Origin of the sequence: Bradyrhizobium sp. AUGA SZCCT0160 (assembly GCF_018130105.1) — a bacterium.
GTDB lineage: Bacteria > Pseudomonadota > Alphaproteobacteria > Rhizobiales > Xanthobacteraceae > Bradyrhizobium.
Genome location: NZ_JAFCMD010000017.1, coordinates 55,963 through 112,384, shown reverse-complemented (window position 1 = coordinate 112,384; position 56,422 = coordinate 55,963). Strand labels below are relative to the sequence as shown.

Sequence of the window (56,422 nt, the reverse complement as noted above, 5' to 3'; positions counted from 1 at the left end):
AGGCTTCAAGTGCTGTCACGCCAGCGGGTGCCGAACATTGCGACCGAAAATCGCCCGTAAGATGCATACGAGTACGACACAACCGTGCAGCACGAAGCCACAATGCCAGGAGCAAGCGATGCCACTTCAACGGCGCAATTTCATTGGAGCCGCCGACAATCCGACGGAATTTCCTTTCGCTACCAATTGCGGTCTCGCAGCCAGGTTCAGATCGATTTTTGCGGCCTTCCTGAACGCTCTTCATTATTCGAGGCGCCTTAGGGCGGCGCACGTCATCCATCGACACCGGCACCTGATCGCGACCGTCGAGCAAGCAACGCCTGCGTGACGCCTGGCTAGCGCCGGCCACGACGGCGACAGACCTCAATTGGTTTCACGTGACGTCGTGCCGGGACATTCCGGTCGCACAAATCGGAGAACTTATGCGCAATTCCGCTATCCCTATCGTGACGGGCATCGTGGTTGGATTCGGCTTGAAGCTGGTTTTCTTCTCCACTCCAACTGTTGCGGCGGACATCGACTCCACCAAACGCGTGAGCATCGACGTCTCTGAGATGCACCGTCAGATCAAAAATCTTCCGGTGGAGAATTTCCACGACATGACATTCGGCTTTTCCAATGGTGGTTGATCGGACGATCTCACCTCCGGAGATGTCAACTCCCTGTCCGCCACCCTCGGCGGATGCATCGGAACGCGTTGATCCAGGCGATCAGTGCCGGAGGAGCTCGAACGATGGGAGGACGCTGGCTGATAGCCTTGATCCTGATCGGATTTGGTATTGCTCATGTCATCGGCGCCACCGTCCTCGACGCGTCGCGACCCTCTGCGACAGACACGCAAGGACACCAGGAGTGAAGCATGCAAGGCGAGCCGAACAGTCGTGCTCGGTCGAGATTTGGCGAGACGCTCAACGCCGCCGCCGCAACGAGGATCTTCGTACGTGGCTCCACCGAAATGCAGTTTCCAAAATGAGGACGCGCTTTGAATAGTCTGATCGCCACCTACATTGCATGGATTATTGCCCAGACTGGTTTGTCGGCTCCCGATCATCCGCCGATCCATCTCGTAACCCCAACGGAAATGGCGATGCGATATGGCGCGCCGGATAATAGCGGGCTGGAGTTGCAGGCGCTCTATAATCGCACCGAAGGTGTAATTTACCTGCCGCAGGCATGGCGCCCTGATGATCTACGGCAGAAGAGCGCCCTGCTGCACGAACTGGTGCATCACGTGCAGAGGTCCAACAACATGGACCTGCCTTGTATTGCCGCTTACGAACGCCAGGCCTATGACCTGCAAATCAAATGGCTGCGCGAACAAGGAGTGGAAGATCCCTACGCCCTGATCGGGATAAACGGGCTTGGCATCTACATGCTAAGTGTCTGTCGTGATGGATCATAAGGGTGGATATCGGAGAACGCATTGCGCTACTACTAGCTAGACTGGAGTTTACGCAACGGTGACCACCGCGCCGGCTGTCACGTGACCGGGAAACACGACGTCGCAATAAATCCCGAAATCACGACCGTGATGCTTGACCACTCTGCGCAGGATTTCGACGTCCAGCGGCAAGCGATCCTGCTCGATCGTGATGAAGCCGCAGCGTCCGTAGGGCTTCTTGCCCCGCAACACGACCTCTCCGATTCTGATCTCCCGGCCGATCCAGTCTTTTTCAGGCATCGCCTCGTCCTCATCTTGCCAGTCGACAAGAATGTTCGGACGGAAGCGGCGCGTGTCGATGACGCTGTCGGGCAATTCTCGGCCAAGGCTGCGCAGTGCAGCCGTGGTCAAGAGATGGATCGGCGCGTGCTCGTAGCGAGGACGGAAACCGCCCGATCCGATGGGGTCGAACGGCTTCAGCATCGGCTTGAAGCCGAAGGTCGTCGACAAGGCGTCCCGCATCGAGGCGTCTTCTGGGTCAGCCCAACTCCTGCCATCGACCGAAACGGCGACGCCACCATCAGCGATCTTGGCATGCGCGCGCGGCACGCTGATGAAGTGCTTTTCCCGTCCAGGGGAGGCGATGCGGCCGGTTGCTGCATCGAGCACTCCCCAGATCCGGTCGCCGGCAATCCCGCCTGCCTCGACGCTCGCAACGGCGAGCTGTTCGCCTGCCATGGAGCTCACCGGATAGCGCCAGAGTTCCGCGACTTTACCCTTCATGGGAGCTTGAGCCTCACACCTGGTAGACGACCTGGGCCTGGGCAGACGTCAGCTTCAGCTCAACGCGTGACCGGCCAATCCGTAAACCCACGGCTCGTTTTCCTTTCGGTTCAGGAATCGCCGTCCCTTGGACATAGTTATGACCGTCTCGCTTATCCCGAGGCGGCTCTGCTGAAGATAGTCAGCAAATAGACCCGTCTGCTCGCGCGTATCGACGCGGGCGAACCGTCCCGTGAGTTCCTTGAGATGCACGGCCGTGAGATGGATCGCGTCACAGTCATTGCTGGCGACGATGGGGCCGATCACGTGACCGCGCCCGAACTCGCGCTTCATGGAGTAGCCGACGATCTCGTCGCCGCGGCTCAGAACGCAGATTGACGCACCTTCCGAAAGCAATGCAAGCAGCTTCTGGCGGTTTGTTCCGAACGCACGCTCATCGAGCGCTGCGATCTCCTGAAGATTTTCGGCTGACAGCGACCTCAGTTCACCGTCCAGAACTGGCACCGCAGGGAGGGATGATACGACCTCTCCTTGCCACTGATACACGACCGCTTCCTTGCTGAAGCCCAGCGAAAGATAAAGATGATAGGCGGCATCGGTCGAGTTCAGGCTCAAATTTCGATCGCCGCACCGTTCGAACACCTGTTCCATGAGCCATCGGCCACTACCTTGTGCTTGGGTGCGCGGCGATGTGATTACCAGGCCGATGGTGGCGAATTCGGGTCCGTGCGGGAACCACATCGCGCTTCCGAAAACGCGCCCGATGCCGTCAACAGCGACGATGCCCTGACCGGCGCGGCGCAGGAAATTCCAGTCCTTGGGCCGATGCGGCCAGCCAACCGCAATCGAGAGAGCGTGGAGCAGCTTCACATCAACTTCGCGAATGTCCCGCGCGACTAGTTCGAAGGACTTCAGGCGTACCGATCGTCCCATTCATCCGTCCCTTCGCGGAATGCCAAAGTCTATGGCTTGTCGGGCCTTCTAATCCTGCTGCCGGATTATGGCAGCAGACGTGTTTGCCGCAGCATTGCACGGAAAGGCAGCAGGTTTCACCTGTTTTGGGCAAGTCTTCGAAATCTTCGGCCTATAGCGCAACGCAATTCGGCAGGGAAAGCTCCTGCTTGCGGTTACGCTGTCGATATCCAGCGAACTGCGTTGGCAGAGTGGGGCCCATGAACGTTGAAGAAATCCGCGCGAGGCTCGCCGCGTTCCCTGTTTTGGGGCTCAATGCCGCGGCTGGACTTCATCAGCAGGCCGGCACCGACACCATCATTTGCGATCCCGGCGATGTCATGTCCATCGCTTCTGTGAGTACATCGAGACCGGCGAACTCGCTGCGTGCCAACAAATGATCGAGCATCTCGGCGCGCGCCTCGCCGTGTGACACGAAGGGTTCGTCGATGGGGTTTCTTTTCAATTCGGATGCCGCAAGAGGGGCAGTTTTCCGCCAGATCTTTGCGCGCGAGCTCCCCGATCTGGAATTCTACCACTGTAGTGAAAATATCGACCCCGACAAGGTGAGATACCTCCTGACCTGGAACGTGCCGGGCGATGTCTCGCGCTATCGCAGTCTGGAGGTGCTCTTTTCCATCGGTGCAGGGGTTGATCAGTTCAAGCCGGAGATCATACCCGACCATGTGAAAGTGGTTCGCATGGTCGAGGATGGCATCATACGCATGATGCAAGAATACGTCGTCCTTGGCGTGCTGGCGCTCCATCGCGAGATGCTCGCATATCGGGAGCAGCAGAGCAGGGGCGTATGGCAAGCCCTTACCAGTTCGCAGGCGACCGAACGTCGTGTGGGTTTCCTGGGCCTCGGGATGCTGGCGCAAGCAGCAATCCATCGTCTCAAACCCTTTGGATTTCCTCTTGCCGCATGGAGCCGCAGAAAGGTGGTCGAGGGGGTCACCTGCTTTCACGGCGAAGATCAGCTTGCCGGCTTTCTGATGGAGACGGATATTCTGGTCTGTCTCCTGCCGCTGACGGAGCAAACCCGTGGCATTCTGAACGCAAGGCTCTTCTCGTTCTTGCCGATGGGAGCGCGACTGCTGCATGTTGGCCGCGGCCCGCAGCTTGACCAGACCGCACTCATTGAGGCGCTCGACGGCGGCCGCCTTGCAGGAGCCATGCTCGATGTCACCGACCCCGAGCCGCTGCCGGAAGGCCATGCGCTCTGGTCACACCCGAAGGTGATGATAACGCCGCATATCGCCTCCGTTACGCAGCCGCATACGGCCGCACTATCCGTCATAGAAAACATCCGGCGCCACCGCGCGGGGAAGAATCCGATCGGCCTTGTCGATCGAACGCGCGGCTACTAACCAGGAAACAATGTCATGTCACTTCTGATTACAATCGACACCAATCCGGACTTCGCACCAAAGAACGCCTTGCCTGATCCGGAGCGACTCATTTCGGGCAATCCATCCTTCAAGACCTGGGCGCAGGACGCTTCGAAAGGCGAGAAGGTGCTAACCGGGGTCTGGGAAGCAACGCCCGGCGAGACCCATTCCATCAAGGGCACAACCTACGAGTTTTGCCACATCATCTCGGGTCTCATCGAGATTGAGGAAAAGGATGGTGAGACGAAGACTTACCGCGCCGGCGACAGCTTTGTGATGAAACCGGGGTTTGTCGGTGTCTGGCGCACGATCGAGACCGTGCGAAAGATCTACGTCTGCGCTTATGACTGAGCACAATGCCCAGAGCGGTCCAAATAAATGGCCCGCCAGAACAATCGACTTTCCAAGCAGAGCCTGACCCGATCCACCGCCGTCAGGCAGTTCATTCTCGATGGAAAATGCGGCGGTCGATCCTGTGCTGCTCGGACAAGACGATTCTATTTCACTAATCGCAAATCCAACAGTGCTCGTCGAACTCACGTCGAGCAGACTCGCTCGTGGGCAAGGACAAGAAGCGACTACGCATCGCAGTAACGGCGGGATTGGCCCCGAAGGGAAAAGAAGATGATCGCATTGAAGGACAAGGATCTGTTTCGCCAGCAGGCGTTGATCGGCGGCAACTGGCGGGATGCGAACGCGAAATCGACCGTCGATGTCATCGATCCTGCCAGGCAGCAGGTTCTCGGCACCATTCCCGATATGGGCCGCGACGAGACCTGGGCTGCAATTGACGCTGCGGCCGATGCTTTCAAGCACTGGAAGAAAAAGCCTCATGCTGAGCGTGCAGCGCTCTTGGAGCGATGGCATGAGCTCATGCGGCAACATGAGCAAGATCTGGCGCTTTTGCTGACGCTGGAACAGGGCAAGCCGCTCGCCGAATCGCTCGGAGAGATCCGCTATGGGGCATCCTTCGTAAAATGGTTTGCGGAAGAGGCACGCAGGATCAATGGATCGACTATCCCTTCACCCACTGCCGACCGCCGCATTCTGGTGCTGAAAGAGGCGGTAGGTGTCTGCGGGATTATCACCCCCTGGAATTTCCCTAACGCCATGATTACGCGCAAGGTGGCCCCAGCGCTGGCTGCGGGCTGCACCGTGGTCATCAAGCCATCTGAACTCACGCCTTTTTCGGCGCTCGCGATCGGCGTTCTGGCGGAGCGGGCAGGGATTCCGGCGGGCGTCATCAATATCGTGACGGGCATGCCCGCGGAAATCGGCAATGAGCTGATGGCCAACGAAGCCGTGCGCAAGATCTCGTTTACCGGATCGACTCGCGTAGGCGCGTTGCTGATGAAAGGCGCCGCCGACAACATCAAGAAGCTCAGTCTTGAACTCGGCGGTAATGCGCCCTTCATCGTCTTTGACGACGCCGACGTCGACCTGGCGGTGGAGGGCGCGATTGCGTCGAAGTTCCGCAATGGTGGACAGACTTGCGTCTGCTGCAATCGCATCCTCGTACAATCAGGTGTTTACGACGCTTTTGCAGAAAAACTCGCCAGCCGGGTAGCGAATATGAAGGTCGGCGCCGGCACGGAAGAAGGGGTCGCAATCGGGCCGATGATCAATGGCGCGGCGATAGAGAAGATCAAGCGACACGTCTCAGACGCCTTGGATAAAGGCGCGAGGATCATCTCGCAGAGTGAAGGTATGCCGGAAGGTCGGCAATATGCCCGTCCCGTCGTGCTCGGTGACGCAACGACCGAGATGCTCTTGGCTTCAGAAGAGACCTTCGGACCGGTCGCTCCGCTTTTCCGCTTCAAGACCGAGGACGAAGCGATTGCGATCGCAAACGGCACGCCATTCGGCCTTGCTGCCTATTTCTACACGGAGAACCTCAAGCGCTCATGGCGTGTTGCCGACGCGCTGGAGTTCGGAATGGTGGGCTTGAACACCGGCCTGATCTCAACCGAGGTTGCGCCTTTCGGCGGCGTAAAGCAGTCGGGACTAGGTCGCGAGGGATCCCAACTCGGGATAGAAGAATATATCGAGATCAAAACACTTCATGTCGGCGGGTTGGAATGAGGGGCCGCTTCCCAGTTCCGGGAAAGGAATCGAAGGGGTTTTCGATTTCGAGGCGGGGCGGGTCCGCGCGATAAATAGGATGATGCCTCAACCGCGAAGTAACGCAATGTCGATCGGATGACTAACCGAAACACGGAGAAGGGGGCGGCTGGAACCGCCCCCTTTATTCATCACGCATCGGTCTCTATTGAAGTTTTCGAAGGTCTGAAGTGCCGCGAAAGGGCCCGAGAAGGATACGCGTTCACGCGCTCTTTCGAAGCGGCTCCAAACCGACTGCCGCGGCGAGCCCGCCGATGTCATCGACCTCGGTGTACTGATAGAAGGGGTTCGCGGGTTCATGACCGCGGTTCACCCATACCTTGCTCTTTATGCCCATGTCATAGGCCGTCATCAGGTCGTAGCGGAAGGAGGATGAGACGTGAGTTATGTCTTCCGGACCGCAGCCCAGCTTGTCCAGCATGTACTCAAAGCCCTTCATGTGCGGTTTGTAGGCGCCAGTCTCCTCGGCCGTGATCACCATGTGGAAGGGGGCGCCGAGCTTCTCCACGTTCGACATGATGAGGTTCTTCATGGAGTTCGACAGGATGACCAGCGGGATCTCTTTCGCAACCCGGGCGAGGCCTGCCGGAACGTCGGGATGTGGACCCCATGTGGGAACCTCGTCATTGATGCGCTGGGCATGCTCCGGCCGAAATGCCACCCCATTGCGTTTGCAGGCGCGCTCCAGCGAATTGTACACGACCTCGGAGTAGGGCTTCCATGCGCCAAGAACCTCGTCCAGGCGATAGGCTGAGAAATCCTTGATGAAACTTGCCATCGCCGTGGGGGAAAGCTGGGAGCCGTAGACTCTCCTTGCCGCGCCGGCCATGTCGAAATTCGTCAGCGTGCCGTAGCAATCGAAAGTGATGTATTTCGGTCGGAACTTCGTCATGGCGTGGAATCCTCCAATCCTCTCGGCACTGCGCCGGTACGACAGCATCATAACGAGCATCTCGTAAGATAAAGCGCCGCTTTCGCTGGAGCCGGAAGCAGATTGTGTCGTATCGGATCAAAGCTTTGGCAGAGAGTTGCGCCGGGCAACCTTTCGAATTGAGCAGCACCGCGACGCGGCGGACCTGCTCCGGCATAAGATGCGGCATCGATCACCAACGAAAGTGACAACTCCTTTGGTCCGGACGCTGCTTGGGAGCAACTGCCGTCCTCGATATCGTACTTTGCTCTTCGGGTTGATTTGGAGAATGAAAATGTTGAGCAATTCGCTGATCGAGTTGGACCGCGCGCATCTGATTCACCCGGTCTCATCGTATCGCAGCCATGAGGCGTTGGGCGTGCGGGTGATAAAATCAGCGAAGGGCGCGACCCTGACCGATGCCTCGGGACATCAGTTGCTCGACGGGTTTGCTGGCCTGTGGTGTGTCAATGCCGGGTACGGACAAGACAGCATCGTTGAAGCAGCAACGAGGCAACTCCGCGAACTGCCCTATGCGACAGGCTATTTCGGGTTGGGCTCCGAGCCGGCCATTCGTCTCGCCGCCAGACTGGCTGAACTGGCGCCCGGCGATCTGAACCATGTCTATTTCACACTCGGTGGTTCCGATGCGGTCGACAGCACGATCCGCTTCATTCGGTACTACTATCACGCCAAGGGCATCCCGCAGAAGGACCAGTTCATCTCTGTGGAGCAAGGCTATCATGGATCCTCGACGGCGGGGGCCGGTTTGACAGCATTGCCCGCCTTTCATGCGGGCTTTGGGGTGCCTTACAGCTGGCAACACAAAATTCCGTCGCACTATGCCTATCGCAATCCTGTCGGCTCCCATCCCCAGGCGATCATTGATGCGTCGGCCGCGGCCCTGCGAGCGAAGATCGCCGAACTGGGCGCAGGTCGGGTTGCGGCTTTCTATGTCGAGCCAATTCAGGGGTCAGGGGGCGTTCTCGTGCCACCACCGTCCTGGCTGAAAGCCATGCACGCGGTTTGCAAGGAGAACGATATTCTGTTCGTTGCCGATGAGGTCATCACTGGCTTTGGTCGTGTCGGGCCTCTTTTCGCCTGCGAAGAAGACGATGTCGTGCCGGATTTCATGACCACCGCAAAGGGACTGACGTCGGGCTATGTGCCGATGGGAGCCGTGTTCATGTCGGACCGCGTTTACAATACGATCGCGGACGGGGCCGGCAAGGCGGCCGTCGGCCATGGCTACACCTATTCTGCACATCCCGTCAGTGCGGCGGTTGGGCTCGCGTGCCTTGACCTTTACAAAAATGGCTTGCTGGAGAACGGACGCAAGGCCGGGCACCGCCTGATGGAGGGGCTTCGCTCCCTTGGCGATCATCCGCTTGTCGGCGATGTCCGTGGTCGCGGCATGCTGGCCGCCATCGAACTTGTCACGGACAAGGAGCGCAAGACGCCCCTTCCACCGGAGGCCGACGCGGCGCGCCGCATCTTCGACCGCGCATGGGATAACGGCCTCGTCATCCGCGCCTTTGCCCAGGGCGTGCTGGGCTATGCGCCGCCGCTTTGCTGCACGCATGAGGAGATTGACGGCATCATCGAACGAACTCGGATGACGCTTGACCAAACGCTCGAAGACAGGGACGTCCGCGCGGCGATGAAAGGATAATCATCTGCACCCGTCATTGATGCGCCCCTTGGTTCAGAGCAACTTGGCGCAGGTGCAGCGAAATATCGCATCGACCGACCATTCCCGCGACGTGCGACGTCACCCCGATCGGCGGCGAGTAGCAAGTCTTGGGCAGCATCGTCGGTGCGGCAATCTGCTGAAGTCATTGCCACGGGCCGGGGATCTGTTCGTTAGCTGTTGAATATGCTTTCGAGAGGCAGATGGGATTTCACGATAGGCGACTTCAGTACGACAAAACTGAAGTACTTATCGATGCCAATATCCAGTTCGACGAGACGTTCCATAACCGCCTGGTATTCACTTATTCCAGCTGTGATAAACTTCACGAGGTAGTCATATCCGCCCGAAACCAGATGGCATTCGACGACCGAATCCAACTTTTCGATGGTTGTGAGAAAGCGAGCGAAATCGATCTGGCGGTGGTTTTTGAGCGTGATCTCGGCGAAGACGGTCAGAGTTTGTCCAAGCTTTGAAACATCGATCTGAGCGGAGTAACCGGTGATGAAGCCCTCCGTCTGGAGCCTTTTGACGCGCATCAGGCACGGGCTCGGAGAAAGGTGAATCAGCTCCGCGAGTTCGACGTTGGAAATCCGTCCATTTTTCTGCAGTTCGCATAAAATCCGTATGTCGATCTTGTCGAGCTTCATAGGACGGCCCCACCAGCCTTTCGAGCCGCGGCTCGCCGAAGCCCTCTGGCGTCCATGTTGGCGGTCGATCTACCCCCGAGGCTGCCCGCGCCCGCCAGGGCGGACGGTATTCCGGCGGAGTAATTGGGGCGACGATGGCAATCGTTACTCTGAGGCGTCGGCAACATGCGCGCTTTCATAGCATCAACTCCCGTGCCACCTCGGCAGGCCACCGTGTGTTCGCCCATGAAGACACGCCGGGTGGCCTCTAAGGTGATGCCACCCCCGGCGTCCGTCAATCGAATATTCCCGGAGCAGGCTTTTCAGAAATCGGCGACCTTGCCCCAAGCGCCCATTTTCAGACGCTCCGGCCTGTAGGGACGCGGATCGACGATCGGCTCGCTGCCGGTGATGATGTCGGCAATCATATGTCCCGCGCCAGGACCAATCCCGAAACCATGACCGCTGAATCCGGCCGCGAGGATAAAGCCTGGAATCGCCTCCACTTCACCGATTGCGGGAACGCCATCCGGTGTGCTGTCGATATAGCCGGCCCAGACATTGGAGATTGCGACGCGCCGAAGCTCGGGCAGCAATTCGCAAGCTCTTTGATGAGTCGCCCGAATCTGCCGCATGTCGGGGCGGGGGTTGAGTGTCCGGTTCAGCTCCATCGGGGTCACCTCACCGAGCGCCCATTTCGCCAGGGATTCGTGACCATGGCGGATGCCCTCGAATGCGCCAGGGGCGAGACTGCGCCAGCGGCGAGCGAACATCGGTACGAATTCGCGGCCGAACCTGAATTGCTGCGGCGTTGGATCGACTCGCGCGCGCCCGCTAATTGCCAGCGTGTACCCGCCGCTGCTGCGCCGCGTAAGTGACACGAGCGCAGTGTGCAGGGCATCGGGCAGACCGGCTGCGCCTGGAGCCGTCGCGAGAATGGATTGGCGAACGGAAGCCTGCGGGAAGCGAATGCCGAGCTGGTTGCAGAAAGAAGAAGCCCACGCCCCTCCTGCCAGGACCACCGTCTTCGTCCGGATAGTGCCCAGTTCGGTCACCACGCCGCTCACCCGGCCGGCACTGAGTTCTACGCCGCGAGCGGCGCAGTGCTGGTGCACCGTGCCGCCAGCCGTCATGATCGCACGCGCGGCGACGGGCACAGCCTTCGAAGGGTCCGCCGTTCCGTCGGTTGGCGAGAAGACGCCGCCTTTCCATTTACGGCCCGTCGCTTTGCCTCTCTCGCTCGCTTCTTCCGTGCTCAACATGTGCGTCGTAACGCCGACCGTCCTTGCAAAATCGCGCCAGTTCGCCCAGCCGGTCAGCTCTTTCTCGTCGTTCGACAGATAGAGAAGCCCGCAGCGGCGGAAACCGGTGTCTTCCCCGGTCTCCTGTGCTACTCTCTCCCAGAGATCGAGACTCTTGGTGGCGATCGGTAGCTCGCGTGCATCGCGATTCTGTTGACGACACCATCCCCAGTTGCGGCTGGACTGCTCGGCGGCGACACGCCCCTTTTCGAGCAAGGCGACCTTAACGCCGCGGCGGGCAAGATAGTAGGCCGTGAACACGCCCACCACGCCGCCGCCAATGACGACGACGTCAGCCTCTCGAGGCAGAGACTGACTGGATTCGATATGCATCAGTGGCGCGCTCATCGAGCGAGGACTCCGGCGTTTGAGGTATCGTACCGAGCTTCCGCGGATGCGCCTTGCCGAGTTTTCTGGCCAGACGGAATATCCTGCGGTTTGCTACCTTCATTACAAGCTTTTGTTGCGAGAACAGATCGCTCGCACCGTAACTCAGAGGCAGAGACCAGGCATATGCTCTCCGCAATCAGATCGGCGTCAGTCGAGAATGAGGGCGTGCAGCGATGAACGAGCATGCAGGCTGTCTTCGAGCCCACCGGGTCCTTGCCGCGGGGGCGGAAAGTGCCAAGCTGACGAACTTTACGGACAAGCGTGCGGGGGGTTCTCGTCAGCCGCGGACGTATCGGGCGCGCGTCCCCTGGTTGATGCTGGAGGCAGCGCAGGGCAGAGCGAAATGCCAAATCGGACTTCCTTTTCAGAAGTTCCTGCCGCCCGCGTGCCGCGTTTCGGCGACTCTGGGAGGACCGAAGCGGCCAAACTCGTGAGCATCAAGCAAGAATCTCGATCAATGCGTCGAGGATCATAATGGGAGCCATCGACATGGGCCTTGCCGAGGAACTGACCTTAGCGAAAGCCGTCACGCCTCTCATGGCGTTCCGCTACACAAGCTTCGATGTCGCAGGTACGATGATCGATTTCGAGAGCGTGACTGAGGATGGACCTTCCCTCATCGCGGCCGAGGCTGGGCAGTTCACCAAGCCGACGATCAGTTTCGCTCACTGACGGGGTTGGCGAACGCGGGCAACGCCGCGTCTTGAGCGGCACAGCTCTTGCTCGTCGAGCATAGAGGTCAGAATCCATGTCGCAGCTTCCGACCGGGGAATGCCAGTATGAACGGCGAGTTCTCGACCTGTCCGATCGCGCAGCCAAAAGCGTCCGAAGTCTCAATTCGCAGCAGGATGTCCCGATGCCGTTGAAAGGGAAGGATACTCTGATGGCCTCTAGCATCCAGGCTGCAGACTCCCAGGACGTGGCGCTCTCGGTGCGCGACCTTTGCGTAAGCCTGCCGGGAGGGATGGAGCGGGCCTTTGCCGTCGAGAATATCTCCTTCGATCTGAAGCGCGGCCAGATCTTGTGCATCATTGGAGAATCCGGCTCGGGAAAGTCGGTCACGGCCAACGCGATCATGGGACTTCTGCCCAAGGTGATCCGGGTTTCCTCTGGCGCAATCCACCTCGACGGAAGGAACATCGCGGGTCTGCCTGCCGACAAGCTGCGCGGCCTGCGCGGACGGGTCGTGTCAATGATCTTTCAGGACCCGCTTTCAGCGCTCAATCCGTTGATGACGGTGGGTGCGCAGATCGACGAAGCCATGGCGGCGCATGGCGTCGGCACACCGAAATCCCGCCGCAGCCGCGCGATCGAGTTGCTGACCGAAGTGGGTCTGCCCGATGTGCAGCTCATGTATCATCAGTATCCGTTCCGGCTTTCGGGTGGTCAGCGACAGCGCGTGATGATCGCGATAGCCCTGGCGCTCGAGCCCGCGATCTTGATCGCAGACGAGCCGACAACCGCACTCGACGTGACCACCCAGGCGCAGATCCTGAAGCTGATCCGCGACATTCAGCGCCGCAAGGGAATGAGCGTCATGTTCATCACGCACGATTTTGGGGTGGTGGCCGAGATCGCCGACAGCGTCGTGGTGATGGAGAAAGGCCATGTCGTCGAGCAGGGCAGCGCCGTTCAGGTTCTAAAATCCCCCAACCATCCTTACACGCGGCGGCTCATCGCGGCCGTCCCACATCTGACAGGCAAGGACCGGATTCCTCTGGAAGCTGCCGGGAAGGCGCCGATCCTGCAGGTTAACGGTTTGGTGAAAACCTATCGCAGCGGCGCCAAATGGTTCGGCGCCACGCGGACTGTGCCGGCGGTGAACGACGTATCGTTCGACCTGGCACCTGGGCGGACGCTCGGCGTCGTCGGCGAAAGCGGCTCCGGCAAGTCGTCGCTAGGGCGGCTTTTGATCAAACTGATGGACAGTGACGGTGGCCGCATTCTGTTCGAGGGCCGCGACATTGCCGGGCTTTCTGAAGCCGGGTTCCGCCCACTGCGGCCGCGGATCCAGATGATCTTTCAAGATCCTTTCGCCTCCCTCAACCCGCGCTCGACGATCGGTCATATCCTCACTGTGGGCCCGGTCGCGCATGGAAAGCCCTATGCGCAAGCACGCGAAGAGGCCCGGGGACTGCTATCCCATGTCGGTTTGGATGCTGGCGCCTTTGGCCGCTATCCGCACGAGTTCTCCGGTGGGCAACGCCAACGCATCGGCATTGCCCGGGCGCTGATGTTCAAACCGACGCTGCTGATTGCCGATGAAGCGGTTTCAGCGCTTGACGTGTCGATCCAGGCCCAGATCTTGAAACTGCTGGATCAGATCCAGCGGGAGACCGGTGTCTCAATGATCTTCATCACCCACGATCTGCGGGTGGCCAGCCAGATCTGCGACGAGATCGCCGTGATGCAGCGCGGGCGAATCGTCGAACGCGGACCGCCCTCGCAGATCTTCCTGAACCCGAAATCATCCTACACGCGCGAACTGGTGGCGGCGATTCCTGGAGAGCAGCCGGAACACGCCCGCCAGGCTTCGGCAAATCGATGAGAGTAATGACGGATACCGCCACACGGAGGAAATCATGACCAAGCATTCCAAATCTGCATCCAACTACTCGCGACGCGACACATTGCGAATGATGGCCTTGGGCGGGGCTGCCGGCATCTTCGCGCCCAATCTGTTGACCGAGCCTGCCTTCGGCCAAAAGGCTCCCCGAACTCCCAAGGGCCGGATTGTCGTCGGGCTCTCGCAAGAACCCACGGTCTTCAATCCGCTGATGGCGCATATCGAGGTCGATGACGGCGTGCATTTCTCGCTCTTCGACGCGCTCTTCCGGATCGATCCCAAAGGCGTTATCCAGCCGAACCTCGCGGTGGAGGTGCCGACGCAGAAGAACGGCGGTATTTCCGAGGACGGTCTGAAATGGCGGATTCGCTTGCGCGACGATGTCCGTTGGCACGACGACAAGCCTTTCACGGCCGAAGACGTGAAATTCACCCTCGAACTCATCACGAAGCCGAACTTCCGCAGTTGGCGTACAACGGGCCACTCGTTGGTGCGCGACATCACCGTGGTCTCGCCTGTCGAGATTACATGGCGGATGGAGCAGGCTTTCGCACCGTACCTGTCGTTCCTGACCGAAACCTTCATGGTGCCGAAGCACATCCTGGAGAAGGAAGCTGATCCGAACAATGCCGCCTTCAACCAGACGCCAATCGGTACCGGTGCGTTCAAGTGGGGCACCCGCGTTCCGGGCGACCGTATCGAGCTTCTCGCCAACTCGAACTATTTCGGTGAAGGTCCTCATATCGAGCGGCTGATCTTCAAATACATTCCCGATCTCACCGTCCTGTACACCCAATTCAAGAGCGGTGACGTGGACATCGTGGGCCAGTCGTACATCACCCCCGATCATTACCAGGAAGCTCGCAAGCTGCCGAACCGGGTGGTGACGCTGGAGCCCAAATCTTCATTCGAGTCTCTTTACCTGAATGTCGAGCGCCCGCAGTTCAAGGAACTGCAGGTCCGCCAGGCGCTTTATGCGGCGATCGACAAGAAGGCGATTATCGAAGGACTCTATTACGGCGTGCCGACTCCGACCGAGACCTTCATGCCGCGGCAGTCTTTCTATCATAACCCGGGCCTGCCGTTGCATGAGTTCAACGTCAAGCGGGCGCAGCAGATCCTCGACGCGGCCGGCTGGGCGCCAGGACGGGACAAGATCCGAGTAAAAGACGGTGTGCGTCTGTCCTTCACCAACTCGACCACGTCAGGCGACCCCCTTCGCGAGCAGGTGCAGCAGTATCTGCAGCAGACGTTTGCAGAGATCGGCGTCGAGATGACCATCTCCAACCTTCCCGCCGCGGTGATGTGGGGCGAGTACTGGCAACGATCGCGTTTCGATTCGGTGATCGTCGGCAGCACTTACTTGATCGGCGCAGACCCGGACGTCACCAACCGCTTACATTCGCTTTCGATCGGTAACAAGGGCGGCCGCGGCTCAAACAACGCGCAGTACGTCAATCCGGAGGTCGACGCTCTATTGGAGAAAGGTAGCCGCACCTTCGATCCGGAAGCCCGGCGCGCTATTTACTTCCGCGTACAAGAACTGGTCCGGCATGACCTGCCCTTGCTGCCGCTTTATCAGAACGTTTCCGTGCAGGGGCACAAGAAGGGGATTCAAGGTGCGGTGTCCAACGGCAACACGCGCACCGAATCCTGGAATGCCGGCGCCTGGTCCTGGGCGAGCTGATATTCGCGGCCGCCGCCCGTCTGCCGAAAACCAGTTGGGGCGGCAACCTACTACTGAATTTCTCATGCTACAGGAGGAAAGGCCGGATGCGTGGATTTCTGCTGAATCGCCTCTCACAGAGCCTCGCGCTGCTGGTGATCGTCTCGATCATCGGCTTCACCATTCTGAGTCTTATTCCAGGCGGCCCCCTGTCGCAATTTGCGCGGGATCCGGGCATGACCCAACAGGATATCGAGCGGCTGGCGGAACAGTTGGGATTGAACAGGCCGCTATGGATCCAGTACTTCGACTGGGCATGGCGCCTTGTGCAGGGCGACTGGGGCCGCTCCTTGCGCGACGGCACGTACGTGCTGTCGGTGATCGGCCGGCATCTCTTTGCCACCTTCCTGCTGATGGGTACCTCGACGGTGATCGCGATCGCCATCGGTACCTGGATTGGCATCCGTGGCGCCACCCACCGTTATTCGCTGTTTGACTATCTGGCAACGATCGGCGCCATGGTCGCGCTATCGATCCCGACCTTCTGGTTCGGGCTGGTCGGGATCTACGTCTTCACCCTGAAGCTGGGTTGGGTGCCTGCCGGGAACATGTACACTATCGGCGACGGCTCCGTTCTGGATTACCTGCACCATCTGATCCTGCCAAGCGTGGTGCTGTCGCTCGTCCATGTCGCGATCTGGAGCCGCTACATGCGGACGGCGACGCTGGACGCCATTAGCCAGGACTTCGTCAAAACTGCCCGCGCCAAGGGCGTGAGCGAGCGCCGAATTCTCTTGAAACATGTTGTCGGCAACGCACTCCTGCCAATGATCACGCTTGCAGGCGTGCAGCTGCCCAGCATTCTAACGGGTGCATTGGTGACCGAGACGGTCTTTACCTGGCCAGGAATGGGACGGCTGTTTCTCGACAGCCTCGGTTACAGCGACTACCCGGTCGTGATGGGGTTGCTGATGTTCTCCGCCATCCTGGTCATTCTCGGAAACCTGATCGCCGACATCGTCGTCGCTATCGTCGACCCGCGCATTCGTCTGGGCTGAAAAGACAGGAGCCAACTGATATGACCGCTCTCGCCGTAAGCGCAGCTCCAAGCCGATGGTGGCATAGCCGCGCGGTACTCCGCTTCATCAACCACCGCCTGGCGCTGCTAGGTCTGGCAATGATCACGCTGCTGACGCTGGCGTGCGTCCTGGGCCCCTATCTGTTGCCATATGACTCGCTCTACATTGACTTGCGCGCCCGCTTCGCGCCTCCGATGACCGGACATCATTATCTTGGCACCGATCCGCTGGGGCGCGACCTGGCGGCTCGACTGTTAATGGCAGGCCGGATCTCGTTGCTGGTGGGATTCTCGGCGATGCTGTTGTCGATAGTGATCGGAGCACTCGTCGGCGTGATCGCAGGCTATCGTGGCGGCTGGATCGGCGCAGTCCTGATGCGTACGGTTGATGGCTTCCTCTCCTTTCCGTCGATCTTTCTCGTGCTGGCGCTGGCTGCAGCATTGCGGCCCAGCCCCATCATGATCACGATTATCATCGCCATTACCAAATGGATGGAAGTTGCTCGCATCGTCGAGGCTGAGGTTCGCTCGTTACGCGAGCGCGAGTTTGTCCAGGCCGGTCGGATGCTGGGGCTGAGCGGAACGCACATCATGTTCAGGGAGATCTTGCCCAACGCTATGGGTCCGATCATCGTGGCCGCCAGTTTGACGGTCGCCCGTGCGATACTTCTGGAAGCGTATATCAGCTTCCTCGGTTATGGGATCCAGCCTCCGCTTCCCAGCTGGGGCAACATGCTGAACGGCGCCCAGCAGTATCTGGCCAGCGCTCCCTGGCTCGCCATCATTCCCGGCGCCGCGATTACGATCGCGGTGACAAGCTTCAATTTCATCGGCGACGGGCTGCGCGATGCGCTCGACGTCCGAGACGACCACATTTGAGTCGGCAATCCCGGGCCGCGCTCTAACACGAGAAGTCAGCTACATGCACGAGCCGAGACTCGCCGAGAAGGACACGCCCTACTGGTGGGAGGCCTCACCGCTAAAACCGCTGCCTCAACAGCCATTGCCCAGGAAACTCGACGTGCTGATCGTGGGCGCGGGCTATGCCGGCCTTTCGGCCGGGTTGGTGCTGGCGCGCGAGGGCCGCTCGGTTGCGGCCTTTGATGCAATGGACCCGGGTGAGGGGGCTTCGACGCGCAACGGTGGAATAACCAGCGCAAGCATACGACCTGATTACGCGACGATTTCCCGGCGCTTCGGCGCGGACAAGGCGCTGGCGATCGAGGCGGAAGGCAAGCTCGCGCGCGAATTCCTGTACGATTTCATCAGGACGGAACGGCTCGAATGCGACTTTCAGCTGGTTGGACAGTTCAAAAGTGCGTTCGGATATGAACAATACGAAACGATGGCGCGCAGCGCTGACGCGCTCGCGAAGAAACTGCGGATCGAGTCTCACGCGGTTCCGTATGCCGAGCAGCGCAACTACATCGGCACCGATTTTTACCGTGGTGGCACGGTCCGGATGGATATCGGTGGGCTACACCCGGCGAAGTTTCACGCTGAACTCCTTCGCGTGGCGCTCGCTTCGGGTATGGTGGTCCATGCGCGCACGCCGGTCATCTCAATCGAGAGGGATGGCTCCGGATTCCGCGTCGTGACCTCGGCCGGATCGGTACAGGCGCGTCAGGTGCTGGTTTGTACGAATGGCTACACCGACGGCGCGGTACCCTTCCTGCGCCGCAGGCTGGTCCCGGTTCGCAGCCGGATCATTGCAACCGAAGAGCTCGCGCCTGAAGTCATGGCGCGGCTGATGCCAAAGCGCTTGATGATGACGGAGAACCGCCAGGTCGGCTTCTATTACCGACCTTCGCCCGACGGCAAACGTATCCTGTTAGGGGGGCGCGACAGCTCTCGTGTAGGCAACCCGGCGGCTCCGAAGCTCCTTCTGCGCAAGGGGCTGATGAACCTTTTTCCGGAACTGGAGAAGGTCCGCCTTTCGCACAGCTGGTTCGGCAATGTGGCGATGAATCGCGACATGCTCCCGCGCATCTTCGAAAAGGACGGTGTGGTCTATGCCACCGGGTTCTGCGGCTCAGGCGTCGTCTGGGCGCCGTGGATCGGAATGCATGCGGCCCACAAGCTGATGGGACACGACGAGGCGGCACGCACCGCCTTTGACTTCCGTCCGCCGGCTTCCATCCCGCTCTATCGTGGCGATCCCTGGTTCATGCCCGCCATCATCTGGGGATATCGGATGCAGGATCGGTTCGCGCAGTGGCGCGACCGTCGCTGACGGCACATCGTCTGTTCTGATGCATCATCAATGAAATCCTGTGCCGTACTTTGCTTCAGTCTGATTGCGTAATGCTGTCGGACCCAAGATACGCTGCAGCTCGTGTGAGCATCGTCAAATGGATCTCGCCGCGTCAGGCACTGGCGATTAGTCCGGCAACCCAAGCAAGAGACGTCGACGCATCATGGCAACCGCAGCTACCCAGGCCGGAGATCGCGAGAATGAAGACGCGGCCCTGGTCCCTTTCGCGAGATCGCATCTGGAAGGTGCCCTGAAGCTCTCGCAGGAGATGTCTTGGCCGTACCTGCTCAAGGATTGGGAATTTGCGCTGCAGCTTGGCAGCGGTTTCGTGGTCACGAGCAAAGGTTCTGTGGTGGGGACCGCGCTCTGGTGGCCTTACGGCGACACCCATGCTTCCGCCGGAATGATCATCGTCTCGAAAGCCGTTCAGGGACGCGGTTACGGGGCCCGGCTGATGGACGCGCTGCTCGCGGCGGCACGACCACGGATCATCACGCTGAATTCGACGACCGAAGGCCTTGCGCTTTACGCACGCCGCGGCTTCGCCAGCATCGGCATGCTGCACCAGCATCACGGCATTCCCAGCCAGCGCCGCGACATGCCGCCGCTCGTCGACGTCAGAACGATGGTTCCATCGGACTTCGGGGCGATCGTGGGTCTCGATCGCGAGGCCACCGGATGGACGAGGCGCGAGATGCTGAGCCGGCTGATCGAGGTCGGCGACGGCTATGTCCTCTTGCGTGACGGCATACCCCGCGGCTACGCCATTTCCCGTCTCTTCGGCCGTGGGCATGTCATCGGTCCCGTGGTCGCCGAAAGCCCGACCGATGCGCGCGCATTGATCGAGGCCGCGCTCGCGCCGCTGGGAAGAGTTTTCGTCCGGGTCGATACCTCTACGACCTCGCAACTCGGGGAGTGGCTCGAAGGCATCGGGCTGCAGCAGGTCGGCGACGCCACCACCATGGTCCTTGGGACGCAGATGCCATCGACCGGACCGGCGCGCACGTTCGCGCTCGCCAACCAGTCATTCGGCTAGGAGACATCAGGATGCCGCGCGTAGAGATGCATATCCCGAATGCCGGACCCGGCGAGGCGGCCGCGACGGTCGGCGCGCTGGCGACGCCGGCCCTCCTGCTCGACAAGGACCGGCTGGATCGCAATCTCGCCCGTCTGTCCTCCCGTATGGCCGCGCGAGGCGTCGTGCTGCGGCCCCACATGAAGACGGCGAAATCCATCGAAGTCGCCCGGCGCGCCTGTCCGTCCGGGCCCGGGCCGATCACCGTCTCCACCTTGGCGGAGGCGGAGTACTTCGCGAGTTTCGGTTTCCGTGACATGACTTATGCCGTGGGCGTGGCACCGCACACCGCTGAGAGGGCGATGCGTCTCCGGAAAGCCGGCGTCGACCTCAAGGTGCTGCTCGATTCGTCCGAACAGGCGAAGATCCTGGGCGAGGCTGGCCGCGCCGCGGCTGTGACGCCATCCGCCTTCATCGAGATCGACTGCGACGGCCACCGCGGCGGGCTGACCGCCACCGATCCCAGGCTCATGGCCGTCGCAGCCGCCTTGGCCGAGGCCGGCGTCAAGCTCGCGGGCATTCTCACCCATGCCGGCGAATCCTACAGCCTCTACACGCCCGCCACCCTTGTCGCGGCTGCAGAGAACGAAAGGGCCGTGGCTGTGGCCGCCGCGGAGACGCTGCGGGAGGCGGGGCATGAATGTTCAGTGGTGAGCGTCGGTTCGACGCCGACCGCCCATTTCGGCGAAGACCTGACCGGCGTCACGGAGATGCGGGCCGGTGTGTACATGTTCTTCGATCTGGTGATGCACGGTGTCGGTGTCTGCACCACTGACGACATCGCGATCTCGGTTCTCACCACCGTCATCGGAACGAAGCCGGAGAAGGGCTGGGTTTTGGTCGATGCGGGCTGGATGGCGCTGTCACGTGATCGCGGCACCGCCGCGCAGCGGATCGACCAGGGTTACGGTCTCGTCTGCGATCTGTCCGGCAAACTCTACCCGGACCTGATCGTCGCGCAGGCGAGCCAGGAGCACGGCATCCTCGCCATCAGATCCGGATCGGCTGCAACCCTGCCGGACCTGCCGATCGGTACGAAGGTCAGGATCCTGCCCAATCACGCCTGCGCGACGGCGTCACAGCACGAGCTGTACAATGTCGTCTCCGCGGGAAGCGACGCAATCGAAGCTCAGTGGCCGCGAATGCGCGGCTGGTAGGTTCTCAAACAGAGTTGCGCCGTCACGATTTGCGGATGCCCAGCATTCAGATAGCGAGAATCCGAGGTCGATATGAAGCTCACATCCTATTGGTTGGACACATCGGAGCCATTCAGGAGCGCCATCGCAGGACCGGTGCAAGGCACCTGCGACGTTGCGGTGATCGGCGGTGGCTTGACCGGTTCTTCGGCCGCTCTGGCTCTCGCCAAGAAGGGCGCGCGCGTCGTGCTCCTCGAAGCCGAGACGATCGGGCACGCGGCGTCCGGCCGGAACGGCGGCATGTGCAACAACGGGTTCGCCCAGGACTACGGCACGCTCTCGGCCAGGCTTGGCAAGGAAGTCGCCGATCGGCTCTATCGGGCCTTCGACGCCGGGGTCGATACGGTCGAGCGCCTGGTCGCGGAAGAGAAGATCGACTGCAGCTTCGCGCGCACCGGCAAGATCAAGCTCGCGGCCAAACCCGAGCACTATGACAAGCTGGCGCGCAGCCAGGAATTGCTCGCCGTCAGTGTCGATCCCGACACGACGATGGTGAGCCGTGCCGAACTGGCCGGCGAAGTCGGATCGGAGCGCTATTACGGCGGACTGATCTACCGCAAGAGCGCCGGCATGCATGTCGGACGCTTCGTCCGCGGTCTTGGGGAAGCGGCGGCGCGGCGCGGCGTCGAGATCCACGAGCGTACGCCGATGATGGGCCTGCGACCCGCTGCAGGTGGAGGCCACGAGATCGAGACACCGAAGGGCCGGCTTCGGGCCTCGCAGGTTCTGTTGGCGAGCGGCACCTCGCATACCGGACCGCTGGGTTGGATTCGACGGCGGATCGTGCCGGTGGGCGCCTTCCTGATCGTCACCGAGCCCTTGCCGATCGCGACGCTCGATCGGCTCCTGCCGCGGCGCCGAATGGCGGTCGATACGAAGAACCTGGTCAACTACTTCCGAACCACGCCTGACAACCGGCTGCTCTTCGGCGGCCGCGCCCGTTTCGCCATCTCCAACCCGGCCTCAGACGAGAAGAGCGGCGCGATCCTGCAGGCTGCGCTGCACGACGTCTTTCCCGAGCTTCGCGCCGTGCGCATCGACTATTGCTGGGGCGGGATGGTCGACATGACGCGCGACCGGCTGCCACGTGCCGGCGAACGCAATGGCATCTACTATTCCATGGGCTACAGCGGCCATGGCACCCAGATGTCGACCCTGATGGGGACGATCATGGCGGAAGTCATGGACGGGCGCACCGAGCTCAATCCCTGGAAGGACTTCACCTGGCCCGCCATTCCAGGTCATCTCGGTCCTCCCTGGTTCCTGCCGCTGGTCGGCGCATATTACCGGATCAAGGATCGCTTTCAATGACCTCGGCCGTTCGACACCTGATGGAAGCCGGCTTCCTCGGCAAATTCTACATCGACGGAGAATGGCGGGAGCCGCACGGATCGGCGACGGCTGTCGTCGTTAACCCGGCGACCGAGCAGCCGATCGCCGAAGTCGCTCTCGGCAATGACGAGGATGTCGAGTACGCGGTCGCCGCCGCCAGACAAGCCTTCGCCGGCTGGTCTCGCACGCCGGCTGCTGGGAGGGCGGCGCTGCTCGACCGGATCCATGGTTTGCTCCTCGAGCGGCTCGAGCTGTTCGCGCAGGCAATCACGAGCGAGATGGGAGCCGCCATCACTTACGCGCGCCGAGCCCAGGTGCCGCTGGCCGCCGAACACATCCGTGTCGCGCGCGACAATCTTGCGACCTATCCGTTCATCACTCCGCACGGCGGCACCGCGATCATGCGCGAGGCCATCGGCGTCTGCGGCCTCATCACCCCCTGGAACTGGCCTCTCTACCAGATCACAGCCAAGGTCGGTCCGGCGCTCGCGGCTGGCTGCACGGTGGTGTTGAAGCCGAGCGAATTGTCGCCCCTGAGCGCCTTGCTGTTCGCCGAGGTGGCAGATGATGCCGGGTGTCCGCCTGGTGTATTCAACCTAGTCAACGGAACAGGTCCAATCGTGGGGACCGGTCTGGCGTCACATCCCCAGGTGGACATGATCTCGATCACGGGCTCGACCCGTGCCGGGGTTCTCGTTGCGCAAGCGGCGGCGCCCACCGTCAAGCGCGTCGCCCAGGAACTCGGCGGCAAGTCACCGAACGTCATTTTGCCGGACGCCGAGCTGAACCGGGCCGTTCCACTCGGCGTCGGCGCTGCTTTCCGCAACCTCGGCCAATCCTGTAGTGCGCCCACACGTATGCTTGTGTCCCGCTCGCAGATGGCGGAGGTCGAAGTTCTCGCCGCGGCGGCTGCTTCTAAACTGGTGGTCGGCGATCCGCTCGCGGAAAGCACAACCCATGGTCCGATCGCCAACCGGCCGCAGTTCGAGCGCGTCCAGACCATGATTGGTGTCGGTCTGGAAGAAGACGCCAAGCTTGTCATCGGCGGACCGGGGCGGCCCGGCAACCTTCAGGTCGGCCTGTATGCGCGGCCGACGATCTTCTCGAATGTCCGTCGCGACATGAAGATTGCGCAGGAGGAGATCTTCGGCCCGGTGCTGTCGATCATTCCCTACGATACAGTGGAGGAGGCAGTCGAGATCGCCAACGACACTGTCTACGGCCTCGGCGCTCATGTGCAGGGCATGGATATGGAGACGGTACGGGCGGTCGCCGGGCGGATCCGGTCGGGTCAAGTCCATCTCAACTATCCGGACTGGGACCCGAACGCACCTTTTGGCGGGTACAAGCATTCCGGCAACGGCCGCGAATACGGCCTCGAGGGAATGGGGGAATATCTCGAGACCAAAGCCGTTCTCGGGTTTTACCGATGAAACGCCGCCTCTAGGGCGAGCCGTTCAAAACTAAGGTGCCGCATGTGGGCGCCCCACGATACTATCGCCATCCCACTCTATCGGGGCATTGCCTGGCTTATGGCGATCATCACTTAGCGCGGTCTGCAGGATTGCACTGTGTCGCGCCAGCGCTGACAGCATATCGTCTCATGTGCCGCTTCTTCAATGCAATACCGTGCCGGACTTCGCCTCAGTCTGATTGCGTAATGCCGTCGAACCCAAGATACGCTGCGGCCAGCGTCAAGTTCGTCAGATGAGTATCGCCGTTCGTCTGAGAAGAGTCGTCCATCAAGGAGATTGCAAATGCAAGTCGGTGTGCCCAAGGAAATCAAGACGCACGAATATCGCGTAGGCCTGACGCCTGGAGCCGTCCGAGAATATGTGGCGGCTGGCCACAGCGTGTCAGTCGAGACCAATGCAGGCGCCGGCATCGGCGCGACGGACGACAACTATCGCACGGCAGGCGCAACGATCCTGGACTCCGCGCGCGACGTATTTGCCTCAAGCGATATGATCGTAAAAGTTAAGGAGCCTCAGCCCTCCGAATGGGCGCTGCTTCGAGAGAACCAAATACTGTTCACTTATCTGCATCTGGCGCCCGACCCGGAGCAGGCGAAGGGCCTCCTGAAGTCCGGATGCACGGCAATCGCCTACGAAACTGTGACAGATGCACACGGTGGACTTCCGCTGCTTGCGCCAATGAGCGAAGTCGCGGGTCGGCTGGCGATCGAAGCGGCGGGTGCGGCCCTGCGGCGGTATGCCGGGGGGCGAGGGCTCTTGATGGGTGGCGTGCCGGGCGTTCAACCGGCGCGCGTCGTGGTGCTCGGAGGCGGCGTAGTCGGGACGCATGCAGCGCGCATGGCGGTGGGCCTGCGCGCTGAGGTCACTATTCTCGATCGGTCGATACCGCGGCTTCGTGAACTGGATGAGTTGTTCGAAGGTCGTGTTCGTACCAAATTCTCGACGATTGAGGCCATCGAGAACGAGATATTTGCCGCCGACGTTGTTATTGGCGCAGTGCTCGTTCCCGGTGCGAGCGCGCCGAAACTTGTCAACCGCGGCATGTTGAGCTCGATGCGCAAGGGAGCCGTGATCGTGGATGTAGCGATCGATCAGGGCGGATGCTTCGAGACATCGCGTCCGACGACGCATGCCGACCCAACTTACGAGGTGGACGGCGTTATCCACTACTGCGTCGCCAATATGCCCGGTGCTGTTCCGCTGACCTCAAGCCAGGCTTTGAACAACGCTACGCTGCCATTTGGTCTGGCACTCGCCAACAAGGGTTTCGCAGCCGTGCTGGACAATCCGCATCTGCGTGCTGGCCTCAATGTCCATCGTGGTCGGTTAACCTATCAGGCCGTAGCCGAGAGTCTCGGCCTGCCATGCTCCCAGATCGAGCAGGTTGCGGCCTGATCTGCTCCAAGAGGTCCCCAAGAGGTCCCTACGGGACATTTCCTCCCCAACTTGAGCCACTCCTTCGGAGTGGCTTCCTTTTTCGCTCCTCACCTCGGCATCATCAAGAGGCAGACCCGTTCCCCAACGGGCGAACCATCGCGCCGGCGTTCATGATGTCCGCTGGATCAAAGGCGGTCTTGATGCGGCGCATCGCAGCGATGCGGCCGACGTCGCCGTACCGCTCCAGAAGATGCCTCTTGAACCGACCGACACCGTGCTCCGCGCTAAACGTGCCGCCGAGCGCCGCGGCCGTGTCATAGAGTTGCAGCGAAAGGCCGCTTTCGATCCGCTTGGTGAACTCTATCCGGTCGACGCCGGGAGGCACGAGCACGTTGTAATGCAGATTGCCATCGCCGACGTGTCCATGGACGGACAGCTCAAGATCCGCGTCATACGACCGTACCTGCGAGCCGGCTAGATCCAGAAATCGCTGAATGGAGGAAAGTGGTACGGAAATGTCATGCTTGACCGATCCGTTCCGGCGCTTCTCGCCCTCCGGGATGGTCTCGCGTACCTCCCACATCGCGCTCCGCTGCGATCCGCTCTGCGCCAGGAAGGCGTCCTCGATCCATCCGGACTCGATCGCCTCGGCCAGAACGGCTTCCATCAGTCCGTCGAGATCGAGATGACGCGAGGAGGAGGTGAGTTCCGCCAGTACGGTGCCCCCAGCGCCGGCGCCGACGGAGGGCGGGTTCGTCATCGCTTCGCTCGCGAGCGCGATCGATCGGGCCGTCATGAACTCGAACATGGTGAGCAGGTCCGTGGATTCGCGACGTACCAGGGTGAGAAGCTCGGCGAGCGGGGCGCCCATCGCGAGCTTCAGCCAGCCGGTTGCGCGGCGGATCGGCAAGGGCGCGAGGCGCAACACAGCGCCCGTGACGATGCCGAGAGTTCCCTCGCTTCCAACGAAGCACTGTTTGATGTCGTAGCCGGTATTATTCTTCCGTAGTTTGCGCATGTCCGAAACCACCGTGCCGTCCGACAGAACCGCCTCGATCCCGAGGAGCAGATCGCGAGTCATTCCGTATTTGACGACGGACAGTCCGCCGGCGTTCGTTCCGATGTTGCCGCCGATCCGGCAGCTGCCTTCCGCGCCGAGGCTGAGCGGCAACAGAAGTCCGGCGGTCGCCGCAGCGTCCTGTACGTTCTTCAGGATGGCGCCGGCGTCGACAGATATGCTCATGGCGACGGGGTCGACCTCGCGGATCCTGTCCATCCGCTCGAGGCTCACGATGATCTGCCGTCCGGAGGCGTCCGGCGTCGCAGCGGCGCAGTAGCTGGTGTTGCCGCCCTGCGGAACGATTCCGATGCCCTGGTGCGCCGCCAGCCGTACGATGTCCGCGACCTGCTTTGTCGTCGCAGGCTATTACAACAGCGCATAACGACGCTTCGCGCAACCCTTTTTCAATGCAAACGCTAGCGCGTTCATTGTTCAGATGGCGCTCGATGATCCGTCCAACGCCAAACGTTCGAGCCGCGTGTTCCTGCGCCTGGCGTCGCGGTCGTTCCTAAAGTCGAGTCGTTCCTAAAGTCGATGGGCGTAAGGCGGTCCTGAACAATACAGAATGAGGAACAACGCCCGCCGCAATTGCTTGTCGTGGCACAGAGAAGGCGATTGCCGATGTCGATAAGCCTCCCCGGTAAACTGCTCGTTATGACCCTTCTGCTTTCGCCCATGCCTTCTTTTGCTCAAGGTGGTGGTGGCGGTAGGAGGCGGCGGTGGAGCTCAGGCGGCGGATCTGCGGGGGGGCTCATCGAGCGGCGCCTCTGCCGGTGGCTCGTCCGGAGGTTCAGTGGGGACTAGTCCGGGAACCACAGCCCCTAGCGCAGGCTCCGCCGGCGCCGGCAGTTCGGCAATCAGCGGCGCGCCGAATGGGCCCGCGAATCCCGCGGGTCTCAATAATTCGTTGAACGACCCGAGCGGGGCGGCCAACGCTGGCGCGCCTCGGAACGTACTGGGCACCGCGGCAGGGACCGCAAACTCGGGCGGCTCCCTTGGGAATGCGAGCGGGGGAAACTCAGCACCTCGCGGCTCCATCACAACTGGGACAGCAGGTAACAGAGCCGGTGGCACAAGCACTGGCCGCATTGACGGTACGGTAACCCCCGGCGGCCCTTCCACTCCCGCTGACGCGGTAATTAGCCAAGAAAATGCCAAAGTCGATCAGAAGGTGAAAAGTATCTGCAAAGGTTGCTAGAAACGCGCAGCACCAGCTACCCTAGTTGCTTGCCGAAGCCTTTTTGAACTTTCACCGAGATGCGTAACCCCCGGAGACCACCGTGCGCGTCGACTTACAGAAGTGAATATGTCGCGCGGGCTACGACAGACAGCCTCCCTGATGAGCCGCATTGGAGAGGGGTGAGGGGCTGCGGATCAAAATCCGCCGTGGGAAAAACCGACCAGGAGGGCCGGGGGCGTTCGATCCCATTCCTTGGGAAGACGCCATCTCTGCCCCAAAGTCAGAACTGAAATTGGCTGCAAGACGCTGTGAATCTTGCGCGGCCTGGCTGGTTGTCGGCTTCGCTTTTGTCGCAGGAATATACGAGAAAGCGCAGAAGCGCCCGGCGGGGCAATTGAGACCCGCCGGTCCGACGAGATTGTTTCTTCGGGACTATGCCGCCTTGCGCTGTTCAACCGCGAGATACTGTTGCGTCACCTTGGCCACGTTGGCATCGATCCACGCAGCCATTCGCTCTTCTTCCTTCAAGTTCGCCTCCAGCAGCGAACGGGCACTGCCCTGACCTGCGCTGTCGCATAGCGTCAGAAGCGATTTGTAGGCGGCGATCTCGAAATGCTCAAACGCATTATTGGCAAAGGTGTTTTTGAGAATTTCGTCTCCTGCCATTGCATGAGCCATTGCCATCGTGTTGGCCATTACGGATTGCGCGGCGTCCTTGAGAGTAGAATTGCTCTCTCCGCACGATTCCAGACATTGTTCGAGACGACCCAGCTGGGTGTTAGTCTCAGCCAAGTGTTCCTTCACCCGCGCCTGCACCTCCGGATAGTCGGTAAGGCGCTCCGACTGTCGTTCCATCAGTTCTCGCGCCTGTACCTCCATGGCGTGCGCGTTGCGCAGGCCGACTATGTAAACGTCTTTTGCTGTCGTGGCCATTTCCGACTCCTCTGTTGCTGACAAACGTCCAATGAATACTCACAGCCATGGTTCCTAAGCCCCGACGTTTGTGATGCACCGTCAGAGTTAGTACCAGCGGGAAGCCGCACCGACGATTATCACTACAATGACGAGGGCAAAGACCCCCAAAAGCCACGGCATGTCGCGGCGCTCGGTAGGTGTCATTTGGAGCGAATCTCCTGTTCCTTGGGCGGCATCTTGTCCTGGCCCTCGGTTTCAGCCCGCCGTGCCTGGTCTTTTCTTTGCCATTCATCAAGCGTGTGGCGAGAGACAGTCTTTTCCGACGGCTGCGGATTTTCATCGTCGTTAACGACTTTCATTTCCATCTCCTTGGGTGGCATCGCTTCAACTGGTGACGCCCTTCGGCGGTTCCTATCTGGAGCCCCCCTTACATGTCCTCACGCAATCCTTTGAAGAACGGGTGGCGCACTTTGCCCTCGGCGGACTTGGCGCGATACTCGACCTCGGCCAGAAGCTGGGGCTCAACCCAGATGCCCTTGTGCACGATCTTCTTGGCGTAGGGCTGGGTTTTGCGGATTAGCGGCGTCAAACGTTTGCGAAGTTCGGCGGCGGACGCCTTATCGAAGCCGTGGTCAACCTTGCCGGCGTAAACCAGGTCTTTGCCCTTGCGCGGGCCGAGATAGATGCCGTCCCACGTGTTGCCGTCGAGGGCGAAGCCGGCGATCGTCAATGTCTCCCGCTGGGCGCAGGTCTTCTTGGTCCAGTTGTTACCGCGGCCGGACGCATAGACGCTGTCGCGCACCTTGGAGACCACGCCTTCCAGGCCGACCTTGCAGGCGCGCTTGAAGATCTCGCGGCCGTCGGTCTCGAAGCTTTCGCTGAACTGGATGTCAGTGGCGGCGATCAGCTTAATGAGGTGCGCCTTGCGCTCCATCAGCGGCAGTTTTCGCAGGTCATAACCGTTGAGATAGAGCAGGTCGAAGGCGACCAGCACGATGCGGGTCGATTTGCCCTTCAGTTCGTTCTGCAGAACGGAAAAGCCGGTGGTGCCGTCGGCGGCCGGCACCACAACCTCGCGATGATTGCGGATCCGGCGCTGATGTGTCAGGCAGGCCATCTTCCTGAACCGGTTGGTCCAGTGTTGCCGCGCCTGGTGTAGACCTTGATCGCCTCGTTGGCGAGGTGGACCTGGACGGTAGCCGTCGAACTTGATTTCGTGAATCCAGCGTTCGCCATTGGGCACGTTGTCGATCAAGGTCGCCAGCGCGGGCTCGATAAATCCGGGGAAGGGAGCCTTGACCCCGATCGCCGCTGGTTTCCTCCGCTGGAAAGCCACGGGTCACATCAAGCGTATCGGCAGCGGCAGCTGCACGTCGTGGTCACGTTCGAAGGGGTCGCTGAAGTCTTGCAGGAAGAATGGGATGTCGCGCCCCTGCAGATAGCAGCGCCGGCGCAGCTCATGGGCGACGTCCTCGGAAACATCCTCCGACCTCGGCGTGTTGAAGGCGATAACGCGGATCGGGTTGCTGTATTGCCCCGTGAGCAGGTCCTGGATGACCGTCTCGAGGTCGGTGGTCTAATCGGTCAACCGGCCGTCCAGGCCGATCATACCGGTTTCGATTGCCGCGCCGTTGATTAGCTCGACGACACAGGAAATGATGCCCCCATGCGGGAAGTATACTCGCTGGACATGCGCATGGGTCTCCGCAATCACAAAGCCCTGGCGAAGCTCTGCGATGGTGAGGTGCGGCTCGAGTTGCGCGAATGTGGAACGATCGAGCCGGGATAATAGATGATTTTCAGGATGACCGCGCATGGCACTCCCTCCGTAAAAGGCGGGAGCACGAGAACTCTCAGTCACCGAAAGATACCCAGGGACGGCCCGGTGATAATGTCAGTTACCCGACATTTGAGAAACTGTCTGCCAGCTAAGGGTCATAGAGGTCAAATCGGGGCACCATTCGGAACGCGGCGGTGGCTAGGGCGGTGCTTGAACGTGGCTGTCTTTCGATCCAGTTGCCGAGCTCGACATCGTGCCCGTCAACGAGTGCCTTGGCGCGTTCCTCGGCATCCTTGCTTTTCGAACACCAAATCGACGCGATTGATGACGTGCCCGTCGAAGTCGATGATATAGGCGTAGAAGCCGTCGATGGCCGTCACCAATGCTGGAGTCAACGTGGGCTCTTCAAACCCGGCGATCGCAACCACTCATTCAGATGGCTGGCGGTCTCCAACTGCCGGATCTTGCGTATGACCTCATCCGCTGAGGACCAGGCGGCATGGAAGCGAGTTGCTGCTCGAGCCGCAGCTTTTCCGCGGCGATCTGCTCTTCGAACGAGTGAGGTTTTGAGCGCTGACGCAACATAGTGCAATTTTAAGTCCGAAGACTAGTCGTCGTCAGTCAGCTAGCCGACAGAGAACCTCAGCGCTCGTTCCAAACCTTACGAGGTTTCACGCAATCTTGTGGGCTAAGCAGCTGGTAGACTGCAACGATATCGAGCTCGGGAGCGGTGAACGGCTCGCAACGCCTAAGCTCCGCCGGAACACGAAACGCGGTCTTTGAGACCAGTCGGACGCGGTCTCCCTGCAGTGAGAAACGGGCTATGGTGTGCCGAAGGCCGCCTGATGGGCCAGCTGTTGATCCGCCGCAACGCTTCGGCCCTCACGACAGCTGACGGGCATTTCCGACGGCGTCCACCTCGCGATCACTCAGCGCTTGGGCGAAATGACAACTTCGAGGCGGTTACGGGCGTTGAGCTTTTGCATCGACGGTTATCGCCTTAGAACGCTTCAGAGCAGCAACAGGTGCTTGAGCGCCCGCAATCCGATCTTCAGAAGTTTTAAAGCGGCGAAAGTTCAAGGGCGTGCGCCGGGAGAAGCGCATCAGCGTTAAGCCCAACGACGTCCGCGCTAATGAGATTTCTATCCCATAAATATGGCCGCTTCGCACACCGGTCCATCGACAGTGCGCACTGAAATCGCCAGCTGTTGGATCGACTGGTCGGAGCGAAATCGGAGCCGATCGCGGGCAAAATCCACTAAAAAAAGTGACGCTTCGCGCCGGGCCGAGGCCGTGTTGGGTAACAGTAATCCTTCTTCGTCAGGGTTCACCTTGCCATCAGTCACTACGTCAAAGAAGTAACGGATCATCGAACGCTCCTGCACGCCCTTCGCAACAGCCTCGCGTGTCACGGCTTGTCGCGGGCGTTGGCCCTGCGGCTTAGAAGCACATTTTGTCGAGCGACCCCAGCGCGGGGCTGAATCGCTGGGGCCAACTTTCGCGGCACTGCGCCGGTGGGACATCCGGCGCATTTAAATGCTAGTGTACGGTACCCGACATTACAAATTAATTCGATCCCGCTGTGCAGCGTCGTCTAGTCGATGGACACTTGTGTTTCAAAGTGAACACTTACATTGCTGTCGCGACCGCTTCGAACGTTCTAGCGCGGCTTGATTGTCACGACTAAAGTGCACCTTTGAACCAACGTGCGGCGCTGCATTGATGCCAGTTGTCGAAGACGCGCTCCGTGAAAGTTGCTGCAACAATTTTGACTGGTAGGCGCGCTCCTTGGTGTCTGTCCAAATTAGAACATTCAGGCTTCCGAATTAGGACATAGGATCGGCCGCATCGAATGGTGACCTTTTGGGGCATCGTGCCCAGCCTCGGCGGGGGACGATATGCAATGGGGCCCCGGCCAAGCCCCGGCTGGAGCCTTTTTTTGTTGGGGTCAGAGCAGCGGGTCCGGAAGCTGGCCTGAACCGAAGGGTCACTTTATGAACCAAGTGCGCCTCAGGCGAATAGCTCAACAGAGGCGGCCTTACACTCTGGCACGAGTGCAAAATCAACGGCGGCTTTGTGGAACATCAAAGAAACTCCCGGAGCCGCGCGAGTTCAGCGACATGCTCGGACGACAGGGTCTCGGTGACCAGAGGCGGCTGCGGTGCTGTCTGAACTTCATACAAATGCCGGGTCGATTCAGGCTTGGCCATGAATTCCCTGATGCATTCGTCCAGGGTACCGTCGAGTAGCAGATATGGGCCGGTGCCCTCGGCGCGCCGCTGGTTGTTAAGCGACGGCCATTTCCGAAGCACGGTCGGTGCGTTGAAATTGACGTGGGAGTCAGGTTCAGCCTCAGGCGCGTCGTGGTCTGTCATTTCCCCTTCCCCTTCCGCCCGATCTCCGGCACGACCGCAAAACCTCGCTCTATGGCGGCTTTGAAGACGTCCCTCAGCCCAGGCTCCGCCATGACCTCGTCGGCTGCGCTAAAGGGTGTGATTTCCTGCCAGCGCGATCGCGGCCTAGCTTGAGAAAGTGCGGTCTCCGACATTGCGTAGGCCAGCCGCAGTTCTCGGCCATCTGGCATTAGCTCGACGTATTTTCGAAGTCGGTTCACTTTTTCGCCTTCCAACAAGCCGGGGGTACTGGCTAATAGGTCAGCACCAGCAATCGCTGCACAATCGCGCCGAGACAAACGAGTACAACGAGCAACTTGAGAAGATTCCTAAGTTTGGCGTCGGGCGCGAACTTTTCAATCGCCCAAAAGCAGATCGCGCCGACGACCACGATAATCAGAATCCCGATCAAAAGTGAAATCATTATGCCCTCTTTGTGCTGTTGGTTTTCATTTGGCCTTCATCTTCAGCCCCAACTCCACAAGCCGGCGGATGGCCTCAGGGCGACCGGGGAGATCGTCCTGATTGCGGCGCCAATCGTCTAGCTGCTTTGCCATATCGGGCTGAACGCGAACGAGCACCGGGTCACCGGTAACAGCCGCTCGCTTCTTCGGCGATTTCGTGATTTCACGAGTTGATTTGGTCATGAATCCATGATATCACCAAAATAAGCCGACGGGTACTGGCCGATTTGGGCCTACTCGCAAAATCCAAATAGGCCACCGTGATTGGCGTGTTTGGTGAATTGGTTTATCCGGACGTCGATCTTGCAAACATCGACGTCCCCAAAATGGCGCACGTCCGCCGACAGGCGCTGGAGCCATTACTTTGGAACTTCCCAACTCTCCAAGAGTCGATTCAGCGCTCCCGGCCCTATCCCCAAATGCCCCAACCGGGAGAAAACCCACCCATTGGGTTGGCGGCTCTAGCGTGCCTGCTAGGGCCGTTTCTGATTGCATAAACCGCAAACAAAAAGCCCGCCGGTTAGGGCGGGCTTTACTTCTTAAGCGGCTTTGAGCCGGTAATTCGTCGGATCGTGGCCATCGATTACCAGTGGCTCAGGTTCGGTGCCTTGCACGCACCACGCTGAGATTTCCGTTACTTTGGTATCGGTGGGCAGCCCCAATTCTTGAGGTGGCACACACTCGGATCAGCGCCTCAGCGTAGCTGTCAATGCTGGCCATAGCTGCTTGCGCCAGTGAGGTACTCCGAACTAGTTCGGAAAGATCGGCCGAGGTAACTTGGCTGACGCCGTCGGCAGCCGCCGTTGCTGGCGGTCGGAATGGGCGGCCCCGGTGCAACCCCCAGTCACGCGCTGGGGCCGCTCGGTACCGTGTGAATCTTGCAACGTGACGATAATTTAATTCAGACAGGTCAAATCTTTTTGGCGTCAGCTCGCGTATTTAGAGCGTCGGCAAAGGTGCGCAGGCAATGCAGCATCGACGCCGGCGGGCGGTCTTTGCGAGGGCGGCCTTCCTCTGGCGCCAAGAATGCCGTCAGGGTTGCCGCCACCAGCAGAATGGCCCCGGAGATGACGGTCCACTTGTCCAGCCGGGCCGAGCGTCCTTCTCGATCGGCTCCCGCGGAGTCTCTTGCATTGTTGGCTACCATTGCCATGGATTCGGCTCGCCGAAAACAGCCCGCCAGCGCGGACTGACTTGAAGCCCGCCCACGCCGGGAACGACCGTCTCGGCGGAACGTTCCAACGCGCCCGATGCTGCGGCACCTGGTGAAAGGGTGCCGAAGCGCGAGACGGTTATTCGAGTTCGATTTGCGTCTGAACGGACCGGACGATCCTATCGAATGCGGCCTTGGCGGACTGATCGTCGGTGGTCCATTCCATTGTCCAATTCGGCCGCCCGTTCAGTGGCCTGAATGTAGCGAGGTCGTAGGCACCGCCTTCGCGCGACAGCGACGCGGCGAGCGTGGGGTGGTCGTGGACCAACGACCACACCCTCGCTTCGATATCGCGCCGGCCAGCCTTGACGGGGTGCAGTTCGTATTTCTGCTGAAGATCGCTGGCGATCTGGTCGAGGCGCTTGTAGCAAGCCACGGACACCTTGTTCTCCTTGCCAGCGATCCCGAAACCCCAGTTGGCGTCCCGGCGTGGCGCGGGACCAAATATGAAAAGGTCTTCCAGATCGCCGCAGTCCTCGTGCTGGCGGGCGGCGGCCAACATCATCTGGCGCAGTTCCTTTTCGCTTCTTCGTTCCTTGCCCACCTGCCTCTCCCATTCAAGTGCTCCTAAGCGCCGGTCTCGTTTCCGGGCGCGTCGGAGTCCGCGCTCTCAACGGAAAAATGTGGGCGTTTACGGACGGGTGGCAAGCGGACAATGGGTCGCGCCGTGACCAGACATTGGACGACAAACTCTAGCCGCCGACTACCGTTTTCAGTTCCCCCTGCGCGCCACCTCGGGAACGGGCGTCCACGCCGTGTCGATTGGTGCCGCCGAACGTGCGGCGCGTGCCAAAATTTGGCGGTCCGGCGCCGCGTTCCTGCGTAGTATCTTCTGGTAGGCCCGGACATAATCAGTCGCCATGCGGGCCGCGGAGAAGCGCTCCTCGAATCTGGAACGGATGGTCCTGCGGTCGAGCGCCAGCAAATTGGGAATGGCCTGCACGGCCTGGTCGACGTCGGACACGATGTGTCCCGTCACCCCATCCTTGACGATCTCGGGGACGGAGCCGCAGCGAAACGCGAGCACCGGCGTGCCGCATGCCATCGCTTCGATCATGACCAGCCCGAACGGCTCGGGCCAGTCGATGGGAAACAGCAAACCGGCCGCCTGGCCGAGAAACTCGCTCTTGGCATTCTCGTTGATCTCGCCGACGAACTCGATTCCCGGTCCCTCTAGCAGCGGCGCAATGACGTCGCGGAAGTAGACGTCGTCCGCCTTGTCGACCTTTGCCGCAATCTTGAGGGGAAGACCGGCTTGCCGCGCAATGGCGATCGCGCGGTCGGGCCGTTTCTCAGGGGAGATGCGCCCCAGAAAAGCAAGGTAACCGCCTCGTGAGTCGTAAGTCGGGGTGAGAATATCCGTCGGCAGTCCATGATGGACGGTTGTGACGAAGTTCGCGCCCGGCAACGGCGCCCGCTGCGCGTTCGAAATCGAAACCAACGGCATGTCGGCAAACCGGCTGTAGAACGGCATGTGGTCGGCGAGGTCCTGCCTGCCATGAAGCGTGGTCAAGGTCCTACCGCGCTCAGACCGGAAATGCGGGAAATGCAGGTAGTCGATGTGGAAGTGCAGAACGTCGAACTCGCCGGCGCGCTCGGCGACCTTGTCGAGCATGACCATGTAGTGGGGCAGGGGGTCGCGTACCTTTGGATCGAGGCGCAATGCACACGGGATGCAGGGCACCAGCTCGGCGGAGGTGATGGAATCTCCGCTCGCGAACAGGGTCACCTGGTGTCCTTGCCGGACAAGTTCCTCGGTCAGATATGAAACGACCCGCTCCGTTCCGCCGTAGAGCCGAGGCGGAACGCTCTCGAATAGCGGAGCGATCTGCGCGATTCTCATCTCGTCTCTCCGTCATTGCGGTTCACCGATCGGCAGGAGCGTCCTATCGAGCCGGGCGCTCAGTGCGCTTCTGATCTTTTGCAGCGCACGAACTTCGATCTGGCGGATCCGTTCGCGCGACACGCCGAAGGTCGGGCGGAGTTCATCCAATGTCTTTGGGCGTTCCGCCAAAAAGCGTCCTTCGATGATGTAACGCTCGCGGGAAGACAGGGCGGCCAGTGCCTCTTCTAGTGCGGACTGGACCTGTTCGCGATCGTTCCTTTCGGATAACAGGGTTTCGGGGTCTGGCGACGGATCAACAAGGCAGTCTTGCATTTGCTCGGCGCCATCCTGCTGGGTCAGCGGCAAGTTGAGCGAAATGTCGCCTCGGATCCTGCCATTCATCTCGACGACCTCGCGGGGAAGGACCTGCAGCTGTTCGGCGATGTAACCAACTTGGTCCGGCGACAGGTCGGCTTCCTCGCCTGCCGAAATCTGGCTCTTGAGTTTCCGGAGCTTGAAAAACAACTTCTTCTGGGCCGCCGTGGTGCCGATTTTCACTAAGGACCAGGATTTCAGAACGTACTCATGAAGGGTCGCCTTGATCCACCACATCGCATAGGTGGCAAGCCGAACGCCTTTTTCGGGTTTGAACCGCTTGACCGCCAGCATCAGGCCGACATTTGCCTCCGAGATAAGGTCGGCGACGGGAAGGCCATAGCCGCGATATCGAAGGGCGAGCTTCGCGGCCAGCCGAAGGTGACTGGTCACCAGGCGATAGGCTGCTTCGCGATCGCCGTCCTCTCGCCAACGGCGCGCGTACATCGCCTCGTCGGCCGGATCCAGCAGCGGAAACTTGCGAATGGCGGCGAGGTAGCGGGGGAGTCCGCCTTCCGAGTGAAGCGGAGGCAGATTTGATACGATTGAGAGGGTGCTCATTTCCAATTCCTCCTCAGAGCAAAGTGGGGTTCGAGCTGCCGGGCATGCACTTGGGCCCAGAAAGGGCGCCCAAGCGTCTCATGCCGCCGGCGTCCAAAAAATGTCGTGGCGCCCGAAAAGTTCCTTCAAGATTTGAATGACGTGGCGACTTGCGGCGGGACCGGTTGTGTGGCGTGCGCTGGGCTGGCGCGGCATGGCATAGCGTGGCTGGTCGCAAGCTACCGCATCCCGTGCGAAGGAGGACGGGCTGTGGGAGGCCTCCGACCGCGGAATAAGGAAAGCGGCAGCGGGGGTCCGAACGCCCGGGGGATCCCGCGCTTGATCGAGTTATGGGTTTCCGAAATGTCGGTCACTCCACTGTGGGGACGGTTCAGGCCGCAATCCTGATCGCTTTGCCGGTGTCGAAAATTGCAATACGCGCGCCGACTGGGATCTTGAAACCAAGCCGAATGCCTCTAGTTCTCTTGGTGTCGCACTGGTTCGGGAAGTGCCGGAGGCGATGAAGCCGCGTCGTATTGCGATCGAAGTCGCCGGCACGAAACCAGCAAATCGAGCAGAAGCAGGCGGCCTAACGGGTTTCCGTTCAAGGCGGTCGGCCACCTGTGCGCGGGCGTGCCCCGCGCGGGTAATAAATCTGAACGGAGGACAATATGGCACTACGCGATCTCATACCGTGGAACAATGGGTCTCGTGATCTCAGTCTGCATCGCAACGAGCCCAATCCGTTCCTCGCACTTCACCGTGAGATGAATCGGCTTTTCGACGATGCGTTCCGCTCGTTCGACATCGCTCCGTTCAGTTCGCAGGCGATGGGTTGGCCAAGCGTCGAACTCAACGAGACCGAAAAGGAAGTCAAGGTCGTCGCCGAACTTCCCGGTCTCCAGGAGAAGGACGTCAATGTCGAACTGAGGGACGGTCTATTGACCATCAGCGGTGAGAAGAAGAGCGAGACCGAGGACAAGGAGCGTCGCTTCAGCGAGCGCTACTACGGGCGCTTTGAGCGCTCCATCCCGATCGATGACGTCGATCCGGACAAGGTCGCAGCGTCGTTCAAGGATGGCGTTCTCACCGTAACGTTGGCGAAGTTGCCGAGCGAACAGCAGAAGGTGAAACGGATTGCCATCAACGGCAAGTAACCGCGGAGCCGGCGGGTGCTCGCGCGCTCGTCCGCACCGGCGGTTTGTCTTCGATCAACCCAGCCGGACCGATCACGGGTTTCGGCTGATCTCGGATTGAGAGTGAAAGGAGCTATGTAAGGAGTTGAGCCATGAACACCGTCTGGAAAAAAGATATGATCGCTGATGTGGCAAATCTTGTGATCGGCCTGGGCCTGTTCTTTTCCCCTTGGGCCGTGGGGTTCTCCGCTGAAAGCCCGATGAACTGGAACGCCTGGCTAAGTGGCATCGTGATCGCCGCGCTTGCTGTAGCAGCCCTGGCAGTGTTTGCGGAGTGGCCGGAGTGGTTAACTCTCGCCGCCGGTGTTTGGGTCGCGGTGTCACCGTGGGTGATGCATTTCTCGCCTAACGCAAACGTCACGCCGCTCCACGTCACCGCCGGAATCCTGGTGGCGGCTGTTGCGGCTTTGCGGCTCTGGTATATGCACCAGAGCGACCCCCGCGTGACGGCTTGATGCTGGCAAGGGAGGCTCTGCCGGCCTCCCTTGTCCTTTGCCGCTGGAAAGCTGCGATCTCTTTCTCCTCGCAAAGATCGCGCGAGACGCCCGTCATGCTCTCGGATTTTACGATCACCGCCTTTGCAACTTTATTCGTAGCGATCGGACCGATCGATACGGCGATCGTGTTTGGTGGCCTGACGGCAGGTGTTCACCGGCCGGAACGGTTTCGGTTAGCATGGCAGGCCGTGCTGATCGCCGGAATAGTCCTGTTGGGTTTTGCGCTCTTCGGCAACCGGCTGTTGGAAGCACTGCGGGTTTCCCTGGATGCCTTTCGAGTTGCAGGTGGCATCTTGCTGTTGTTGCAGGCCATCCAGATGATCTTCGCCCATCCTTCGGGCCTGTCCTCGCTCACTGCACTTGAACGGCGCGAGGCATTGGAGCCAGGCGACATCGCGATTTTCCCCCTGGCGTTCCCGGTCATCGCCGGACCGGCCGGCCTCACGGCGGTCGTGCTACTTATGGGGCAAGCCGCCGGTGATCCGGTCGGCTCAGTGATAGTATTGGCGGCTATGCTGCTTTGCCTTTTGCTAACGTACTTTGGGATGATCTTCACCGACGTCTTGCACCGGGTACTGAAGGCTACCGGCTCCAATGTGTTGGCGAGACTTGCCGGCGTTATTCTGGCTACCCTTGCGGTTCAATTCATATTCGATGGTATCCGAGGCGCTCGGCTTGTATAGGTGCTTGGAAAAACCAAGGCTTGGTCCGTTGCTCGGTGTGGTGCCGGCGGATCAGCGACCAAGCGAGAATAGTTATTGTCGATAGCTTTATCGCAGGAGACTGGCCGCCGGCCGTCTTTATACGGCGCCTGAATTGTGAGGCGCGTCGCCACGGAGCTGGCGGCCCCACCGTATGGATGAATGCGCTCTGCTCATTTATCGCTCTGGTCCAACAAAAATGAGACGGTGCATTCTATTCCATCGGAACCGAACGTTCGCTCGAATTGCCCGTGCAACATATGCGGTATCGATTTCTCAAGAAACTCCGAACCGAAGCCCCGCCGGGCCGGCTGGTGTGCGATTGGGCTCGCGCGCTCGCGCCAACGGAGTTGGAACTCATTTTCATGGCCGCGATCATGAGCGTCCCACGATATCTCAATATGACCGTTCTCCGTGGACAGCGCGCCGTGCTTAACGGCGTTTGTGGCAAGCTCGTGTATTGCCATCGACAACACCTCGGCCTGTTTTGCAGGAATCGAAATTGCCGGGCCGCATTGACTAAGGTTCTCGCCTTCGATAGCGCCGTGCACCGAGAGCTCCTGCGAGAGAAGCTCGCGGATATCGATCGTGCTCGTATTGGTCCGGCTTAATAAAGCATGAGTGCGCGCAATCGTAGCCAATCTGTCCTCAAAAGCTTTTGCAAACTCGTCAAGGTTCTGGCTCTTGGCGCGCGTCCTCCGGGCGATGGCTTGGATGGTCGCCAGCATGTTGTTGATGCGATGCTGAAGCTCGTGACCGAGCATTTCCTGCCTGAGTGCTCGCTCCGCCAATTCTCGCTGGATCCTCACTCGGTCGATAGCGGAAGCCAATAGATTGGCGTAGTTCTGAAGAAAATCGATATCGTCTTGCTCGAATTTCCGGAGCTGCCGCGAGTCAACCTCAAGCACACCAAATGGGCCGCCCTCACCACGAATAACAACATTGACGGTGCTCCTGACGCGATGCTCGATCAGGAGCTCGGGAATTTCGAACCGATCCTCCCGTTCGGTATCTTCTGTGATCACCGGCTGGTTCGTGTGCAGGGCATATCCGGCCGGCGAGCCCTCATGCGCGGGTATTTCGGCGTGCCCTACCACGCCGGGGTTCCAGTTGACCCCGGCGCGTACCAGCAAATTCTCGCCGCCTGGGACGAGCTCCAGCACTTTCACTAGCTCAACATCGATGGCATCAGAGACCAGCCTGGTTGCCTCTTGTAAAAGGCCGTCTATGTCATCGCTGCGCAAAGCTTGCTTGCCGAACTCGGACAATGTGGAGACTTGTCTCCGAAGCTTATGCGCTTCCGAATGGGGCACTTTTCGCAGCTCCCGTAAATCGGATAAAGTCTTATGGCCCGCTGCAGGTTCCAACGGCGAATCTCCTGACCGTTAGCCACGGGAATGAACCGCTTGCGCGGGATGAGAGGGGAGCGTTGCCGTGCCAACCAGCGGCACCTTGTCGCGCGGACCCTTGCCGACAGAGGCAGCGGAGGGACGTCGAGGCGCCGCGCGGATATCAATGGATTGGCCCGCTGCCAAAGTCACTTCTGGCGCCTGCCTCAAGGCGTTTTGCGCATACACTTAAATTAGAAAGAGCGAGCGTCGTTTCAATCCTCAGATGCAACCGCGCGCCGGCTCTGGGGATCGCTGAAGCCGAAAATCCTACTCCAGCTATCGCCACAGTTCCTAAGGCAGGGCTCCCCGGTGGACTCCCGCAGAGGTGCGTCCGCGCAAATTGTGCAGATCTGATGTAGTATGCAATCTCTTGCTCGTGTCGCATCCACGAACGAGGCCCTTTTGGGTAGCCGCCGTGCGCATCAGTAGACCGATCGCGTACATTGTTCTTTACGTCACGCTCTACGCTGCGTTTGGCGTGGCGTCGCCCTTTTGGCCAAAATTTTTCGAAACGCGAGCTCTAACTCCTCAGCAAATCGGTCTGATACTAGGGGCTGCAATCTTAGTGCGCCTTGCCGCTGGCCCGTTGGTAGGAATTCTGGCCGATCTTTTGGGATCATTACGCCTTCTGCTTGCAACCTGCGCTGCGCTGGCAGCTGCTACAGCCGCCGCATTCTTGTTGGCAAATACCTTTTGGTTACTGTTCCTTATTGCTCTAGTTCAAGCTGCAGCACTTACCCCCACGACGTCGATTGCCGACGCGTTATCAGTTAACGCCGCAAAGCCTGAGATCGCAGGAAAGCCCTTTGAATATGGCTGGATACGTGGCTCTGGGTCGGCGGCATTCGTATTGGGAACGCTGGTCATCGGACAGTTAGTAAGCCACCACGATCTTACCCCGATCATCTGGATGAATGTGGCCCTTCTGGCGGCGGCAGCCGGGGCAACAGCACTGCTGCCCCGCGTTACTATTCAGCCGGCACCTCATGACGGACCACCCGTCCTCGCCGATCTGCGTGGGCTTCTTAAGATCCCGAGGTTTCGGTTCCTGGTTTTAGTTTCAGCTCTGGTCTACGGGAGCCACGCAATGCACGACGCATTTGCTGTGATCAGGTGGAGTGCTGCTGGCATCGATACCTCGATCATAAGCGTCCTGTGGTCGGACGCGGTAGCGGCAGAAGTCATCGTGTTTTTTCTAGTTGGTCCGGCCTTGCTCGATCGGTTCGGCGCGCGTGGTGCGGCTGCTCTGGCCGCCGCGGCTGGAATCATACGGTGGTCCATCGAGGGCGTGAGCACCTCCGTTCTAGTGCTCTCAATTCTACAGCCGCTACACGGATTGACCTTCGCCCTGCTTCATCTTGCATGCATGCGTATGATGGCCTCACTAGTTCCAAGCGGGACGGCCGGAACGGCCCAAGCCCTTTATGCCTTTGGCTCAGCTTTGGCGACTGCCGCACTGATTTTGTTGTCAGGGATTCTCTATGCCAGGTTTGGCGCCACGGCCTTCTTTCCGATGGCCCTTCTTTGCGGCGTCGCTCTCCCGTGCGCGTGGTTTGGCTTCTCTGATATCCGGGACCGGTCAACCGACGCGGCTTGATCCGGGGGGAGGCGGCCAAATGGGCAGTTCGCAGGTGACCAGGGCACGCTGAGCTGGCGGTCGAATGTCACGTGTTGGGCGCAGAGGAAAGGTGTTCGTTAAAAAATTCTCCAGCTCTTACCTTTCGTTTAGCGTCAGAAAGGCGGTCCAAGCGGCCGTCGCCAAAATTTGAGATGGTTTTCGGCGGCAAGCCCTTTCCACCTCGGCCATCATCGTATCCGTATCTGCGGTAGATTGTTTCTGGTCGCTCGCCGCCGCCACATAGTTCAACCCGCTCGAAAATCCCTCAATCCACAGAGTGATTTCTCGTTTACGGTCCTGAGCTGACTGAAGGATATCGCAGCGCTCGGCGCCCAAGCCGAAAATATTGATGCGAACTCGAGTGCCTTCCGCGTTCGAGCGCAAAGATAATCCAATCGTCAGAGCGATGATCGCGGCCAGTAAGGTCCGCTGAAACGTGGTGCACATCGATCCTTTCCAAATATGCACGCTCGACCCTTATCGCGGTTATCACTGGGGCCAGTTCCGACCAACGCGCCCGGACCGCCTTTGGCAAATGAAGAAAGAGCAAATCGCGATCTGGTTTCAACAGGAAGCCGAGAATTTGTCTGCCGACCTCGTGGCTGACTGCGCGGAGCCGCCAAATGACGGGTTGATTTCTCGTTAGAGAAACTCCCGCGAGATTGCGGCGCGGCCACCTCCTAGACAGCCCGTAGCCCCTCCTTGGGCGTTTCCCGCACCAGCGCATCGAGGTCGCTCTGCTCGAACGTTTCCTTTTCCAATAGGGTCCGGGCCGCCCGGTCCAATATCGCGCGGCGCGCCTTCAAGAGGCTCTGCGCACGCTGAAATACCCGATCAATGATGGCGCGGACCTCATGATCTACCGCAGCGGCGGTCTCTTCGGCGTATTCGCGTTCGCGCGCAGGATATGGCCGGTCAGGGCCGGCGAGGAAATTGCCTGGCTCCCGGTCGTAGGCGATGCTGCCGAGCTTTTCCGACATGCCGTAGCGGGTGACCATACTGCGGGCTATGTCGGTGACGCGGCGAAGGTCGTCGGCCGCCCCTGTCGATAGATGCTCGAAGACGATCAGTTCCGCTGCGCGGCCACCCAGCAGGACCGCCATCTTGTTCTCCAACTCTTCCTTGGTCATCAGGAAGCGATCCTCGATCGGGCGCTGGATGGTATAGCCGAGCGCTCCGACCCCCCTTGGAATAATCGATACCTTGTGCACGGGGTCGACGCCTGGCAATGAAAGCGCGATCAGGGCGTGGCCCATTTCGTGATAGGCCACGATTTCGCGTTCCTTGGGATTGAGCAACCGGTTGCGCTTTTCCAGCCCAGCGACCATGCGCTCGACTGCGTTGTTGAAATCGGTCATCGCGACCGCATCGGCCCCGCGGCGGGTTGCCAGTAGCGCGGCTTCATTGACGAGATTGGCGAGGTCGGCGCCAGTGAAGCCGGGCGTCATCGCCGCTACGGCTTCGGCGTCGAAGCCGGGCGCGAGCTGCACCTTTTTCATGTGCACCTTGAGAATTTCGGTGCGGCCCTTCCGGTCCGGACGGTCCACCAGCACCTGGCGGTCGAAGCGGCCTGCGCGCAGCAGTGCCGGATCGAGGATCTCGGGGCGGTTGGTGGCGGCGAGTATGACGAGGCCTGAGCGTGAGTCGAAGCCGTCGAGTTCGACCAGGAGCTGGTTCAGGGTCTGCTCCTTTTCGTCATGGCCGCCGGCGAACGCCCCGATGCCGCGGGCGCGGCCGAGGGCATCCAGCTCATCGATGAAGATGATGGCGGGAGCCTTCTGGTGCGCCTGCTGAAAGAGATCGCGGACTCGGGCCGCTCCGACGCCGATGAACATCTCGACGAATTCCGAGCCGGAGATCGAGAAGAACGGGACCTTCGCCTCCCCGGCGATAGCCTTCGCCAACAGCGTCTTGCCGGTGCCGGGCGGTCCGACCAGCAGCACACCCTTGGGCATCCGGCCACCGAGCCGGCCATACCCTGCCGGATTCTTGAGAAAATCGACGATTTCGCGCAGTTCGTCCTTGGCCTCGTCAACGCCGGCAACATCAGCGAACGTTACGCCGGTATTGGATTCGACATAGATCTTCGCCTTGCTCTTGCCAATGGCCATCAGCCCGCCGCCAAAGCCTCCGCCCTCCGCGGCGCGCTTGCCGATATACCACCACAGGCCGAAGAACAGCAGCACCGGCATGACCCATGACAACAGGTCGCGCATAAAAGTGCTCTCGATCTGACCGGTGAAGATGACGCCGGCTTTCTCGAGCTCCTCTGCGATCCCATGGTCCACGCGCGTAGTAGCGAACTGCTTTTGTCCGCTGGGCAAAGGCTCTTTCAGCGTGCCCTGCAATATGCGATCGGATATCCCGACCGTCGCAACCTTTCCCTGCTTCAGCAATTGCTGATATTCGCTGTAAGGGATGATGGCGACCTGGCTGGCTGCCGAAACGATGTACTGTATGAGAAGGATCGCAGCGACCGCCGCGATCGCGTAGCCGACATTGAAACGGGTATTATTCTTCATGCTGCGAACCGCTGTTGATGCGATCGAACTCCGCACGGGCTGCATGGATCATAATTCTCATGTTCACATCTCGTTTGAAAATCTCAGCGTGCCGGCAGCGCAACGGTCGGCCCGATCCGTTCGTTAGGATCCAGCCATCCGCGCGACAGCATATGAACTAGGAGCATGCGAATAGGTTTCAAACACCCTGAGCGATGAGGGCGCGCAACTAGCCGGTCCCCGCTTTTCCTGCCCGGTGCTTCCGGGTCGGCGCGCCCAGTCCGCTGCGATGCGGGCAGGGTGGTAGCCGTCGGGCTTGGGTCGGGCGCCAATACTCTTCACGCGTTGCACTAAGGTTGCTCACCGCCGTGCGGTTTGCTCGACGAACTGATGCAGCGAATAGGGCAGTTCGCCGCCGCGATCGGCGCAGCGCTGGCTCAGTTTATTCGCTATTTCCTCGGAAACGTCACGTACCCAGCCCTCCGCGAGATTAAAGCGAATGATGCGGACCGGATTGCTGTATTGGCCTTCCAACAAATCCTCGATGACAGCTTCAAGGCTAGTGTCTTCGAGGTTTGTCTCTCGCCAAGCACACCCCATTGGGCCGAAGTCGTCGAGCACGAGATAGACGTCCTGGTCTATGACGGGGACAATCGAGGGTGACTCACGCATTACCCACTCCACGCAACTAAAAGCGATTCAAAAGACGGGGGCTAGAATGGTTCCTTCAAAGCAAAAGGGGCCTTTGTTATCGGTGGCCAGTGCAGGGGTCCGGGAATGAGTCCCCGGCGGAGGACGCGGGGTTAAGAAATGGCCGTAAGAAGTCCTGGACAGGCTGCCGACGAGGTGAGTGCCGGTCTGCGTGACGTTGAGGTCCTGTGCGACAGAGATAAAAGCCCCTGCCGTGGGTTGACCCGAGAGGGCGATGAGCGACGCGTCTGTTCGAGATGCGACAAAAAGTTCGCGCAGCCTGTCTTGACGAAAACAACGTTCGCCCTAAGTCGTTTCTCGTCCGGCGACTTCAAGTCGGGGCCGCCAATGACATCGCGGATTCGAATTGCCGGGTGCAACGCATTTCGCCCGATGCTCTGCATACGGAGCGTGCATGAAGCGTAGCTAACGCGGTCTGCGGAAGAAAGGAGAGAGCCGCGCGGTGCCCGATAAGATGCGGATCGGTTTGCACCCCGAAGGACAAAATGAGGATACCATGAGATCGTTCACGCGCGGCGCGCGCTTTCTTCTGTTCGTCGTACTGGCGACTTTGATCGGTCCGGCTGCCTCTCTGGCCGCGGAAACTTCCCCACCCCTTACCGGCCTTTGGATCACGACCCCGCATCCCGAATTCTCGCTGAAGCCGGGCGAGGCCGGATCAATCCAGATCTCCGTCCGAAACGCGCACCAGCCCCCGCAACGGTTCGGGCTAGGCCTCGAGGGCGTCCCGGAGGGCTGGGAAGCGGCATTCAAGGGCGGTGGGAGACAAGTCTCGGCGGTGATGGTGGGCCCCGACGAGACCGAGCGTCTTACGCTCGAACTGAAGCCACCCGTCGGCATCTCCGGCGGCACTTTCGCGCTCAAGGTCAACGCCAGGCAGGACGGACAGACGATCTCATTGCCTCTGAGCGTCAGGCTTTCGGAAGCGGCTTCCGGCAAGCTCACGCTGGAACCTGAGCTGCCGGCCCTGCGCGGGACGCCTCGTTCGACCTTCAGCTTCCGGATCAAGGCCACTAACGGCGGCTCCGATCAGTCGCTGTTTAACCTGTCGGCGCGAACGCCCGAGGGCTTTCAGGCAAAATTCAAGCGAGGTTACGGCGCGGAGGAAATTACCGGGCTGCCGATTAGCCCCGGCAGTTCCGAAAACATTACGCTCGACGTCGTGCCTTCACGCGCCGCGGCTGCCGGCCGTTATCCGATCGCGATACGTCTGTCGGGCGGTGACAAATCCGCCGAGACCACATTGAGCCTGGAAGTCACCGGTGAACCGCAATTGCGAATGGTCGGTCCGCAGGAGCGCCTCTCCGGCGATGCCGTCGCGGGACAGGAATCGAGCTTCCCCTTCACGCTTGTCAATGGAGGGTCGGCGCCTGCGACCGATATCGAGATGTCCGCTTCGCCGCCGTCAGGCTGGAGCGTCACCTTCGAGCCGAAGCAGATCGCGAGCATCGCGCCGAACCAGACGCGAGAAGTGAATGTAAAAATCAAGCCTTCCGAGCGGGCGGTTGCCGGGGACTATATGGTCACGCTGCGCAGCGGCGGCGGCGGGCTGTCCGAATCGGTGCAATTTCGAACGACAGTGCGAACCTCAACCACTTGGGGCGTTGCCGGGCTCGGTGTCATTGCCGCTGCCGTGCTGGTCCTCGGCGGCGCCGTGATGCGGTATGGACGGCGATGAGCGAGGAATTCGTTATCGAGGCGAAAGGTCTTGCCAAGCAATATGGTCCGCATGTCGCCGTGGACGGCATCGACCTGCAAGTCCGCGCCGGTGAGGTGATCGGTCTACTTGGCCCGAACGGCGCCGGCAAGACGACGACGATTCTGATGTTGCTGGGACTGACCGAATCCACGCGGGGGAGCGTCCAGATCCTCGGCAAGGACCCGTTGCGGCGGCCCCTCGAGGTGAAGCGCGAGGTCGGATATCTGCCGGATTCCGTCGGCTTCTATGAGACTATGACGGGCCGCGAGAACCTTACGTATATGGCTCGGCTTGCCGCTATCCCGCGCGGGGTCGTGGGCGAGCGCATCAACAGCGTTCTCGCCGCCGTTCACCTGCTCGAGGTTGCCGACCGTCCGGTCGCCACATATTCGCGCGGCATGCGGCAGAGGCTCGGCATTTCCGAACTGCTGATGCGTCAATGCCGGATCGCCATCCTGGACGAGCCGACCTCTGGGCTGGATCCGCAATCGACCCGGGAACTGCTCGACCTGATCCAGAAGCTCAGCCGCGGCGGGATGACGATTCTGCTGTCATCGCATATGCTCGATGTTGTTCAGACCGTCTGCCACCGGATCGCGCTTTTCAACAAGGGCAGGATTGGCTTCTTCGGAACGATCGAGCAACTGGCCGCCAAGATCGGCGGTGGCACATATGTCATCGATGTCGAGGCGGAGGGAATCGATCTTTCCGCGCTCGCTACCACCGTCGAAGGTGTCAAGAACGTCATGGCGGTGAACGGGCATTGGCAATGCGAGGCCGTGCGCGATGTTCGGCCGCAGCTCGCGCAGCGGATCGTCGCCGCAGGCGGTGCGCTCCGCAACCTCGACCTGCGTCGGGCTAGGCTCGATGAAGCCTATGGCCGGTATTTCCGGGAGGTTCACCAATGATCGTGCGTGAGGGCTCTCCGTTCCGCGGCGTCGGCGTCATTGCGCTCAAGGAGGCGGCCGATCACTTGACCAGCGCGCGCTTGCACCTGATCATGGGCCTCGTCCTGTTGACAGCGATCGGGGCGGTCTATGGCGCGATCGGCCGCATCAAGGATACCACGGCCGAGGACGCGTATCTGTTCCTGAAGCTTTTCACGGTGGCGCGCGAGCCCTTGCCTTCATTTGCCGCGTTTCTCGGCTTCCTGCTACCGCTGGTAGCCATCGCGCTTGGCTTCGATGCGATCAACGGCGAATACAACCGCCGCACCATGAGCCGGCTGCTGGCACAGCCGATCTATCGCGACGCAGTACTATTCGGAAAGTTTATCGGAGCACTTCTTGTCATCGCCATCGCGCTGCTTACGCTGTGGCTGCTAATGACCGGGCTCGGTATTCTGTTTCTCGGACTGCCACCAACGGCAGCCGACGTCGTTCGCAGTCTGGCCTACCTCGCAGCGACCCTTGCCTGCGCGGGCGTTTGGCTTGCGCTCGCCATCGCATTTTCGGCTGTCATTCGATCACCGGCAACGTCGGCGCTCGCCGCGTTATCAGTGTGGCTGATTCTCACGGTCTTTTGGGGAATGATCGCACCCTTGCTTGCCGGCGTCATCGCGCCAATGGATCCGCTCGATCCTTCTACAGTGCTTGCGCAATTTGAAGCTCAGCAATCAATCGCGCGGCTTTCGCCGCAAACACTCTATGCTGAAATCACCGCCATATTGCTTGACCCCGCAGCGCGTTCAGTTGGACCATTTTTCATGTCGCAGCTTCAGGGCGCATTGTACGGAGCGCCTTTGCCGACGATGGAAAGCGCGCTGATCATCTGGCCGCAGCTTTCGGCTCTGGTCGCCGCGATGATCCTGTTGTTCACGCTCGCCTATGTCGCCTTTCAACGGCAGGAGGTGCGCGCCTGAGTGTCATGTCGAACGCTGTTGCCGTTTGGCGGAGCCGGCTTTCAGCGTTGTAAGGGCGTTTTCAGCCCTGGCTGCAGGTCCGACAAGCCACGTGGAATCATCCCTGGGGGTTCTAGAAAGGGCACGCGATAGCTCCTTCGTTCAGGAGATTGCGAAAAAGAGCGACTGGCCATCGCGATTAATGCGCACCAAAAGGGGTCTGTTCTCCTTGCGCGCCTTTGCCCATTCTTCGGCCAGGTCCGGGGGCTGAGCGACGGAGCGATTATTGGCCGTCACGATCACGTCACCGGGTCGGATCCCGCTCTCGGCCGCTGGTGTGCCGGGTTCGACATCGCCGACCACCAACCCCGAATCGACGCCAAGGCGCCGCCGCGCGGCATCCGACATCGGTCCGAGACTTAATCCAAGCCGTTTGCCGTCCTTGTCAGAGTTTTCCCAGGCGCCCGTCCGAGCCGAGAGATCCTGTTGGCGCTGCCCAATAGCGAGCGTGATCTCCTGCGTCTTACCGTTTCGGACCACCGTAAGCGGGGTCTGCGTCCCGGGCTTCATTTCTCCGACGGCCCGAGAAAGAGCGCGCGGTCCCTCAATGGTCTGATTTCCAATGTGAGTGATCACGTCGCCGATCTTGATCCCGGCGTCGTCCGCGGGGCTGCCTGCCTCCACCGCGGCAACAAGTGCCCCCTTGGTATCGGGCCGGCCCAGCGCTTGGGCGATCCCGGTCGTCAATTCCTGCAGGCGAATGCCGACGTAGCCCCGCTCGACCTTACCCGTCCGGATGAGCTGATCCGCGACCGCCTGCGCGGTCCGCGACGGCACCGCAAATCCGATGCCTACGTTGACACCAACCGGCGAAAAGATCGCCGTATTGACGCCGATCACCTCGCCCGCGGCGTTGAACAGCGGGCCCCCCGAGTTGCCTTGGTTGATCGAGGCGTCGGTCTGCAGAAAATCGTCATATGAGCCGGCTTGGATGTCGCGTGCCCGCGCCGACAGCACCCCGACAGTGACCGTGCCGCCGAGGCCGAAGGGGCTGCCGATCGCGATGGTCCACGCCCCGGGCTCCATTTTGTCGGAATCGCCCCAGGTTGCGACGGCGATACCGGGACGCGGCTCGATCTTGAGCACTGCAATATCGGTGGACGGATCCCGACCGATTAGCTTCGCCGGGACATCGGTCTTGTCTGTGAAACGGACATGGATCTCGCTGGCTTTATCCACCACGTGGTTGTTAGTCACGATGTGACCCTCGGCACTGACAATGAACCCCGAGCCTAGCGCCGTCCGCGCCTGCGTACGAGGTTCGCCGAAGCGACGCCGAAATAGGTCACCGAACGGCAGGTCGTCCGGCAGCCCGCGCGCCTCGTTTTCTATCATCTGCTTCGTGAGAATCGCGACGACGGCGGGCATCTTATTTCGCACAACCGCAGTAAAGTCGGTTGGAACCGGGGCCGGCTGGGCAAAGACCGGTGTCTTCACCGACGCGAGCGCGCTCACGGCAAGAGCGCTCGCAACTAGGGTACCCAATAACTGCGTTCTCAGATGGCGGGTCATGTGGCGTTTCCTTTCTGAGCAGATTCGATCCGCCCCGCTCGAAAACTCGGCGGAGCTTTGCTCTACGGGTAACGTCGCTCTGCGCGAGCAGTTGCGTTGTTGGAAGCGCCGCGGCGTTTTGACCGAATGGAGGGGATGCTCTTCAGGTGAGCTGCTTTAAGGACGATAGGGGCAGCGGTGCGTTTCCTGCCTCCGACAAAGGGAAGTCAGGCCGCACCGTTCGCCTGACGGCGGTATCTGTACCTTTGCTCGCAGGTTGCGCGGGCCATATCGCCGCTCGGCTTCCGCATCTTCAGCCAGTTGGGATAGATGCTTGGGCAATGTCTAGCTTTTGCCGTTTCGGGCGGGGGGCTATTTCAACGGTAACTTGTTCAGCATAGGAACCATCTCATTCGGCAGGAATCGATTCCGAGCCGTCGGCCGTGAACCTCCAAGCCCGCGCCGCCGGTGAGCGGCCTTGGCAGCGTGGCGTATTGGCTGGGGTCGCTCTTGTTTAAGACCCGGTCATCGGAGTTGATTGCATCCGGCAGCCGCATGCGTTGCTTAGGATGGGCCGGGCAAGAAGAGATATTCAAGGTATGGACGGCCAATGAACAAACTGCCCATGACACGTGAAGGCTTCGCAGCTCTTAAAGAAGAGCTAGGGCAATGCCATCGGGAGCGACCGTACATTGCGGAACGCATCAGGGAAGCTATCGCGGACGAACCAAATCTGCCCGAGAATGCGGCTTATCAAGCCGCTAAATCTCAGCAAGAAATCAATGAGGCTCGCATTGCGGAACTCCAGGATAAGCTTGCTCGGTCCGAAATAATCGCCGTCTCGGAGCTCTCCGGCGACACCGTCAAATTCGGTGCAACTGTGACACTTATCGACGAAGAAACTCGCAAAAAGCGGCGATGGCAAATTGTCGGTGAGCCCGAAGCCGATGCAAAAAGGGGCAAGATTTCAGTTTTTTCGCCGCTTGCCCGCGCTTTAATTGGACAGACCAAAAATGCGTCCGTGGAGGTCCAGACGCCCAGCGGTTTTAAGACTTACAGGATCGACAACGTGGAATGGTGCTGAGGGCGGGGCCCGGGCATAGGTCTTCTTAACGCCGACGCCTGCGGGCCATTCAGGCATTCGGCACGCAAGGCGCATCGGAGAATTGTCTTAGTCTGTCAGGCGCGTGCCCTAACCTCATCCATTGCAGGACGGCCTCCGCCAACACCGCGGCACAGCGCGGATTCGCGCCGAGACCAGGCTGCGGCTGCCGGATCGAGGATGAGCTGTTTTGATCCGCTTCGTTTTAGCTCACCCTCGGGACGCCGCGCTCGTATTCCGTCGGCATGCGGAAGAAGCCGGGCCGAGCACTGTCGGGCAACAGAATAGTATCGGCCTTGAAAATCGGCGCGCTCGGCTTCCAGTTCATCCAGCGCATCGAATCCAGATAGGGAATAGGTGGAAGCGGCAGCAGATTGCCGGCACCGTCAATGGGCAGCTTCGGCGAACCGTCCATGCCCCAGGCGCCGAATGGCAGAAGCACCGTCGCCAAAGCGACCACCATTTTTCGGATGCAGCGTCCAAACGTCTCCGCACCGGCGGAGCCGAGTATGTGAGTCCTGATCATCTCATCCTCCTATCGTTGAAAAACTGATCCATGCGATCGTGAGAAGGCTGAGGGCGAACATGAGCCAATGCATTACGGTCGCCCCGCCCGTGCGCGATCGAGATTGCATGTCTGTGCTCATCTGGGTCTCCTTGTGCTTTGCGTTCCTTTCTTCTTTGGTTGGTCGTTGCCGGGGCGCGGCCGGCAGCTGCCGGCCAAAACTTGCTCAGAAGTCCATCGGCGGCGTGGCGGGCGCCGGCTCGGACTTCTTCGGCTTCTCTGCAACGAGCGCCTCTGTGGTGATGAGCAGCGCGGCCACGGAAGCCGCATCCTGCAACGCGGTGCGAACGACCTTGGCTGGATCGATCACGCCTGCCTTGGTAAGGTCCTGATATTCGCCGGTGGTGGCATTGAAGCCCCAGTTGTAGCTGGAGCTCTCAAGCAGCTTACCGACTACCAGCGAGCCGTCTTCACCCGCATTCTGCACGATCTGTCGCGCCGGCACCTGAATGGCGCGGCGCACGATATCGACTCCGGCCCTCTGGTCGGCATTCGAGATCTTGATGCCGTCAAGAGCCCTCATGGCACGCAGCAGGGAGATCGGCTGGCCACCGGTCAGGATTGCGATGTCCTCCAGCATGGCCTTGCGGCGATCCCCGAAGCCCGGTGCCTTCACCGCCGCGACCTTCAACCCGCCGCGCAGCCGGTTGACGACGAGGGTCGCGAGCGCTTCGCCTTCGACGTCCTCGGCAACCACGAGCAGCGGCTTGCCGGACTGAACGACGGCTTCGAGCAGCGGCAGCATGGACTGCAGGGTCGACAGCTTCTTCTCATGGATCAGGATGTAGGATCTTCGAACTCGACCCGCATCTTCTCGGCATTGGTGACGAAGTAGGGCGACACATAGCCGCGGTCGTACTGCATGCCTTCGACCACCTCGAGCTCGGTATCCAGGCTCTTGGCTTCCTCTACAGTGATAACGCCGTCGTTGCCGACCCTCTGCATGGCGTCGGCAAGAAAGCGGCCGATCTCGATATCGCCGTTGGCCGAGATGGTCGCGATCTGGGCGATCTCCTCGTTGGTGGTGACCTTCTTGGCGTCGGCCCTCAAATCATTGACGATGGCTTCGACGGCAAGATCGATGCCGCGCTTGAGATCCATCGGGTTCATGCCGGCGGCGACAGATTTCGCTCCTTCCTTGACGACGGCCTGGGCCAGCACGGTCGCGGTGGTGGTCCCGTCGCCAGCAAGGTCGCTCGTCTTGGAGGCGACTTCGACGCACCATCTGTGCGCCCATGTTCTCGAATTTGTCCTCCAGTTCGATCTCCTTGGCGACGGTCACGCCATCCTTGGTGATGCGCGGCGCACCGAACGATTTCTCGATCACGACGTTTCGCCCCTTCGGACCGAGGGTGACCTTGACCGCATCCGCCAGCGTATCCACTCCCCGCAGCACCCGATCACGGGCATCGGTTGAGAACTTTACCTCCTTGGCGGCCATGTTCGTTGCTCCTCTCTCTCAATGACAGACAGCTTCGCGAATTGTACTCAGGCAGCCTTCCTGGCGGAGCCGGTTTTGTCGACCGCCCAGAAGATCGCTCTCCTTCATGATCAAATAGTCCAGACCGTCGATCTTCACTTCGGTGCCCGACCACTTGCCGAACAAGACCCGGTCTCCCGGTTCGACGTCGATCGGGATCAGCTGGCCTTGCTCGCTTCTGCCCCCGGGACCCGCCGCGATGATCTCGCCTTCCTGCGGCTTTTCCTTTGCTGTGTCAGGAATGATGATGCCGCCGGCGGTCTTTTCCTCGGCATCGATGCGGCGCACGAGCACGCGGTCGTGCATTGGGCGGAAATGCATGCGCATCCTCCATGTCAGTTCGGCGATGTCCAAAAAAGCGGGTCCGGCGTTCGGCCCCGGCGAAAACGACCTAGGAAGCAAGAAACAAGCGTGCAAGAGGTCGTCGAAAAATTGTTGTCACTTTGGCCGTCTTGTTCAGCGATTCAGGACCCAAGGGATTCAGTTCGGCTCAGCAACAAACGTCATCTGGTCAACGCCGCTTCTTTTCCTGCTTCCGCTTGGCTTTCAGCACGTCCGCTTGAGTGCGATAGGCCCTTGCCAAGTTCAAAAGGTCTTCCGAGACTTCTGCATCAGCGGTCGCTCTCGCCCGCCGCTCGGCCTTGTCGGCCTGCTTTCGCAAGAATTTGGTTTCCTTTGGCATGGTGGGCCCCGCCCTGAGGAAAGCGTCAACTCTGACTATCGTTCAACATCCATGATCGCGCCACCTCTTCGAGCAGGTAGGCGAAGTGCATTGCCCTAGGCCGACCAGCGATCGAAAATCAACTCGCCTTCCTGTCGACGTGCTGGAAGGACCTTGCCGTTATCTGTGGCTCCTCTAGATCGAGCAACGCGTCGATCACCTCCTTGAGATGGGAAGGCCTCGTCAGCGACCTGCCCTTCGAATGCTCCACCTCAATCTGGTAAGCATCAAGAGCCCAGCGCCGCAGGACATCTTCCTTTCGCGTCCGCGGCAGATTGCTGTCTAGCAGCACCTGTTGCGGATCTGTGTAACTTGCGGCGGGAACAATTTCAGGCCCGGACCCGCGGCGGAACACCTCCGGTCCAAGCGTTCGCTCAATCCCTTCCAGCCTGCGGCGGCGCTGCTGGCTCGCGGTTCGGCTCTCGGCGCTCGGATTGTCCGAAACCAGTCGCGGCGTCGGCCCCTGCAGGCCTTGCACGGTAAATTGCAGGCCTTGGCGGCGAGCATATGCGATGGCCGACTCGGCGGACGGAAACGAAAGTTCGATCTGAGCAAGGGTGTCGTCGTCGCCGGTCCAGCCCATCAGCGGCTCGATGTAGGGAGCAGAGCGGCGCTCGAAACGCAGCTTCCATTGCTGGGCGCGGGCCCGGCCCGAAGTCATCGGTGAGCGGGCAGGCTTGTAGATCGTGGCCTGCGCATCCGCTGGAAATACCGACCGCGTCGACTGACCCGGGACGCCTTGACGGGCCGTAAAGTCCGAACGGGCCGATAAAGGCGAGACGTTCATCGAAGGCCTCCGTCAGGATCAGGCTGGCGGGGCGAACCCGCCCACCTTCATCCTACTGTTTATTGTTTATTTCCGTTGATTGCGATCCTTTTCACCTTCCGTTGCGCCGAAGGGAGCTTCGGCAGCGTCACGGTGAGGACCCCGTCCTTGAACGACGCGGCAACCTTGTCCTGGTCGACGTCGTCGACGGGGATGCGTCGCTCGAAACGTCCGTAGTAACGTTCGCTGAAGCGACGCTCCTTGTCTTCCGTTTCGCTCTTCTTCTCGCCGCTGATGGTCAGCATACCGTCCGTGAGTTCGATCGCCACGTCGTTCTGATCGAGACCGGGAAGTTCGGCGACAACCTTCACTTCCTTCTCCGTCTCGTTGAGTTCGACGCTCGGCCAACCCATCATCGCAGGTGAGCCGAATGAACCGATGTCGAAGCTGCGGAATGCCTCGTCGAACATACGGTTCATTTCACGGTGCAGCGCAAGAAACGGATTGCCTGTTTCATTGCCATGGACGCTCACATTGCGTGAGCCGTCTTTCCACGGAACGAGATCACGTAACGCCATTTTTGTACTCCTTTCATGGTTTCGATCTGTCGCAGCTCTCCGGCGCGCGGCTTTGCCGCGCCGGTCGCCGCTCGACAGTCCCCGTTCACGCCGCCTGCGTATTTTCGGTTTTCTGGTTATCGTTACCTGTGCCGACGATCGCGATGCGCCGCGGCTTCATCGCCTCCGGCACCTCCCGCACCAAAAGGATGCTG

At 60.3% G+C, this 56,422-nt stretch carries 55 protein-coding genes and 3 pseudogenes (1 of these 58 cut by a window edge); 26 read left to right on the top strand and 32 right to left on the bottom strand.

The window, feature by feature from the left end; translation table 11 throughout:
* The first annotated feature begins 422 nt into the window (after positions 1–422).
* Both JQ558_RS25145 and JQ558_RS25140 read left to right on the top strand, forming a co-directional pair.
* Positions 423–629, top strand: coding sequence for a hypothetical protein (locus JQ558_RS25145; protein WP_212208362.1), 207 nt, complete (start codon positions 423–425; stop codon positions 627–629).
* A 353-nt stretch (positions 630–982) separates the two neighbouring features.
* A complete protein-coding gene (locus tag JQ558_RS25140; RefSeq protein ID WP_212208363.1) occupies positions 983–1,402 on the top strand; it encodes a DUF6647 family protein in 420 nt (139 codons plus the stop codon).
* 48 nt (positions 1,403–1,450) lie between these two features.
* On the opposite strand, the gene JQ558_RS25135 is transcribed toward JQ558_RS25140, so the two are convergent.
* Positions 1,451–2,164, bottom strand: coding sequence for an MOSC domain-containing protein (locus tag JQ558_RS25135; protein ID WP_283814190.1), 714 nt, complete (start codon positions 2,162–2,164; stop codon positions 1,451–1,453).
* Between the two features lie 54 nt (positions 2,165–2,218).
* Positions 2,219–3,097 carry a GNAT family N-acetyltransferase gene (locus JQ558_RS25130; protein ID WP_212208365.1) on the bottom strand — a complete coding sequence of 293 codons (879 nt, stop codon included), beginning with the start codon at positions 3,095–3,097 and terminating at the stop codon, positions 2,219–2,221.
* A gap of 239 nt (positions 3,098–3,336) precedes the next feature.
* Here JQ558_RS25130 and JQ558_RS25125 point away from each other — a divergent pair, with 239 nt between their 5' ends.
* From JQ558_RS25125 to JQ558_RS25110, 4 genes are all read left to right on the top strand, one after another.
* Positions 3,337–3,516: a hypothetical protein gene (locus JQ558_RS25125; protein ID WP_409363391.1), complete on the top strand. Its 180-nt coding sequence runs from the start codon at positions 3,337–3,339 to the stop codon at positions 3,514–3,516.
* A gap of 48 nt (positions 3,517–3,564) precedes the next feature.
* Positions 3,565–4,485 carry a glyoxylate/hydroxypyruvate reductase A gene (locus JQ558_RS25120; protein WP_212208366.1) on the top strand — a complete coding sequence of 307 codons (921 nt, stop codon included), beginning with the start codon at positions 3,565–3,567 and terminating at the stop codon, positions 4,483–4,485.
* 15 nt (positions 4,486–4,500) lie between these two features.
* Positions 4,501–4,857, top strand: coding sequence for a cupin domain-containing protein (locus JQ558_RS25115; RefSeq protein WP_211996564.1), 357 nt, complete (start codon positions 4,501–4,503; stop codon positions 4,855–4,857).
* A gap of 273 nt (positions 4,858–5,130) precedes the next feature.
* Complete coding sequence (locus JQ558_RS25110) at positions 5,131–6,588, top strand: NAD-dependent succinate-semialdehyde dehydrogenase (protein WP_212208367.1); 1,458 nt, start codon at positions 5,131–5,133, stop codon at positions 6,586–6,588.
* Between the two features lie 241 nt (positions 6,589–6,829).
* On the opposite strand, the gene JQ558_RS25105 is transcribed toward JQ558_RS25110, so the two are convergent.
* Positions 6,830–7,519 (bottom strand): haloacid dehalogenase type II, encoded by a 690-nt coding sequence (locus JQ558_RS25105; protein ID WP_212208368.1) that lies wholly within the window; start codon positions 7,517–7,519, stop codon positions 6,830–6,832.
* A gap of 313 nt (positions 7,520–7,832) precedes the next feature.
* Between JQ558_RS25105 and JQ558_RS25100 the strand changes: the two genes are divergently transcribed.
* Positions 7,833–9,209: an aspartate aminotransferase family protein gene (locus JQ558_RS25100; protein WP_212208369.1), complete on the top strand. Its 1,377-nt coding sequence runs from the start codon at positions 7,833–7,835 to the stop codon at positions 9,207–9,209.
* 191 nt (positions 9,210–9,400) lie between these two features.
* Here the strand turns inward: JQ558_RS25100 and JQ558_RS25095 are convergent, their stop codons facing one another.
* Positions 9,401–9,877: an Lrp/AsnC family transcriptional regulator gene (locus JQ558_RS25095; protein ID WP_212208370.1), complete on the bottom strand. Its 477-nt coding sequence runs from the start codon at positions 9,875–9,877 to the stop codon at positions 9,401–9,403.
* 302 nt (positions 9,878–10,179) lie between these two features.
* Positions 10,180–11,505, bottom strand: a complete 1,326-nt coding sequence (locus JQ558_RS25090) for an FAD-binding oxidoreductase (RefSeq protein ID WP_212295485.1) — start codon at positions 11,503–11,505, stop codon at positions 10,180–10,182.
* A 516-nt stretch (positions 11,506–12,021) separates the two neighbouring features.
* Here JQ558_RS25090 and JQ558_RS25085 point away from each other — a divergent pair.
* The 11 genes from JQ558_RS25085 to ald all read left to right on the top strand — a co-directional run bounded on the left by JQ558_RS25085 (position 12,022) and on the right by ald (position 25,584).
* The gene (locus tag JQ558_RS25085) at positions 12,022–12,219 is read left to right on the top strand and encodes a hypothetical protein (RefSeq protein WP_212208372.1); all 198 of its coding nucleotides are present in this window, start codon (positions 12,022–12,024) and stop codon (positions 12,217–12,219) included.
* Between the two features lie 211 nt (positions 12,220–12,430).
* Complete coding sequence (locus JQ558_RS25080; RefSeq protein WP_212208425.1) at positions 12,431–14,095, top strand: ABC transporter ATP-binding protein; 1,665 nt, start codon at positions 12,431–12,433, stop codon at positions 14,093–14,095.
* Between the two features lie 34 nt (positions 14,096–14,129).
* Positions 14,130–15,800, top strand: a complete 1,671-nt coding sequence (locus tag JQ558_RS25075) for a peptide ABC transporter substrate-binding protein (protein WP_212275161.1) — start codon at positions 14,130–14,132, stop codon at positions 15,798–15,800.
* Between the two features lie 86 nt (positions 15,801–15,886).
* Positions 15,887–16,837 carry an ABC transporter permease gene (locus JQ558_RS25070; protein ID WP_212208374.1) on the top strand — a complete coding sequence of 317 codons (951 nt, stop codon included), beginning with the start codon at positions 15,887–15,889 and terminating at the stop codon, positions 16,835–16,837.
* Between the two features lie 20 nt (positions 16,838–16,857).
* Complete coding sequence (locus JQ558_RS25065; protein ID WP_212208375.1) at positions 16,858–17,736, top strand: ABC transporter permease; 879 nt, start codon at positions 16,858–16,860, stop codon at positions 17,734–17,736.
* A gap of 43 nt (positions 17,737–17,779) precedes the next feature.
* Positions 17,780–19,090 (top strand): FAD-binding oxidoreductase, encoded by a 1,311-nt coding sequence (locus JQ558_RS25060; RefSeq protein ID WP_212208376.1) that lies wholly within the window; start codon positions 17,780–17,782, stop codon positions 19,088–19,090.
* A gap of 184 nt (positions 19,091–19,274) precedes the next feature.
* On the top strand, positions 19,275–20,147 hold the full coding sequence (locus tag JQ558_RS25055; RefSeq protein ID WP_212208377.1) for a GNAT family N-acetyltransferase: 873 nt from the start codon (positions 19,275–19,277) through the stop codon (positions 20,145–20,147).
* A gap of 11 nt (positions 20,148–20,158) precedes the next feature.
* Complete coding sequence (locus JQ558_RS25050; protein WP_249119000.1) at positions 20,159–21,343, top strand: alanine racemase; 1,185 nt, start codon at positions 20,159–20,161, stop codon at positions 21,341–21,343.
* Between the two features lie 72 nt (positions 21,344–21,415).
* Complete coding sequence (locus tag JQ558_RS25045) at positions 21,416–22,693, top strand: FAD-binding oxidoreductase (RefSeq protein WP_212208378.1); 1,278 nt, start codon at positions 21,416–21,418, stop codon at positions 22,691–22,693.
* Positions 22,690–24,147 (top strand): aldehyde dehydrogenase family protein, encoded by a 1,458-nt coding sequence (locus JQ558_RS25040; protein ID WP_212275162.1) that lies wholly within the window; start codon positions 22,690–22,692, stop codon positions 24,145–24,147. Before JQ558_RS25045 ends, JQ558_RS25040 begins: the two co-directional genes overlap by 4 nt.
* A 324-nt stretch (positions 24,148–24,471) precedes the next feature.
* Entirely contained in the window at positions 24,472–25,584 is a 1,113-nt protein-coding gene (gene ald, locus JQ558_RS25035) for an alanine dehydrogenase (protein WP_212208379.1), read from the top strand.
* A gap of 103 nt (positions 25,585–25,687) precedes the next feature.
* On the opposite strand, the gene JQ558_RS37935 is transcribed toward ald, so the two are convergent.
* The 15 genes and pseudogenes from JQ558_RS37935 to rpoH form a co-directional block, all read right to left on the bottom strand.
* Complete coding sequence (locus JQ558_RS37935) at positions 25,688–26,584, bottom strand: FAD-binding oxidoreductase (protein WP_409410577.1); 897 nt, start codon at positions 26,582–26,584, stop codon at positions 25,688–25,690.
* An 18-nt stretch (positions 26,585–26,602) separates the two neighbouring features.
* Positions 26,603–26,977 (bottom strand): annotated as a pseudogene (locus JQ558_RS37930) (FAD-binding oxidoreductase); the annotation flags it as partial.
* 1,261 nt (positions 26,978–28,238) lie between these two features.
* Positions 28,239–28,739: a ferritin-like domain-containing protein gene (locus tag JQ558_RS25025; protein WP_212208380.1), complete on the bottom strand. Its 501-nt coding sequence runs from the start codon at positions 28,737–28,739 to the stop codon at positions 28,239–28,241.
* A gap of 182 nt (positions 28,740–28,921) precedes the next feature.
* Positions 28,922–29,080, bottom strand: a complete 159-nt coding sequence (locus JQ558_RS25020) for a hypothetical protein (protein ID WP_212208381.1) — start codon at positions 29,078–29,080, stop codon at positions 28,922–28,924.
* Between the two features lie 68 nt (positions 29,081–29,148).
* Complete coding sequence (locus JQ558_RS25015; RefSeq protein WP_409410571.1) at positions 29,149–30,057, bottom strand: DNA ligase; 909 nt, start codon at positions 30,055–30,057, stop codon at positions 29,149–29,151.
* Positions 30,058–30,297: 240 nt separating this feature from the next.
* The gene (locus JQ558_RS25010; RefSeq protein ID WP_212208382.1) at positions 30,298–30,537 is read right to left on the bottom strand and encodes a hypothetical protein; all 240 of its coding nucleotides are present in this window, start codon (positions 30,535–30,537) and stop codon (positions 30,298–30,300) included.
* Between the two features lie 224 nt (positions 30,538–30,761).
* Positions 30,762–30,929 (bottom strand): hypothetical protein, encoded by a 168-nt coding sequence (locus JQ558_RS25005; RefSeq protein WP_212208383.1) that lies wholly within the window; start codon positions 30,927–30,929, stop codon positions 30,762–30,764.
* A gap of 714 nt (positions 30,930–31,643) precedes the next feature.
* The gene (locus tag JQ558_RS25000; RefSeq protein WP_212208384.1) at positions 31,644–31,871 is read right to left on the bottom strand and encodes a DUF6894 family protein; all 228 of its coding nucleotides are present in this window, start codon (positions 31,869–31,871) and stop codon (positions 31,644–31,646) included.
* 714 nt (positions 31,872–32,585) lie between these two features.
* A complete protein-coding gene (locus tag JQ558_RS24995) occupies positions 32,586–32,876 on the bottom strand; it encodes a hypothetical protein (RefSeq protein ID WP_212208385.1) in 291 nt (96 codons plus the stop codon).
* A 271-nt stretch (positions 32,877–33,147) separates the two neighbouring features.
* A complete protein-coding gene (locus JQ558_RS24990) occupies positions 33,148–33,318 on the bottom strand; it encodes a hypothetical protein (protein WP_212208386.1) in 171 nt (56 codons plus the stop codon).
* Between the two features lie 25 nt (positions 33,319–33,343).
* Positions 33,344–33,541, bottom strand: coding sequence for a hypothetical protein (locus JQ558_RS24985; RefSeq protein WP_212208387.1), 198 nt, complete (start codon positions 33,539–33,541; stop codon positions 33,344–33,346).
* Positions 33,542–34,268: 727 nt separating this feature from the next.
* Positions 34,269–34,511 (bottom strand): hypothetical protein, encoded by a 243-nt coding sequence (locus JQ558_RS24980; RefSeq protein WP_212208388.1) that lies wholly within the window; start codon positions 34,509–34,511, stop codon positions 34,269–34,271.
* Between the two features lie 139 nt (positions 34,512–34,650).
* Entirely contained in the window at positions 34,651–35,115 is a 465-nt protein-coding gene (locus tag JQ558_RS24975) for a hypothetical protein (RefSeq protein ID WP_212208389.1), read from the bottom strand.
* Positions 35,116–35,283: 168 nt separating this feature from the next.
* Entirely contained in the window at positions 35,284–36,414 is a 1,131-nt protein-coding gene (locus JQ558_RS24970; protein WP_212275169.1) for a glycosyltransferase family 4 protein, read from the bottom strand.
* Positions 36,415–36,426: 12 nt separating this feature from the next.
* The gene (rpoH, locus tag JQ558_RS24965; protein ID WP_212208391.1) at positions 36,427–37,332 is read right to left on the bottom strand and encodes an RNA polymerase sigma factor RpoH; all 906 of its coding nucleotides are present in this window, start codon (positions 37,330–37,332) and stop codon (positions 36,427–36,429) included.
* Between the two features lie 650 nt (positions 37,333–37,982).
* Between rpoH and JQ558_RS24960 the strand changes: the two genes are divergently transcribed.
* The 3 genes from JQ558_RS24960 to JQ558_RS24950 all read left to right on the top strand — a co-directional run bounded on the left by JQ558_RS24960 (position 37,983) and on the right by JQ558_RS24950 (position 39,687).
* Positions 37,983–38,468 (top strand): Hsp20/alpha crystallin family protein, encoded by a 486-nt coding sequence (locus JQ558_RS24960; RefSeq protein ID WP_212208392.1) that lies wholly within the window; start codon positions 37,983–37,985, stop codon positions 38,466–38,468.
* Between the two features lie 131 nt (positions 38,469–38,599).
* Complete coding sequence (locus JQ558_RS24955) at positions 38,600–38,962, top strand: SPW repeat protein (protein ID WP_212208393.1); 363 nt, start codon at positions 38,600–38,602, stop codon at positions 38,960–38,962.
* A gap of 95 nt (positions 38,963–39,057) precedes the next feature.
* A complete protein-coding gene (locus JQ558_RS24950; RefSeq protein ID WP_212208394.1) occupies positions 39,058–39,687 on the top strand; it encodes a MarC family protein in 630 nt (209 codons plus the stop codon).
* Positions 39,688–39,878: 191 nt separating this feature from the next.
* Here JQ558_RS24950 and JQ558_RS24945 read toward each other — a convergent pair whose 3' ends face one another.
* Positions 39,879–40,973 carry a sensor histidine kinase gene (locus JQ558_RS24945; RefSeq protein WP_212208395.1) on the bottom strand — a complete coding sequence of 365 codons (1,095 nt, stop codon included), beginning with the start codon at positions 40,971–40,973 and terminating at the stop codon, positions 39,879–39,881.
* A gap of 538 nt (positions 40,974–41,511) precedes the next feature.
* Here JQ558_RS24945 and JQ558_RS24940 point away from each other — a divergent pair.
* Entirely contained in the window at positions 41,512–42,693 is a 1,182-nt protein-coding gene (locus JQ558_RS24940) for an MFS transporter (protein WP_212295484.1), read from the top strand.
* Positions 42,694–42,810: 117 nt separating this feature from the next.
* Here JQ558_RS24940 and JQ558_RS24935 read toward each other — a convergent pair whose 3' ends face one another.
* The 3 genes from JQ558_RS24935 to JQ558_RS24925 all read right to left on the bottom strand — a co-directional run bounded on the left by JQ558_RS24935 (position 42,811) and on the right by JQ558_RS24925 (position 45,887).
* Positions 42,811–43,161, bottom strand: coding sequence for a hypothetical protein (locus JQ558_RS24935; RefSeq protein ID WP_212208397.1), 351 nt, complete (start codon positions 43,159–43,161; stop codon positions 42,811–42,813).
* A 233-nt stretch (positions 43,162–43,394) separates the two neighbouring features.
* Positions 43,395–45,236, bottom strand: coding sequence for an ATP-dependent zinc metalloprotease FtsH (gene ftsH / locus JQ558_RS24930; RefSeq protein WP_212275172.1), 1,842 nt, complete (start codon positions 45,234–45,236; stop codon positions 43,395–43,397).
* 339 nt (positions 45,237–45,575) lie between these two features.
* Entirely contained in the window at positions 45,576–45,887 is a 312-nt protein-coding gene (locus JQ558_RS24925; RefSeq protein ID WP_212208399.1) for a hypothetical protein, read from the bottom strand.
* A 535-nt stretch (positions 45,888–46,422) separates the two neighbouring features.
* Here JQ558_RS24925 and JQ558_RS24920 point away from each other — a divergent pair.
* The 3 genes from JQ558_RS24920 to JQ558_RS24910 are packed head-to-tail and all read left to right on the top strand — an operon-like array spanning position 46,423 to position 49,486.
* Positions 46,423–47,604, top strand: coding sequence for an NEW3 domain-containing protein (locus JQ558_RS24920; protein ID WP_212208400.1), 1,182 nt, complete (start codon positions 46,423–46,425; stop codon positions 47,602–47,604).
* Positions 47,601–48,533: an ABC transporter ATP-binding protein gene (locus JQ558_RS24915; RefSeq protein WP_212208401.1), complete on the top strand. Its 933-nt coding sequence runs from the start codon at positions 47,601–47,603 to the stop codon at positions 48,531–48,533. Before JQ558_RS24920 ends, JQ558_RS24915 begins: the two co-directional genes overlap by 4 nt.
* Entirely contained in the window at positions 48,530–49,486 is a 957-nt protein-coding gene (locus tag JQ558_RS24910; RefSeq protein WP_212208402.1) for an ABC transporter permease, read from the top strand. The genes JQ558_RS24915 and JQ558_RS24910 overlap by 4 nt, the downstream gene beginning before the upstream one ends.
* Before the next feature lie 141 nt (positions 49,487–49,627).
* On the opposite strand, the gene JQ558_RS24905 is transcribed toward JQ558_RS24910, so the two are convergent.
* The gene (locus JQ558_RS24905; protein ID WP_212208403.1) at positions 49,628–51,037 is read right to left on the bottom strand and encodes a Do family serine endopeptidase; all 1,410 of its coding nucleotides are present in this window, start codon (positions 51,035–51,037) and stop codon (positions 49,628–49,630) included.
* Positions 51,038–51,626: 589 nt separating this feature from the next.
* Here JQ558_RS24905 and greA point away from each other — a divergent pair.
* Entirely contained in the window at positions 51,627–52,100 is a 474-nt protein-coding gene (gene greA / locus JQ558_RS24900; protein ID WP_212295483.1) for a transcription elongation factor GreA, read from the top strand.
* Between the two features lie 223 nt (positions 52,101–52,323).
* On the opposite strand, the gene JQ558_RS24895 is transcribed toward greA, so the two are convergent.
* The 7 genes and pseudogenes from JQ558_RS24895 to JQ558_RS24865 form a co-directional block, all read right to left on the bottom strand.
* On the bottom strand, positions 52,324–52,644 hold the full coding sequence (locus JQ558_RS24895; protein ID WP_212208405.1) for a hypothetical protein: 321 nt from the start codon (positions 52,642–52,644) through the stop codon (positions 52,324–52,326).
* A gap of 205 nt (positions 52,645–52,849) precedes the next feature.
* Positions 52,850–54,124, bottom strand: a pseudogene (gene groEL, locus JQ558_RS24890) (chaperonin GroEL).
* Positions 54,125–54,171: 47 nt separating this feature from the next.
* Positions 54,172–54,484: pseudogene (gene groES / locus JQ558_RS24885) on the bottom strand (co-chaperone GroES).
* Between the two features lie 190 nt (positions 54,485–54,674).
* Positions 54,675–54,824 carry a hypothetical protein gene (locus JQ558_RS24880; RefSeq protein ID WP_212208427.1) on the bottom strand — a complete coding sequence of 50 codons (150 nt, stop codon included), beginning with the start codon at positions 54,822–54,824 and terminating at the stop codon, positions 54,675–54,677.
* Positions 54,825–54,963: 139 nt separating this feature from the next.
* Complete coding sequence (locus tag JQ558_RS24875) at positions 54,964–55,671, bottom strand: ETC complex I subunit (protein ID WP_212208406.1); 708 nt, start codon at positions 55,669–55,671, stop codon at positions 54,964–54,966.
* Between the two features lie 59 nt (positions 55,672–55,730).
* Positions 55,731–56,228, bottom strand: a complete 498-nt coding sequence (locus JQ558_RS24870) for an Hsp20/alpha crystallin family protein (RefSeq protein ID WP_212208407.1) — start codon at positions 56,226–56,228, stop codon at positions 55,731–55,733.
* 85 nt (positions 56,229–56,313) lie between these two features.
* Positions 56,314–56,422, bottom strand: partial view of an Hsp20 family protein gene (locus JQ558_RS24865; protein ID WP_212208408.1) — the 3' portion only. It continues 344 nt past the right edge of the window; 109 of the gene's 453 nt are visible here — the last part of the coding sequence; its start codon lies off the right edge, out of view — the gene reads right to left on this strand; it ends in the stop codon at positions 56,314–56,316.

Excerpts from the sequence above, each read along its gene's own strand:
- rpoH (WP_212208391.1), bottom strand. The coding sequence starts at position 37,332 with ATGAGCACCCTCTCAATCGTATCAAATCTGCCTCCGCTTCACTCGGAA.
- JQ558_RS24995 (WP_212208385.1), bottom strand. The coding sequence starts at position 32,876 with ATGACAGACCACGACGCGCCTGAGGCTGAACCTGACTCCCACGTCAAT.
- JQ558_RS24970 (WP_212275169.1), bottom strand. The coding sequence starts at position 36,414 with ATGAGAATCGCGCAGATCGCTCCGCTATTCGAGAGCGTTCCGCCTCGG.
- JQ558_RS24905 (WP_212208403.1), bottom strand. The coding sequence starts at position 51,037 with ATGACCCGCCATCTGAGAACGCAGTTATTGGGTACCCTAGTTGCGAGC.
- JQ558_RS37935 (WP_409410577.1), bottom strand. The coding sequence starts at position 26,584 with ATGCGCAAACTACGGAAGAATAATACCGGCTACGACATCAAACAGTGC.
- JQ558_RS25125 (WP_409363391.1), top strand. The coding sequence starts at position 3,337 with ATGAACGTTGAAGAAATCCGCGCGAGGCTCGCCGCGTTCCCTGTTTTG.
- JQ558_RS24925 (WP_212208399.1), bottom strand. The coding sequence starts at position 45,887 with ATGCGTGAGTCACCCTCGATTGTCCCCGTCATAGACCAGGACGTCTAT.
- ald (WP_212208379.1), top strand. The coding sequence starts at position 24,472 with ATGCAAGTCGGTGTGCCCAAGGAAATCAAGACGCACGAATATCGCGTA.
- greA (WP_212295483.1), top strand. The coding sequence starts at position 51,627 with ATGAACAAACTGCCCATGACACGTGAAGGCTTCGCAGCTCTTAAAGAA.
- JQ558_RS25100 (WP_212208369.1), top strand. The coding sequence starts at position 7,833 with ATGTTGAGCAATTCGCTGATCGAGTTGGACCGCGCGCATCTGATTCAC.
- JQ558_RS24915 (WP_212208401.1), top strand. The coding sequence starts at position 47,601 with ATGAGCGAGGAATTCGTTATCGAGGCGAAAGGTCTTGCCAAGCAATAT.
- JQ558_RS24895 (WP_212208405.1), bottom strand. The coding sequence starts at position 52,644 with ATGATCAGGACTCACATACTCGGCTCCGCCGGTGCGGAGACGTTTGGA.
- JQ558_RS24955 (WP_212208393.1), top strand. The coding sequence starts at position 38,600 with ATGAACACCGTCTGGAAAAAAGATATGATCGCTGATGTGGCAAATCTT.
- JQ558_RS25010 (WP_212208382.1), bottom strand. The coding sequence starts at position 30,537 with ATGCGCGGTCATCCTGAAAATCATCTATTATCCCGGCTCGATCGTTCC.
- JQ558_RS25075 (WP_212275161.1), top strand. The coding sequence starts at position 14,130 with ATGACCAAGCATTCCAAATCTGCATCCAACTACTCGCGACGCGACACA.
- JQ558_RS25050 (WP_249119000.1), top strand. The coding sequence starts at position 20,159 with ATGCCGCGCGTAGAGATGCATATCCCGAATGCCGGACCCGGCGAGGCG.
- JQ558_RS25145 (WP_212208362.1), top strand. The coding sequence starts at position 423 with ATGCGCAATTCCGCTATCCCTATCGTGACGGGCATCGTGGTTGGATTC.
- JQ558_RS25105 (WP_212208368.1), bottom strand. The coding sequence starts at position 7,519 with ATGACGAAGTTCCGACCGAAATACATCACTTTCGATTGCTACGGCACG.
- JQ558_RS25080 (WP_212208425.1), top strand. The coding sequence starts at position 12,431 with ATGGCCTCTAGCATCCAGGCTGCAGACTCCCAGGACGTGGCGCTCTCG.
- JQ558_RS24935 (WP_212208397.1), bottom strand. The coding sequence starts at position 43,161 with ATGTGCACCACGTTTCAGCGGACCTTACTGGCCGCGATCATCGCTCTG.
- JQ558_RS24980 (WP_212208388.1), bottom strand. The coding sequence starts at position 34,511 with ATGGCAATGGTAGCCAACAATGCAAGAGACTCCGCGGGAGCCGATCGA.
- JQ558_RS25090 (WP_212295485.1), bottom strand. The coding sequence starts at position 11,505 with ATGAGCGCGCCACTGATGCATATCGAATCCAGTCAGTCTCTGCCTCGA.
- JQ558_RS25020 (WP_212208381.1), bottom strand. The coding sequence starts at position 29,080 with ATGAAAGTCGTTAACGACGATGAAAATCCGCAGCCGTCGGAAAAGACT.
- JQ558_RS25040 (WP_212275162.1), top strand. The coding sequence starts at position 22,690 with ATGACCTCGGCCGTTCGACACCTGATGGAAGCCGGCTTCCTCGGCAAA.
- JQ558_RS24920 (WP_212208400.1), top strand. The coding sequence starts at position 46,423 with ATGAGATCGTTCACGCGCGGCGCGCGCTTTCTTCTGTTCGTCGTACTG.
- JQ558_RS25115 (WP_211996564.1), top strand. The coding sequence starts at position 4,501 with ATGTCACTTCTGATTACAATCGACACCAATCCGGACTTCGCACCAAAG.
- JQ558_RS25120 (WP_212208366.1), top strand. The coding sequence starts at position 3,565 with ATGGGGTTTCTTTTCAATTCGGATGCCGCAAGAGGGGCAGTTTTCCGC.
- JQ558_RS25065 (WP_212208375.1), top strand. The coding sequence starts at position 16,858 with ATGACCGCTCTCGCCGTAAGCGCAGCTCCAAGCCGATGGTGGCATAGC.
- JQ558_RS25060 (WP_212208376.1), top strand. The coding sequence starts at position 17,780 with ATGCACGAGCCGAGACTCGCCGAGAAGGACACGCCCTACTGGTGGGAG.
- JQ558_RS25000 (WP_212208384.1), bottom strand. The coding sequence starts at position 31,871 with ATGATCCGTTACTTCTTTGACGTAGTGACTGATGGCAAGGTGAACCCT.
- JQ558_RS25095 (WP_212208370.1), bottom strand. The coding sequence starts at position 9,877 with ATGAAGCTCGACAAGATCGACATACGGATTTTATGCGAACTGCAGAAA.
- JQ558_RS25055 (WP_212208377.1), top strand. The coding sequence starts at position 19,275 with ATGGCAACCGCAGCTACCCAGGCCGGAGATCGCGAGAATGAAGACGCG.
- JQ558_RS24990 (WP_212208386.1), bottom strand. The coding sequence starts at position 33,318 with ATGATTTCACTTTTGATCGGGATTCTGATTATCGTGGTCGTCGGCGCG.
- JQ558_RS24985 (WP_212208387.1), bottom strand. The coding sequence starts at position 33,541 with ATGACCAAATCAACTCGTGAAATCACGAAATCGCCGAAGAAGCGAGCG.
- JQ558_RS25070 (WP_212208374.1), top strand. The coding sequence starts at position 15,887 with ATGCGTGGATTTCTGCTGAATCGCCTCTCACAGAGCCTCGCGCTGCTG.
- JQ558_RS24875 (WP_212208406.1), bottom strand. The coding sequence starts at position 55,671 with ATGAACGTCTCGCCTTTATCGGCCCGTTCGGACTTTACGGCCCGTCAA.
- JQ558_RS24870 (WP_212208407.1), bottom strand. The coding sequence starts at position 56,228 with ATGGCGTTACGTGATCTCGTTCCGTGGAAAGACGGCTCACGCAATGTG.
- JQ558_RS25130 (WP_212208365.1), bottom strand. The coding sequence starts at position 3,097 with ATGGGACGATCGGTACGCCTGAAGTCCTTCGAACTAGTCGCGCGGGAC.
- JQ558_RS25110 (WP_212208367.1), top strand. The coding sequence starts at position 5,131 with ATGATCGCATTGAAGGACAAGGATCTGTTTCGCCAGCAGGCGTTGATC.
- JQ558_RS25085 (WP_212208372.1), top strand. The coding sequence starts at position 12,022 with ATGGGAGCCATCGACATGGGCCTTGCCGAGGAACTGACCTTAGCGAAA.
- JQ558_RS24910 (WP_212208402.1), top strand. The coding sequence starts at position 48,530 with ATGATCGTGCGTGAGGGCTCTCCGTTCCGCGGCGTCGGCGTCATTGCG.
- ftsH (WP_212275172.1), bottom strand. The coding sequence starts at position 45,236 with ATGAAGAATAATACCCGTTTCAATGTCGGCTACGCGATCGCGGCGGTC.
- JQ558_RS25045 (WP_212208378.1), top strand. The coding sequence starts at position 21,416 with ATGAAGCTCACATCCTATTGGTTGGACACATCGGAGCCATTCAGGAGC.
- JQ558_RS24960 (WP_212208392.1), top strand. The coding sequence starts at position 37,983 with ATGGCACTACGCGATCTCATACCGTGGAACAATGGGTCTCGTGATCTC.
- JQ558_RS25025 (WP_212208380.1), bottom strand. The coding sequence starts at position 28,739 with ATGGCCACGACAGCAAAAGACGTTTACATAGTCGGCCTGCGCAACGCG.
- JQ558_RS25135 (WP_283814190.1), bottom strand. The coding sequence starts at position 2,164 with ATGAAGGGTAAAGTCGCGGAACTCTGGCGCTATCCGGTGAGCTCCATG.
- JQ558_RS24950 (WP_212208394.1), top strand. The coding sequence starts at position 39,058 with ATGCTCTCGGATTTTACGATCACCGCCTTTGCAACTTTATTCGTAGCG.